Below are 43,844 nucleotides of genomic sequence, written 5' to 3'. Positions count from 1 at the left end.
CGGCACCCCGCACCCCGCACCCCGCACCCCGCACCCCGCACCCCGCACCCCGCACCCCGCACCCCGCACCCCGCACCCCGCACCCGGCACCCCGCACCCCGCACCCGGCACCCCGCACCCCGCACCCCGCACCCCGCAGCCCGCAGCCCGCAGCCCGCACCCCGCACCCCGCACCCCGCACCCCGGCTGGGCGGTGGGGTCTTGGCGGCTGGCTAAACCTCATTTCTATGAAATTTCACCATTTGTCACTCCAGGGGTCGGCACAGCGGCACTGATGAGGCGCAATGCAGCGTCCGGTAATTGCACACGGCCCTGCACCTGGATAACGGGATAAAAGACGTTATAGAGCGTTATGTCTGGTGGGTGAGTGCACTGCGCGGTCCTGGCAGGATGGACCCATGAGGGAAACCCGAGTCTCAGCCGCGGGCCTGCGTGAAGCGATCGAGCGCAGCGGCTACTACCCCGACCTCGTCACCGATGCGGTCGAATCCGCGCTGGGCAAGGAGGCTGTGACCGCGTTCGTGGTCCATCACGAGGCCACCTTCGATCCCGCGATGGAAGTGCGCAGGCACGTCACCGTCCTAGTGCTGTCGACGACGAGGCTGCTGGTCTGCCACACCGACGAACACCCGGCGGTCGAAGGCGTCTCGACCTCGCACGCCTCCACGACCACGGAGGCCGTACGCCTGAGCCGCGTCCAGTCGGTCGCGGTCACCCGCGTCGTCCCCGACCCCGCCTCCTACGTCCCCGGCGTCCCTCCCACGGAGGCCACGCTGACGATCGGCTGGGGAGCGATCTCCCACGTCGACCTCGAACCAGCCACCTGCGGTGACGAGAACTGCGAGGCCGACCACGGCTACACGGGCGCCATCACCGCCGACGACCTCTCGCTCCGGGTGAGTGAGGCAGCCGACGGCCCCGAAGCGGTCACCCACGTCCTCGCCTTCGCCAAATCCCTCTCGGAAGCCACCGCCCGCGCCACAACCTGACAGACCACTCCCAGGCACCCACCCTCTCGGTGCCACCAGGGCAAGACCCATGCACACAACGCGAACCTCGACACACCGCCTCCACGACATCGCACCCACAAGGGCACCTCTGCGACAGACCGGTGCTCCTCTGAGGTGGCAATCGGTGGCGCTCATGCGGTGGTGTCCTTGTGGTCGTGTCCACGCGACCGTGTCCTTGGGGTTGTGCTCAAGCGGCACTTCCAGGGTCTCCTGGCCAGGCGGCGCGGGGGCGAGCCCCTACGGTGTCTCACCGGAGACACCTCACGCGGCACCGACCCATCGGCGGTGCCTGCGGGACCGTGCTCATGTGAGAGTGCCTCAGTGGTGGCGGCCACGTGATCGTGCTCGTGCGGCGGTGTCCCTGCTGTGGTGGTGGCCGCGCGACCGTGCTCGTGCGCCGGCACACGGGCCGATCATTCCCGGCGAACAGTCCCGCGCAATATGTGCGGCGCCCAGCCGATCAAGCGAAGAAGACGGCCAAGAATACGCACGTAACGAGGCCCAGCCACGTGCGGGTTCAGCGACCGTATTCCTGGAGGCCCTCAGCCACGTACGGCGAGTGGCGCTCACTTGGCCGTGCCGTACAACATCGTTGGGGTTCTGGGGTTTGGCGGCGATCAGCGGTGTGCGGCGGGAGCTTCGTACAAGATCGAATATTTCGGGCGACGAACGGAATGGAGCGCTATGGGCGGAAACGCGCCACTGATTCCCAGTTACGGCACCGCGTCGTTGGCGGAGTTGCCGAGTGCGTTGCTGGCGGTGCTGGGGATGGACGAGCCGAACCTCCTCCAGCTCGCCCCCGCCGACCGCGTCTGCCTGTTCATCGTGGACGGTCTCGGTGCGGAGTCGCTGCGTGCTCACGCCGACCGGGCGCCGTTCCTCGCCGCCGCCGCCAAGACCACGCTCACCGCCGGGTTCCCCGCCACCACCGTCACCAGCCTGTGCTCGCTGGGCACCGGTGTGCCGCCGGGTGAGCACGGCATGCTGGGGCTGATGCTGGCGGTGCCGGGGACCGGGCAACTGTTCAACTGCCTGCGGTGGACGCTGCCCGGCGGGGCGTTCATGGAACCGGGCCAATGGCAGCCCGCCGAGACCGTCTACCAGCGCGCCGCCGCCGCGGGGATCGCGGCGGGTTACGTGGCGCCGGCCCAGTTCGAGGGGACCGGGCTGACCGAGGCGGTCTACCGCGGCGTGCGCTACCTGGCCGCCGAGACCGTTGACGAGCGGGTGGCCAGGGTACGTACGGCGATGGCCGAGCCGCGGGCCCACGTCACCGTCTACTACGGCGACCTCGACGCGGTGGGCCACATGACCGGCTGGGGCAGCGAGGAATGGCTGGATCAGCTCGACATCGTGGATCGGATGGCCGAACGCCTGGCCGCCGACCTGCCCCCGGGCTCCGCCCTCTACATCACCGCCGACCACGGCATGGTCAACGTGACCGAGAAGCTCGACGCCGAGACCGAGCCCGCGCTGACCCGGGGGGTGGCGATGCTCGGCGGGGAGGCAAGGGCGAGGCACGTGTACGCCGAGCCGGGGGCCGCCTCCGAAGTGCTCGACGCATGGCGTGAGATCCTGGCGGGCAAGGCCTGGGTGGTGTCGAGGCGGGAGGCGGTCGAGTCCGGCTGGTTCGGGCCGCGCGTGCGGCCGGAATGGGCGGGGCGCATCGGCGACGTCGTGGCCGTCCCGTATACCGGGCTGGCCATCACGGCGCCGCGCGCGCATCCGATCGAGGCGCTGTTCACCGGCTATCACGGCTCGATGACCACCGCCGAACAGTACGTACCGCTCTTGGAGGTAAGCACCCGATGAGTTCGTTGATCACCGCTGGGGTGAGCGGCCGATGAGTCCGTTGATCACCCCCGAGGAACTCGCCGCACTGGACGGTGTGACCGTGCTCGATGTGCGGTGGCGGCTCGGTGGCCCTCCGGGGATCGAGCTGTACCGCGAGGGGCACCTGCCGGGCGCCGTCTTCTGCGACCTCAACGCCGACCTCGCCGCGCCCGCCGGAACCGCCGGACGGCATCCGCTACCGGAGGCGGACGACTTCCAGAGCGCGATGCGGCGGCTGGGCGTGTCCGGGGGACGGCCGGTGGTGGTGTACGACGACACGGGGTCGACCGCCGCGGCGCGAGCGTGGTGGGTGCTGCGTTACTTCGGGCACCAGGACGTCCGGGTGCTGGATGGCGGCCTGCCCGCCTGGGCCGACGCGGCACTGCCGATCGTCAAGGAGACGTCGGAGGTGGTGCCGGGTGACTTCGTCGCCAGGCCGGATGGGATGCCGCTGCTGAGCGCCGCCGAGGCGGGGGCGCTCGCGACGTCGGGGGTGCTGCTGGACGCACGGGCGGGTGAGCGTTATCGGGGCGAGGTGGAGCCCATCGACCCCGTCGCCGGGCACGTGCCCGGCGCGGTGAGCGCGCCGACCACGGAGAACATCGACCCCGGCGGCCGGTTCCGTCCTGCGGCCGAGCTGCGCGACAGGTTCGCCGCGCTCGGGGTGGGCGAGGGTGTGCCCGCCGGGGCGTACTGCGGCTCCGGCGTCACCGCCGCGCATGAGGTACTGGCCCTGGAGGTGGCGGGCCTGCCCGCGGCACTCTACGTGGGCTCATGGTCCGAGTGGATCGCCGACCCCTCACGCCCGATCGCCACAGGCTGAGCCCGCTTCGCGAGCCTCCCGCCCGCGGCGGGCCAAGCCTCCGCTGCCTGAGCGGCGCGCCGACCACCGGCGCGCCGACCAGATGACCCCCGCATAGGCGCCGACCAGACGACCCCCGCATAGCGAGCGCTACGGGGTCGGGGGTCGGTCGCGTCTCCGGGTGTACGCCCGGTCGCCCGCGCCGAAGCAGACGAAGCCGAGTGCTCCCGTCTTGGCCGAGGCCGAAGCCAGGGCCGAGGCGGGGGACTGACCGTCGGACAGCAGACCGTGGAACGCGGTCATCACGGCCAGCGCCTCCTCGTCACGCACCGGCACCATCCCCGCGACGACGCAGGCCGTACCCCTGGACAGGAACGTCCCGGCCAGCCCGAGCGGAGCGCCGTCCGTCGGCGTGTGCGCCATCCCCGAGTCGCACGCCGACAGCACCACCAGCCGGGCCGTCCGCGACAGCCCGAGCAGGTCGTACGCCATGAGCTGCCCGTCGGCCAGCGTGATGCCCGACAGCAGCGGGCTGCGCGCGTGGAACACCCCGTGCGCCGCAAGATGCAGCACGTCGGCGCTGGTCAGCGCCGCGAGCACGGCACCGGAGCGGGCGGGCACCTCGCGGGCGCCGGGATGGCAGGCGAGCACCTGTTCGACCTCCGCGCGCGCGTGGGCGAGCCCGGGTCCGGCCGCGGCGATCACCACGGGCTGTTCGGCGGGTACGGCGGCGCGCTGCCCGGCGTCCAGCCAGGCGGACGCGCTGGCGGCCACGGACACCGGACGATCACGCAGGCACGGCAGGGCCGTCCACGGCACCGTGTGCAGGGGACCGGCGGGCACCACGATCAGCGGCCGGTCGCCGAGCTCGGCCTGGAGCGGCCGGAGCAGCAGTCGTTCGAGCTCCGCGGCGGCCGGCTCGACCTGGGCGTCGGCGGAGGCGCCATCGCCGAACCCGGCCCGGCGCAGCGAGTAGCGCAGGCGGATGAGCGCCTCACGGATGGGCCGCAGATCGCCCAGCCGCCGCAGCGCGAGCCGTTCGCCGGTGATCAGTACGGCCAGCAACGAGGAGCCGTCGATGACGAACTCGACCAGCGCCGCACCGCCCAGCCCAGCCCGCACGGCGCCGGGATCGGCCAGCCCGCAGGCGTGCGCCGGAGCGGCCACCGCCCGCCAGCGTTCCGCCCAGTCGAACACCTCCTCGGCACACCCGTCACGTACGGCCATCTCCAGCCCGAACGCCGCCAGCCGCTCACCGGCCCGCGCCGCGTGCGCCCGCAGCGAGGGGTCGTCGAACGACTCCATGCTGCTGCCCATCTCGGTCAGCCCGTCGTGGACCGCGCGGAACGCCTGGGTGACGTCCTCCTGCAGCGCGGACTCCAGGGCGAGGGCGTGCTGGCGTACCAGCACCGGGATCTGTGAGGTCTGCGCGAGGTGCCTGGCCTGCAGCTCCGAGGCCAGCGACGTGAGATGGGTCCCGGCGGGCACCCAGCGCTCGCCGCGCCGCGCGTGCACGGTGAGGCGGGCCAGCTGCGCCGACGCCGCCGGATGGTCGTCGAGTGCCAGCGCGGCCTCCGCCGCCACCAGGCGCAGCGCGGCGGCGCCCGCCAGGTGGGCGGAACCGTTCTCGAGGTCGTCGGCGCACGCGATCAGCTCGTCGAGCAGCTCCGGTGAGGAGCCCTCCAGCGCGAGGCGGGCACGCAGCACGACCTCCCTGGTCAGCGGCAGCCATGACACGCGGTCCTGCTCGGCCAGCTCGACCGCCGCCTGCTCGGCCACGGCCAGCGCGCGGCGGGCGTCGCCGGTGAGCAGCTCCACCTGCGCCAGTTTCAGCCGCGCCTCGGCCAGCGCCACCAGCGCGGCGGACGACTCCAGATCGGGTACGGCCAGGCTGAGCAGCGCCCTCGCCTCGCCGGGAAGGTGCGCGGCCAGCAGCGCCCCGGCGAAGTCGGCCCGCATCGTGGCCAGCCGCTCGGGGAAGCCGAACAGGGTGTGCTCGGCCGCCCGGTAGTGGGCGAAGGCGCCGGTGATGTCGCCCCGGCGTACGGCGAGGAAGGGCAGGTTGGCGGCGGCCAGGCGGGCCAGGTGGTCGAGCCGGGCGTGGCGGGAGATCTCCAGGCAGGCGGTGATGTCGCGGGTGGCGGCGTCCCAATCGCCCCGGTAGGCGTGGACGAGGCCGCGGTTGAGCAGGCCACCGGCCAGGAAGCGGCGGTCGTCGATGGTGCCCGGCGCGACCACCAGCACCTGGAGCGCGCGGTCGCACGAGGCGATGGCCTCCTGGTAGCGGCCCAGGTGGGCGAGCGCGACGGCCCGCTGGGTGTCGAGCTTGGCCCGGTCGAGCGGGGAGAGGTCGGCCCAGGCCAGGGCGGCGACCCGGAGCGCCTGCAGGGGATGGCCGCGTTCGGTGCGTACCGTCACCAGGGAGAGGCGTGCCTGGGCCATGCGCTGGCGCGGGATGCCGGGGGTGTCGATGGCCTGGCGGAGGTGGGTTTCGGCGGCTTCGAGATCGCCGAGCTCGCGGGCGGCCAGCGCCATCGCTCTGAGCGCGACCGCCGCGGCGTCGACGCAGCCCACGGCCTGGGCGGCGGTCAGGACGGTGCGGCCGGCGTGGAGGGCCTGTTCGGGATCGACCACCGAACGAAGCACCGCCATCTCAGCCGCCATCACCAGCGGGCCGCCGGGTGCGGCGGGTTGGTGGGGGACGATGAGATCGGGAGCGGCCGTGCCCCCAAGCCCGATGGTGTCGGGAGTGGAACGGTCGTCCTGTGTTGCGATCATGGCGCCCTGGGCTTCGTAGGGGAGGAGTGGGAGCCAGGGGGTGGGACGCGGTACCTGGCTCCCTGATGATCATGGGCGGATGCGCACCCACCTGGTTTGGACGGGTGCGAGACCGGGCCGGTAGCAGACCACGCTGAGCCAGCCCGGAGGCAGGCCGGTGACCGCGAACTGGCCCGTACGCGCAAGACGCCTGGTGAGCGTCAGATGCGGAGTCCTCACGTCGACGTGGCTGCCCTCGCCAGGATGCGGGAACACTTGTCCCGCGACGTCGATGAGTCCGTCGCCCACCGTCACCTCCAGATCGAAGGTGAGGCCGGCCGCGACGAAGCGGACCATGCCGGGACCGTCGCCGCCTCGTACGCCACGGGTTGCGGCGCAGTCGGCAGGTGCGGCGGTCACCGCTTGAGAGACCCGGAGTCCGAAGGCATCACGTGCGGCGGCGGAAACATGCCCAGGGATCGGATCACTCCCGGCGGCGAGCCGGAGAGCCGCCAGGAAATACTCATCGTTGATCATTGCACCGTCTCCTGTAGTGAGATCAGGGTGCGCAGTTTTTCCAGGCACCGGATCCTGGTTGGACCCACGGTGCCCACGGGCATGCCGAGCCGCATCGCCACCTGCTGGCTCCCCATATCCGTCGCCACCAGCTGGAGGAGGGTGCGGCAAGGCTCGTGCAAGGCGGAGACCGTCTTCCACAGCAGGCGGCTGCCGTCGGCCTCCAGGACGACAGTCGCCGGATCAGGGTCGTGCACGACGTCGAAGGAGGGAAATCCGGGTGGTTCCTTCCTGATGATCAGAAGCGCCTCACGACGCGTGGTCGTCGCCAGCCACGCGCCAACGCCTGATGGTTCCCTGATGGCGTGCAGGTTTTCGAGCAGGCGCAGCCAGGCACCCTGGACCGCGTCCGCCGCGTCGGTGGCGTTCAGCCCGCACGCGCGGGCGACTGCCCACATGCGCGGCCCGAACCTGGACTCAAGCTGGTCCCAGGCTGTCTGGTCGTCTTCGGCCGCTGCCTTGAGCAGCTCCGCCGGATCGCGTGGCTCGTGCATGCGGCCTCCTTCGCCGTGACGGACGAGGAGGCCACCCTGCCTCCTCGTGATTGGCCGAGGACTGAGCGTAAACTCTACAGACTCGACCTGATGAGAACTCCCAGATCGGGAATTTGCCGGGTCGTCTCAGGGTCAAGGACTCGCCCGGCGGCCTCCTTGGCCGGCAGGTCCTTGGCGGCGTCGGCGATCGTGCCCGCGACCAGGGCCGTCGCGAAGGAGGTGCCGCTCCAGACGGCGTACCCGGCGAACTCGTCGCGCTCCAGGAAGCTGCTGGCCAGCCACTCGCCACGGGCGCACGCGTTGACCCAGGAACCGTAGGCGGAGAACGGCGCCCGGTGCTCCTGCGTCGCGTCCAGCGCGGCCACGGCCACGACGTCGGGCAGCGCGGCCGGCCAGAACGGCCGGTCGCTCGCGGTGTTGCCGGCGCAGGCCACCGTGACGGTGTCGGGCAGGGCCCGCAGCGCGTCGTCCAGCAGGGGAGGCGGCCGGTCGTCGAAGGTGTGACAGCCGAAGGACAGGTTCAGGATCGGGGGTGGGCGTTCGCGCAGCCGGTTCAGGGCGCGGACCACGCTTGCCTCGTCGCCGACGCCGTCCCCGTCGAGCACCCGCCACACGCGCAGCCCCGAGCCAGGCGCCTGCCGCAGCAGCAGGCCGGCGAGGAACGTGCCGTGGCCCGCCTGGCGGCCTTCGAGCAGCTCGGCGTCCTCCCTCGGCTGATCCGCGTACCAGTCGCTGCCGGCCCACCATGGGTGCTCGGCGATCCCGGTGTCGAGCAGCCCCACGACGACGGGCGAGCGCGCTCTGCCCGGTTTGTATGGTACGGGCGGCGAGGGGAACGGCCGGGACGCCGGCCCGCCCCAGAACAGCGGCTGTCCGGCGAGCACATGGTTGGGGGAGGCCCGGAAGCCGTGCTCCCGCAAGTCCATGGTGATCTCGATGGGGTCTACACCGGGCGACAGATGGATCACGCAGACGCCGTCGGCGTCGGCGACGGCCTGGGTCCAGCGAGCCACGGCGGACACCGCGCTGCGGTCGGTCAGTATCTGACCTGGCCGGATGAGCGACTCGCCGACAGATTGGATGTCCATGAGCGGGTATCTTTCCGCGCTCACCCGTGTGTCACACGCCCCTGCCGCACCAAGTTGGTATGGCCCCCCTCTGGTGCCCGGTTGCGACCGACGGTAGTCTCTCCCTAGTCACTTGTGATCATCCCGGGGCGAGGCCGTTGGGGAAGGCGCACCTCGTACCGAATCGGGAGGTCCGGTGTCTGCTTGTGGCGTGCTTTACGTCCACTCAGCTCAGCCCGCGCTGTGCCCTCATATCGAATGGGCGGTCGCGGGTGTTCTTGGCGTACCCGTGGACCTTACGTGGACGCCGCAACCCGCCGCGCCCAACGTCCTGCGGGCGCAGGCGGAGTGGGAAGGTCGCCCGGGCATCGCGGCGGCCATCACCTCTTCCCTCATGGGCTGGCAGCGCATCCGGTTCGAGGTCACCGAGGACGCCTCAGCGGGGGTCGACGGGTCCCGTCATGCCTATACGCCGACGCTCGGCGCCTTCAGCGCGGTCGTCGGGGCCGCGGGCGACATCATGATCCCCGAAGACCGGCTCCGCACCGCGATGCTGATGGCCGCCCAGGGACGGGCGGTGCTGGAGGACGAGCTGGACAAGCTGCTCGGCCGGCCGTGGGACGAGGAACTGGAACCGTTCAGGTACGCCGGTGACGGCGCGCCGGTCCGCTGGCTGCACGCCGCCGTCTGAGACCCGCGCCGCTGAGGCACGCGGAGCTGAGCCACGCGCCGTCGCACGCGTGAAAGCTGTTCGCACGCGTGAAAGCCGCCCGCACGCGTGAAAGCCGCCCGCACGCGTGAAGGCCGCCCGAACAACGTGAAAGCCGCATAACGCGCGAAAGGGGCCCCGCACCCATGGGGTGCGGGGCCCCTTTCACCTGATTACAGGGGGATGTTGCCGTGGGCGCCCCTGGCCGGGGTGGCCTGGGCGAGGACCTTGGCGATCGCGCCCCGGGTCTCCTCCGGCTTGATGACCTCGTCGATCACGCCCAGCTGCTGCGCCCGGTCAAGCCCGCCCGCCAGCTTCTCGTGCTCCTCGGCCAGCCGCTGCTCCAGCTCGGCCCGCTCCTCTTCGGGGGCGGCGGCCAGCTCGCGCCGCTTCAGGATGCGCACCGCCGCGACCGCGCCCATGACCGCGATCTCGGTCGTCGGCCAGGCGAACACCTTGGTGGCGCCCAGGGCGCGGGAGTTCATGGCGATGTAGGCGCCGCCGTACGCCTTGCGCGTGACCAGCGTGATGCGCGGCACCGACGCCTCGGCGAAGGCGTGTAGCAGCTTGGCGCCGCGGCGGACCACGCCGTCGTGTTCCTGCCCGACACCCGGGAGATAACCGGGCACATCCACCAGGACAACCAATGGGACGCCGAAAGCGTCACACATACGAACGAAGCGAGCAGCTTTCTCGGCGGACGTGGCGTCGAGGCAGCCACCCAGCCGCATCGGGTTGTTGGCGATCACACCGACCGTCCGGCCACCGAGGCGGCCAAGCGACGTGACGATGTTCGGCGCCCACTTGGGGTGCAGCTCGATGCCCGGCTCGTCGAGCAGGCCGTTGACCAGCGGCTTGACGTCGTAGGCACGCCGCGCCGATTCGGGCAGCAGCGTGGAGAAGTCGACCTCGTCGATGCCCGTGGTGCGGACCCGGCCCTGGTGGCCGAGCAGCACGGCGAGCTGCCGCGCGCGCAGCAGCGCGTCGGTCTCGGTCTTGGTGACGATGTGGACGACGCCGCTGCGCTTGCTGTGCGGCTCGGGGCCGCCCAGCGCGGCGCTGGTGACCTCTTCGCCGGTGACGCTGCGGACCACGTCGGGCCCGGTGACGAAGATGCGGCCCGAGTCGGCCAGGATCACCAGGTCGGTCAGCGCCGGCCCGTAGGCGGCGCCGCCGGCGGCGGGGCCGACGACCACGGAGATCTGCGGCACCACGCCCGAGGCCTTGGTCATCGCGCTGAAGACCCGGCCGACGGCGTGCAGCGACTCGACGCCTTCGGCGAGTCGCGCACCGCCGGAGTGCCAGATCCCGATGACCGGCACCCGTTCACGGACGGCCACGTCGTAGGCGTGCACGATGTGCTCGCAGCCTTCGCTGCCCATCGCGCCGCCCTGGAAGCGGGCGTCACTGCAGAAGGCGACGACGGGGACACCCTCGACGCGGCCCATGGCGGCGAGAACGCCGCTTCTGTCCTCAGGAGTGATCAGCCGCACCGAGCCCTCGTCGAGCAGCGCGGTCAGCCGGACGACCGGATCGCGGGGGTCGGCGGGCTCCTGATCGGAGCCCTGCGTCATGACCCGATTGTCGAGCACGGTCATTTAAGCCCCCTTAAACACGACCGCCACGTTGTGGCCGCCGAATCCGAACGAGTTGTTGACCGCGGCGAGGTCGCCTTCCGGCAGCGGGCGGTTCTCGCCGTAGACGAGGTCCACCTCGATGCCGTCGTCGAGACTGTCGAGATTGATGGTGGCGGGCACGATGCGCTCCTGGAGCGCCTTGATCGTGAAGACGGACTCGATGCCACCCGCGCCACCCAGCAGGTGGCCGGTCATGGACTTGGTCGAGGTGACCAGCGGGTGGGTGCCGATGGACTTGGCCACCGCCTGCACCTCGATGACGTCGCCCGCCGGGGTGGAGGTGGCGTGCGCGTTGACGTGCTTGACGTCGTGGCCGGTGATGCCCGCGTCGGTGAGCGCCTGGGTCATCGCCATGCTGATGCCCCGGCCCCCCGGCTCGGGCTGGGTGATGTGGTGGGAGTCGGCGGAGTAGCCGACGCCCGCCGCGTAGGCGTAGATCCGCGCGCCGCGTGCCTTGGCGTACTCCTCGGACTCGAGCACGATGATGCCCGCGCCCTCGCCCAGCACGAACCCGTCACGGTCACGGTCCCACGGCCGCGAGGCGCCCTTGGGGTCGTCGTTGCGGGTGGACATGGCGCGCGCGGCGGCGAAGGCGGCCACGTTCAGGCCGTGGATCGCCGCCTCGGTGCCGCCCGCGACCACCACGTCGGCGCGGCCTGACCTGATCATGTCCATCGCGTAGCCGATGGCCTCCGCGCCGGACGCGCAGGCCGACACGGTGGCGTGCACGCCGGCCTGGGCGCCGCGATCGAGGCCGATCCAGGCGGCCGGGCCGTTGGGCATCAGCATCGGCACCGTGAAGGGCGAGAGCCGGTTCCAGCCCCGCTCCTTGTAGGTGTCGTAGGCGGTCAGCGTGGTCGTGATGCCGCCGATGCCGGAGGACACCACGACGCCGAGCCGCTCGGGCGCCACCTCGGGCGCGCCCGCGTCGGCCCAGGCCTCCCGGGCCGCGACCATGGCGAACTGCTCGCTGCGGTCGAGGCGGCGGGACTCGGGCCTGGGCAGCACCTCGGTCGGATCGACCGCGGCCGTCCCCGCGAAGTGCACGGGGACGGTGTCGATCCAGTCCGCGTTGATGGTCTCGACGCCCGACTGACCGGCGAGGAGCGCCGACCAGGTCGAGGTGACGTCTCCACCGACGGGCGTCGTCGCGCCGAGCCCGGTGACCACGACACGTACCCGGTTTGCACTCACGTTTCGCGCTCCTTGTCGATCAGTTGGGAACTGAGGTCAGTGGATGACCGAGGTCAGTTCTGGATGAAGGTGAGAACGTCCTTGACCGTCTTCAGGTTCTTGAGCTGGTCGTCAGGGATCTCGACGCCGAACTCGTCCTGGGCGGCCACGGCGATCTCGACCATGGACAGGGAGTCGATGTCGAGGTCGTCCACGAAGTTCTTCTCGGGGGTGACGTCGGTCGCCGGGATCCCGGTGATCTCGTTGATGATCTTGCCGAGGCCCTCGAGGATCTCCTGCTCGGTGGCAGCCATGTCGCTATTTCTCCTTTGGTTTTTCTGGGTTCTGTACGGCTACGGCCGTACAAGCTCTGATGAGTACGGAACGGAGCCGTACCGGATCTTACGGAATCTCGATGACCTGACCCGCATAGGTCAGGCCGGCGCCGAAGCCCAGGATGAGCGCGAGCTCACCCGAACGGACCTCGCCACGCTCCAGCATGCGCGAGAGCGCGAGCGGGATGGACGCGGCGGAGGTGTTGCCGGCGGTCACGATGTCGCGCCCGACGACAGCCTGGTCGGCGCCGAGCTTACGCGCGATCGCCTCGATGATGCGCAGGTTGGCCTGGTGAGGTACGAAGGCGGCCAGCTCCGACGGGTCGACCCCGGCACGCTCGCACGCCTCCTTGGCCACCGGGTGCAACGCGGTGGTGGCCCAGCGGAACACCGTCTGACCCTCCTGGTGGAGGGAGTCGTGGCGGTCGTTGATGATGATCGCGTCGGATTTGTCACCCGAGCTGCCCCAGACTACCGGCCCGATGCCGGGGGTGTCGGAGGGGCCGACCACCGCGGCGCCCGCGCCGTCGGCGAAGATCACGGCGGTGGACCTGTCGGTCCAGTCGATCCACTGCGACAGCTTCTCGGCGCCGATGACGAGCACGTGCTTGGCCGAGCCGGCGCGGATCGCGGAGCTGGCCACGCCGAGCGCGAAGCAGAAGCCGGCGCAGGCGGCGTTCACGTCGAACGCGCCGGGCGACTGGATGCCGAGGCGGTGGGCCACGACGGCCGCGGCGTTGGGGATCTGCGTCTCCAGCGTGCAGGTGGCGACGATGACCAGGTCGATGTCGGCCGCCGACAGGCCGCTGGCGGCCAGCGCCTTGCCACCGGCCTGCGTCGCCATGTCCTCGACGGACTCGGCCGGACCGGCGACCCGGCGTTCCTTGATGCCGACCCGCGACTGGATCCACTCGTCGTTGGTCTCCATCGTCTTGGCCAGGTCGTCGTTGGTGACGACATTGGACGGCTGGTAGTGGCCGAGGGCCAGCACCTTGGCGCCCGGGGCGATATCGGGAATCCTCACTTGATCAGCTCCCTGGCCGCGTCGAGATCGTCTGGGGTCTTCAGCGCCACGGTCCGTACGTCCCGCAGCCCGCGCTTGGCCAGGCCGGTCAGTGTGCCGCCCGGCAGCAGCTCGATCATCCTGGTGACACCGAGGTCGGCCATCGTGGCCATGCAGCGGTCCCACCGGACGGGGTTGCTGACCTGGTCGATCAGCCGCCGCATCAGCAGGGCGCCGTCGGTGACGACCTGGCCATCGGCGTTGGACAGCAGCTTGACCCGCGGGTCGGCGGGGGTGATGCCCTCGGCGGCCGCACGCAGGTGCTCGACGGCCGGGGCCATGTGCTCGGTGTGGAAGGCGCCCGCGACGGAGAGCGCGATCAGCCTGGCCCGGGCCGGCGCGTCCGCCTTGAAGGCGGCCAGCTGCTCCAGCGTGCCGCCGGCGACGATCTGGCCGGCGCCGTTGACGTTGGCGGGGGTCAGGCCGTGCTTGTCGATGGCGGCCAGCACCTCGGCCTCCACACCGCCGAGCACCGCCGTCATGCCGGTCTCGGTGACGGCGGCGGCCTTGGCCATGGCCTGGGCGCGCTCGCGTACGAGCGTCAGGGCCTGCTCAGGGGTCAGCACCCCGGCCAGCGCCGCCGTGGCGAACTCGCCGACGCTGTGGCCGGCCAGCAGGTCGGGGGTCGCGCCGAGTGCCTCGGCCGCGGCCAGCGCGGCGGCTACGAGCAGGGGCTGGGCGACCGCGGTGTCGCGGATCTCGTCGGCGTCGGCCTTGGTCCCGTACGTGATCAGATCGAGGCCCACGACCTCGGACCATGCGGTCAGTCGATCCGCGAGTCCGGGGAGTTCGAGCCAGGGTGTCAGGAAGCCTGGTGTCTGGGCACCTTGGCCCGGAGCGACGAGTACAAGCACACAATCCACACTGCCCTGTAGAAGTCCAACACGCGGATAAGGATCCGTACGAACTTTATCCAAGGAGTTTTGTAGGGATCCTACAGTGGGGGTTTCGGCGTTGTTACGTTAGGGCCCGCCAGGTAACGGCGCTCTCCGAAAGCCTGCCGAGAATCAGCCCCACCTGCAAGGTGAAGGCCGATCTGCCTTCCGTCGGCTGGTATCCGGTCAGCTCGGTGATCTTCTTGAGCCGGTAGCGGACGGTGTTGGGGTGGACGAACAGCAGCCGGGCCGTGGCCTCCAGCGAGGTGCCCTGCTCCAGGTACGTGGCCAGCGTATCGAGAAGCGGCGTGCCGGCGAGCGGCAGGAACACGTTCTCGATGAGCTGCTCCCTGGCGTCGTCGTCGCCGTCGAGCGCCCGTTCGGCGAGCAGGTCCTCGGCGTGCACCGGGCGGGGCGCGTCGGGCCAGCCGGACGACGCCTTCAGCCCGGCCAGCGCCGCCTTGGCCGATCTGGCGGCGGCGTGCAGGTCGGGCACCTCCGGGCCGATGACGATCGGGCCCTCCCCGAAGCGGGCCACGACCTGCTTGGCCGCGGCGTCCACGCTGTTGGCGCCGCCCACGATCACGATCAGCCGGTCGGCCTGCACTCCGGCGAGCAGGTCCATGCCGATGCGGCGGCCCTTCTCGCGCAGCCCGTCGATCACCGCGCGCGGGTCGTCCTCGGGGGCGCGGCCCGCGATCACGACGACGGGGGAGGAGGTCCAGCCCAGCGCGGCGGCCCAGGAGTGCAGCCCGTCGTCGACCTCGCCGCGCACCAGCGCGTCGACGATCAGCGCCTCCAGCCGGGCGTCCCACGCGCCCCTGGCCTCGGCCTCGCGGGCGTAGACGTGGGCGGCGGCGAAGGCCACGTCGCGGGTGTAGCGGAGCATGGCCTGTTCGAGCTGGTCCTCGCCGCCCGGCGCGGCCAGTTCGTCGGTCTGCGCCTCGACCACCTCCACGACGATCCTGACGATGTCGACGGTCTGCTGGAGCGAGATCGACCGCTTCAGCTCGCGTGGCGCGGTGCCGAAGAACTCGATGCTGGGCGTGGGCCGGTTCTCGCCCGCGTGCTGGAACCACTCCACGAACGCGGCGATGCCGGCCTGCGCCACCAGGCCCACCCAGGAGCGGTCCTCGGCGCTGAGGGCGCGGAACCACGACAGCTGATCGTCCATGCGCGCCATGGCCGCGGTGCCGAGCGAGCCCATGGCCCGCTCCAGCCTGCGCGTGGTGTCCTCCCGGGTCCGGTCTGTCACGTCTCCTAGAGTGCCAGGTCGGATCAGATGACCGCGACCGCGGTGATGAGCCCGATGGCCACGTGGGTGACGGCGAGCAGCCGGGCGCCCGGCTGCAGCTCGGGCTCCTTGACCAGGTCGCGTACCGAGATGCCGACCAGCTTGTCGAAGATGAGCATGGCCACGGTCTGCACCACGATGCCCACCAGCCCGAAGACGGCGGTCCCGGCCAGGCCCTCGGTGAGCCGGCCGCCCGACGACCAGATGGAGGCCGCGACGATCAGGCCCACCGCGGCCAGCGCCGAGGTGGCCAGCAGCGTGGCGTTGGGGTTGCGCTCGGTGCGGATGACCGAGCTCAGCTTGCCGGGCGTGGCGAGGTCGATCACGTAGAAGCCGACGATCAGCAGCACGACGCCCACGGCGGCGTAGGCGGCGATGGCGCCCGCGCCGCGGGCGAGGGTCTCCAGCAGGGTCATGGGTGCTCGATTCGGTGAGGTACGAAGGAAGAGGTGTCGTCGGTGATCAGGCCTGTAGTCTCCCTGATACCCAATCCGGCGGCCTCGTCGGCGATCACCCAGGCGCCGAGCACCGGCCGCTCGCCTTCGAAGTCGGGCAGGGCGTCGAACCCCTGGAAGACGTAGCCCTCCTGACCGTAGGAGCCGGGCGTCTCCTGGGTGCCGTCCGGCGTGACGATGCGCATCGACGCGCCCTCCCTGCCCAGGAGCGGCTTGGCGATGTAGGAGTCCAGGTCGCGGGGGCCGTCGAGGTAGGCGGGCAGCAGATTGGGATGGCCCGGATAGAGATCCCACAGGACGGCCAGCAGCGCCTTGTTCGACAGCAGCGTCTTCCACAGCGGCTCGATCCAGGTCGCGTGCCGTACGGCGTGCCGTCCGAACGGGTCGGCCAGCATCCACTCCCACGGGTAGAGCTTGAACGCCGAGCGGATCATCCGCTCCTCGACGTCGACGAAGCGGCGGTTGAGCTCGTCCCAGCCGATGTCCTCCATGGCGACGGCGACCGTGCTCAGCCCGGCCTGCTCGGCGGTCTCCTGGAGGTAGGCCAGGGTCATCGCCTCCTCGCCGGTCTCGTCCATGTTCGTCCAGGCGAAGTGGATCGGCCCCGTGGGCAGGGTCAGCTCGCGCCAGCGGTCGATGAGCCGTTCGTGGATGGAGTTCCACTGGTCGCCGTCGGGATGGACGTCCTTGAGCCAGAACCACTGCGCCACCGACGACTCGACGAGCGAGGTGGGCGTGTCGGCGTTGTACTCCAGCAGCTTGGCCGGGCCCGTGCCGTCGTAGCGCAGGTCGAAGCGGGCGTACAGGTGCGGATCGCGCCGTTCCCAGGAGCGCGCCACGTCCCCCTCCGCCCAGGAGGGGATGGCGAAGTCGGCGTAGCGCCCGGTCGAGACGACGTGCTCCACGGCGCGCAGGCACATCCCGTGCAGCTCCTCGACCTGCTCCTCCAGCTCCTCCACCTCCTCCAGGGAGAAGACGTAGTGGATGGACTCGTCCCAGTAGGGCCGGGTGAGTCCTTCCGGGTGGGCGGCTCGGTGGTAGGCCAGGCCCTGGCTCTCGATCGTCTTCTCCCAGCCGTCCCTGGGAGTGCCGTGTTCGCGCCGCACCGTCAGCCGCCGCCGCTCCAGTGGCTGCCGAAGCCGCCACGCTGGATGGAGCGGCCGTTGCGGCTGGAGATGTTCACGTCGGAGGGGCGGTAGCTGGTGCCGGCGCGCACGCGCGTGCCGGTCCTGGTGCCGCCGTAGTACCAGTGGTACGCGCCGCGCGAACCCCCGTAGAAGTGGGTCGAGCCGTTGTCGTCATCGTCGCAGAGGGACTCGTCGACGATCTCGTACGAGCCGTCGCTCAGCTGGTTGTTCATGTCGACGCAGTCGGCGGTCACGTCGTCGTCGTTCTGGGCCGAGCAGTAGCCCACCAAGAGGACGGACACGACGCCGAGGACGGACAGGGTGATCACCTTCGACGCCTTCGACCGCTTGGGGGCCTCCGGCGGGGGAGGCGGCACGGGCGGCGAGTATCCCATCAAGCTCCTGCTTTCATTGGCCGAACAGCCTATAGGCGCAGCTCTCGCGGGTTCAATGTCTACAAGGGACAGCTTGTATTTGGCTTGGGTACGTATCTACGCATGACACCGGTCGAGGCGCTGCGCGAGATCGCCTTCCTGCTCGAACGGGCCGGCGAGCCCACCTACCGCGTACGCGCCTTCCGCAACGCCGCCGCCGTCGTCTCCGACCTGCCCCACGACGAGCTGGTACGGCTGGCCCGGGTGGGCGGCCTGACCGAGCTGCCGGGCATCGGCAAGGTCACCGCACTGGCGATCACCGAGGCGCTGGACGGCGAGGTGCCCACGTACCTGCGCCGGATGCGCGCCACCGAGGGCGCCGACCTCGACGACGAGACCGCCTCGCTCAGGGCGGCGCTCAAGGGCGACCTGCACAGCCACTCGGACTGGTCCGACGGCGGCTCGCCGATCGAGGAGATGGCCGAGGCGGCCAAGGCGCTCGGCCACGAGTACTGGGCGCTGACCGACCATTCGCCCCGCCTGACCGTGGCCGGCGGACTGTCGGCCGAGCGGCTCAGGAAGCAGCTCGACCAGGTGGAACGGCTCAACGAGCGGCTCGCGCCGTTCAGGATCCTGACCGGCGTCGAGGTCGACATCAACCTCGACGGCACGCTCGACCAGGAGCCCGAGCTGCTGGAGCGGCTCGACGTCGTGGTGGCCAGCGTGCACTCCAAGCTGCGGATGAGCGGCCATGAGATGACCCGGCGGATGGTGACGGCGATCGCGAACCCGCACGTGGACGTGCTCGGCCACTGCACGGGACGGGTCGTGCAGGCGGGCGGCCGGCGGGGGCGGGTCCGGCCGGAGTCGGACTTCGACGCCGAGCTGGTCTTCGAGGCGTGCCGGCGGTTCGGGGTCGCGGTCGAGATCAACTCGCGGCCCGACCGGCTCGACCCGCCGAAACGGCTGCTGCGGCTGGCCTACGAGATGGGCTGCGACTTCGCGATCGACTCCGACGCGCACGCGCCCGGCCAGCTCGACTGGCAGCGCCACGGCTGCGAGCGCGCCGCCCGGTGCGGCATCGAGGCGGCGCGGATCGTCAACACCTGGCCGCTCGCCGATCTGCTGGCGCGTCAGGCCTGAATTCTGTCGGCGCGTCACGCTTGAATCGGGATCGCCTGCCTGGTAGGGGCTTTGGGGGCGCGATTGTCGGTGGCGCGGCGTAACGTCACGGGTGTGAACCGTACCGACCGGCTGTACGCGCTCGTCGAGGACCTGCGCGCGATCTCGCCACGCTGCCGTTCCGCCCGGGAGCTCGCCAAGCGGTTCGAGGTCAGTGCGCGCACGATCGAGCGCGACATCACCGCGCTGCAGGAGTCAGGGGTGCCGATCTACGCCGAGCCGGGGCGCAAGGGCGGCTACGCGATCGACAAGAAGATGTCGCTGCCCCCGCTCAACTTCACCCCCGCCGAGGCGGTCGCCATCGCGGTGGCGCTGAGCCGGGCGGGCGACCAGCCCTTCGGCAGGCAGGCGCGCAGCGCGCTGCGCAAGGTGGTCGCGGCCATGCCGGGGCCGGAGGGCGAGCTGGCCAGGGAGCTGGCGCGACGGGTGCAGATGGTCGCCGAGCCCCCCGAGCCGGGTGCCGAGATCCAGCCGCTGGGCGGCGAGGGCATCTCCCGGGCGATCGAGGAGGCCCTGCTGCGCCGCCGCGTGCTCAGGCTCGACTATGCCGACGCGAAGGGCGCGCTGACCTCGCGCGACGTCGAGCCGGGGGTGTTCCTGGGCGGTCGCGGTGGTTTCTGGTATCTCGTGGCGTGGTGCCGCCTGCGCGATGACGTGCGGGTCTTCCGGCTCGACCGGATCGCCGCGGCCTCGGTCACCGCCGAGCGCTGCCCCGACCGGCCGCTCGAAGGGTTCGCCCCCGATGTTCCGGAGATGATCGTGCACGGCACGATGCTCGATTAATCAATCGAAAACACCGACATAGGGTTGTCGCCTGGCCGTTAGATCGTTGTCTTGTTCGAGAAACAAGGGAGACGACTATGGACAACACGGTTACCTGGTTCGAGGTCGCGACCGACGACCCCGAAGGTGCCCAGCAGTTTTACGGCGGCTTGTTCGGTTGGACGTTCGCTGCTTCCGAGGGCGGCCCGATCGACTACCGGATGATCGGCTATCCCGGTGGTGAGCAGCCCGGTGGTGGCCTCTACAACACCAAGGGCGAGGTCCCCGGCCACGCGATCTTCCACGTGCAGGTGGCCGACGTGGAGCAGAAGTGCCTTGAGACCGAGTCGCTCGGCGGCAAGGTCGTCACGAAGGTCATCGACGACGGCGCGGGCACCGACTTCGCCTACCTTCAGGACAGCTCGGGCAACCTCTTCGGGATCTTCCACCGCAGGTGACCCGGCCGAGCGTGCACCCAGGAAGGCACCTTCCCCGCTGACCGGGCACGCGCGCGAGCCGCTCAGGCGAGCGGTCACCCGCCCTGGACCCGCTGCCGACCGCCGAATGGCGGCGTGTCCAGGGCCTCACCGTGTCATAGCGAGGCGGCCGTCAGCCAGCGGTCCAGGAGGGCGCGGTCGCCGTGGACGGTCAGCCCGTCGGGGGAGCGCCTGCCGTACAACATGAGCAGCAGGTCGCTCACCGGGGCTTGGACGGCGACGTCGCCCTTCGCGTGGCCCCGCGCCCAGGTGATCCGGCCCGCCGGGCCCTGGGTGAGGGTCCATTCGCCGTCGGCGTCGCCGGCGTGGAGGTGGATCGTGGCCCCCTCCGCGCCGAGCTCCGCCAGCCGCTTGGTGACCCAGGAGGCGTGCGGCAGGGAGTCCAGCAACTCCTCGATCCCGTCGATCGCGACCGGCGCGGCGACGACGGGCGCCAGGCCGGCCGCGAGCTCGGCGTCACAGCGGTGGACGACCAGCTCGAACAGCATCCGCCGGGCCCACCAGCCCGCGCGCCGGTCGCCGCCCCAGGTCCAGACCGGCGTGTCCGGGTCCGTCGCGCGCAGCGTGGCGACCAGCTCCCGCGCGCCCGCCACCAGCCAGGCGGGATCGCCGCGCTCTCCCTCGGCCAGGCCGTTGGGCACCTGACGGGGCCAGATCGGCTCCTGCCGCCGCGTCTCCACGATGTGCACCACCCACCGGTGCAGGGAGCCGACGTGCGTGATCAGGTCCGCCAGGGTCCAGCCGGGGCAGGGCGGCACCGGAGTAGCGGGATCGGCGCCGCTGGTCAGCTCGGCCAGCCGGGCGGTCTCGCTCTCCACCTGCGGGCGATAGTCCGTCACACGACCGAGCCTAGGTCAGACCGCCTTGCAGGAGGCGCCCTTCTCGGGCACCTTTCCGGCCAGCAGGTAGGAGTCGACGAACCGCTTGACGCACTTGTTGCCCGACAGGTACGAGCCGTGCCCCTCGCCCTCGTACGTGACCAGCGTGGCCGTCTTGAGCTGCGCGGTCAGCTTGGGCGCCCACTCGTACGGCGTGGCCGGGTCGCCCTTGCCGCCCACCACCACGATCGGCCCCGAGCCCGTCGCGTCGACGTGCCTGGCCTCGTCGCTGCCCTTGACCGGCCAGACGCTGCACAGCCCGCCCGCGCCCTCGCTGCCGAACAGCGGCGACAGCTTCACGGCCGCGTCCTCGGTGCGCCGCAGCGTGGCCTCGTCGGGCCGTTCGGCGGTGTCGGCGCAGGTGATCGCCGGGAAGCTGGTCATCTGCGTGGAGTACGCGCCGTTCGGCGACCTGCCGCTGTAGGAGTCGGCCAGGTAGAGCAGCGCCTGCCCCTGGCCCTTGAGCGCCGCGCCGAGCGCGTTGCCCAGGAACGGCCAGGCGAACTGCGAGTAGAGGGCGGCGGCGACGCCGGTGGAGGCCAGACCCTGGGTGAGGTCCCGATCGCCGACCTTGATCGGCTTGGCGGCGAGCCGGTTCATCAGCTGATCGACGTTCGCGCTGGCCGTCGCCACGTCGTTGCCGACCTCACAGCTGCCGCCCTTGACGCAGTCCTTCAGGAAGCTCTCGTACGCCTGCTGGAAGCCGCGGGTCTGGGCCAGCGTGCGCTGCTCGAAGGTGACCGTGGGGTCGAGCGGGGCGTCGAGCACCGTACGGCCGACCTTCTTGGGGAACTCGGTGGCGTAGACCCCGCCGAGCTGCGTGCCGTACGACATGCCGAAGTAGTTGAGCTTCGCGTCGCCCACCGCGGCGCGCAGCCGGTCCATGTCGCGGGCGGTGTTGACCGTGCCGACGTACGGCAGGATCTTGCCGGAGTTCTTCTCGCAGAGGTCGGCGAACTTCTTGTTGGCCGCGTCGCCCTCCTCGCGGGTCTGCTCGGTGTCGGGCAGCGTGTCGAGGGCCATGAACTCATCCATTTCCTTGCCATCGCCGCACCGCACCCCCGAGCTCCGCTCGACGCCGCGCGGGTCGAAGCTGACCAGGTCATAGCGGGTACGCAGGCTGGTGAGCGACTTGGCGGCCTGGTCGAGCGTGTCGACGCCGGAGCCGCCCGGACCGCCGAAGTTGAACACCAGTGAGCCCAGCCGCTTGCTCTGGTCGGTGGCGGGGAGCTTGATGAGCGCGATCTCGATCTTGTCGCCATCGGGTTCGGCGTAGTCGAGGGGCACGGCCAGTTTCCCGCAACGCACGGAGGTGTCCTGCCTGGCCGGCTTCTGTCCGTTGGGCCGCTTGATGTCCGTGCACGGCCCCCAGGCGATCTGCTGGGCGGCGCCGACATCCCCGTCGACGGCCGGTTTCGCCGGTGCGCTCATGCAGGCGGCCGCCGTTGTGGCAAGCGTGACAGCGGCTAGGACGCGTCGCATTTCCATCTCCCCCTCGGACTCTCAGGGGGAAGTTTTCCCCACAATACGCGAGTCCGTACCAACGGAGCGAGGTGGCACGTAACCCCTCCCCAGCGTGTCGGCCCGAAAGAGCGACGCCCTCGCGGAAGATCTTCCGCGAGGGCGTCGTCGTCCGTCGTGGCGTGCTCAGACGCCCATCGACTGGGTGTCGTTGCTCTCCGCGCCACCGGCCTCGGTCACGCCGTTCTTGAGGTGGTAGCGGGCGATCGCCTCGCGCAGCACCTCGCCGTCGAGCTCGCCACGCTTGACCAGGCTGGTCAGCACGGCCAGCGTGATCGAGGCGGCGTCGACGTGGAAGTGGCGGCGCAGTGCGGACCGGGTGTCGGACAGGCCGAACCCGTCGGTGCCCAGCGAGGACCAGTCACCCGGCACCCACTGCGCGATCTGGTCCTGCACGGCCTTCATGTAGTCGCTGACGCCCACGAACGGGCCGCTGGCCTGCGAGAGGGCCTGGGTGACGTACGGGACGCGCGGCTCGGCGTCCGGGTTGAGCAGGTTGTGCTCCTCGCACTCCAGGGCGTCGCGGCGCAGCTCGGTCCAGGAGGTCGCCGACCACACGTCGGCCGACACGCCCCATTCCTCGGCCAGCAGCCGCTGGGCCTCGACGGCCCACGGCCCCGCAACGCCCGACGACAGGATGTTGGCCTTCGGCCCCTGCGTCTGAGGCGCCTCGGCGAACCGGTAGAGGCCCTTGAGCAGGCCCTGCACGTCGAGGTCCGCGGGCTGCGGAGGCTGCGTGTAGGGCTCGTTGTAGATCGTCAGATAGTAGAAGACGTTCTCCTGCTCCTCGCCGTACATCCGGCGCAGGCCGTCCTTGACGATGTGCGCGACCTCGAAGGCCCACGACGGGTCGTAGGAGACCGCGGCCGGGTTCGTCGAGGCGATCAGCGGGGTGTGGCCGTCCTCGTGCTGCAGGCCCTCGCCGTTGAGCGTGGTGCGGCCGGCCGTCGCGCCGAGCAGGAAGCCGCGGCCCATCTGGTCGGCCATCTGCCACATCTGGTCGCCGGTGCGCTGCCAGCCGAACATCGAGTAGAAGATGTAGATCGGGATCATGTGCTCGCCGTGCGTGGCGTAGGCCGTGCCCGCCGCGATCGCCGAGGCCATCGAGCCCGACTCGGTGATGCCCTCGTGCAGGATCTGGCCCTGGGTGTGCTCCTTGTACGACAGCAGCAGCTCCCGGTCGACGGCCTCGTACGTCTGGCCGTGCGGAGAGTAGATCTTCGCCGTCGGGAACATCGCGTCGAGGCCGAACGTACGGGCCTCGTCGGGGATGATCGGCACGAACCGGTGGCCGATCTCCTTGTCGCGCATCAGGTCCTTCAGCAGGCGGACGAAGGCCATCGTGGTGGCCACCTGCTGCTTGCCCGATCCCTTGCCGAACTGCTCGTAGACGTTGTCAGCGGGCAGCTTGACCGGCTTGGCGCGCGTGACGCGCTTGGGCAGCATGCCGCCCATGGCCGCGCGCCGCTCCTTCATGTACTCGATCTCGGGGTCGTTGTCGCCCGGGTGGAAGTACGGGGGCAGCTCGCCTTCGAGCGCGGAGTCGGGGATCGGCAGGTAGAGCCGGTCGCGGAACTCCTTCAGCTCGGCCTTGGTGAGCTTCTTCATCTGGTGGGTGGCGTTGCGCGCCTCGAAGTCCTTGCCGAGCGTCCAGCCCTTGATGGTCTGGGCCAGGATCACCGTCGGCTGGCCGACGTGCTCGCGGGCCGCCTTGAACGCCGCGTAGACCTTGCGGTAGTCGTGGCCGCCGCGCGACAGCTTGCGGATGTCGTCGTCGGACAGGTGCTCGACCATCTTGCGCAGGCGCGGGTCGCCGCCGAAGAAGTTGTCGCGGATGTAGCCGCCGGACTCCACGGAGTAGGTCTGGAACTGGCCGTCGGGCGTGGTGTTCATCTGGTTGACCAGCACGCCGTCGACGTCGGCCGCCAGCAGCGGGTCCCAGTCGCGGCCCCAGACGACCTTGATGACGTTCCAGCCGGCGCCGCGGAAGTAGGACTCCAGCTCCTGGATGATCTTGCCGTTGCCGCGTACCGGGCCGTCGAGCCGCTGCAGGTTGCAGTTGATGACGAACGTGAGGTTGTCGAGCTCCTCGCGGGCCGCCAGGCCGATCGCGCCGAGCGACTCGGGCTCGTCCATCTCGCCGTCGCCCAGGAACGCCCACACGTGGCTGCGGCTGGTGTCCTTGAGCTGGCGGTTGAGCAGGTAGCGGTTGAACCGCGCCTGGTAGATCGCCCCGATCGGCCCCAGGCCCATCGAGACGGTCGGGAACTCCCAGAAATCGGGCATGAGCCGCGGGTGCGGGTAGGAGGGCAGGCCGTGGAAGCCGTGCGACAGCTCCTGCCGGAACGCGTCGAGCTGCGCCTCGTTGAGGCGGCCCTCCAGGTAGGCGCGGGCGTAGATGCCCGGCGCGGCGTGGCCCTGGAAGAAGACCTGGTCGCCCGACTCGCCGTGGTCCTTGCCGCGGAAGAAGTGGTTGAAGCCCACCTCGTACAGGGACGCGGCCGAGGCGTAGGTGGCTATGTGGCCGCCGACATTGGTGCGCGCGTTGGCGCGGGACACCATGATCGCGGCGTTCCAGCGGATGTAGGCGCGGATCCGCCGCTCGACGTGCTCGTCGCCGGGGAACCAGGGCTCGCGCTCCGGCGGGATCGTGTTGATGTAGTCGGTGCTGCGCAGGCCCGGCACGCCGACCTGGTGCTCACGAGCCCGCTCCAGCATGCGGAGCATGAGGTAGCGGGCCCTGCTGCGGCCCTCCGTCTTGACCACATTGTCGAGGGACTCGAGCCACTCGTTGGTCTCACTGGGGTCGACATCAGGTAGTTGGCTGGGTAGGCCATCGCTGATGATCGAAAATCGCTGGCGTCCGGAAGCCACTGGGTCTCGCCTTCCGAGGATGACTGATGTCTGGTCTGGGTCGCCTTCCATCCTGGTCGCTTGCCGTAGAAAGTGCATCTCTACTGGCGGGTAACCAGGGTGTCCCTGCTGGCAGGGTCACGATTGGTGGCCTAGACCACCGATGGTAGGACGAATCCCGGGCCAAGGTTACAGGGGGCGGCCAATTTAACAAGTACGGAAAAGCTACGAAATTTCACCATGCGGGTCCTGAGAGTGTCCCCGGAGGGGGATGGCGTCACTCGCGCGGGCGCGATCGGGCGGGGGCGCGAGGACGCACTGTAACGGTTCGGTCATGATTCTCCCTCCGCCTTCAGAGGGAGGCGGATATGCCTCTTTCCGTACGGGCGTCCGCGTACGAGTCTGGAGGTATGAACGCGACGATAGGCGATCGGCTTCTGGTGCACGGCAACACCGTCGGTGAGCGGGACCGCAACGGGGTCATCATCGAGGTCAAGGGATCCGACGGCGGGCCCCCGTACATTGTGCGGTTCGACGATGGGCACACGGGCCTGGTGTTTCCCGGCCCCGATGCGGTCGTCGTACCTAAGTAGGATTCGTGTGTGAGATCTCAGATCATCTCCGTGGCCACGGGCTCGCGGGAGACGGTGCACGACATCACCTCGGAATGCGCGGACTTCGTGCGGGCTCTGGGGGAAGACGGGCTGCTGCACGTCTTCGTCCCGCACGCGACCGCCGGGGTGGCACTGATCGAACTGGGGTCGGGCAGCGATGACGATCTCGTCGCCGCCCTGCGCGACCTGCTACCGGCCGACGACAGGTGGCGTCATGCCCACGGGTCGCCAGGTCATGGCAGGTCACACGTCATGCCCGCGCTCATCCCGCCGTACGCGACCATCCCCGTGCTCGGCGGGCGGCTGGCGCTGGGCACCTGGCAGTCCATCGCACTCGTCGACCTCAACGTCGACAACCCGCAACGCCAGGTACGCCTGTCGTTTTTGTCGGATTGATTCAGGCTGTCTGCGGCCGTACCCGTGGCGACCGTTGACGACTAAGGGTCACAGCGTGTGGACTGTCCCGAAGCGATAAACCGCATATGCGGGGCCACTCAAGCAGGAGGGATAAACGTGAGCGCGACCGCGGGTCAGGCGCAAAGTGAGCGCGGCCTGGCCGAACGGCTCGGCCTCAAGCCGGGTCAGGTGGTGCAGGAGATCGGTTGGGACGAGGACGTCGACGACGAGCTTCGCGACTCCATCGAGGACCTGACCGGTAACGAGTTGCTGGATGAGGAGACCGATGACGTCGTCGACGTGGTGCTGCTGTGGTGGCGCGACGGCGACGGGGACCTCTTCGACGTCCTCACCAACGCCATGCGAGCTCTCGCCGAAGCCGGCCAGATCTGGCTGCTGACTCCCAAGGCCGGGCGCGACGGCCATGTGGAGCCGAGCGACATCGGGGAGGATGCCGCTACCGCGGGTCTCTCGCAGACCAGCAGCATCTCCGCCGCGCCTGATTGGTCCGGGACCAGACTGGTCTCGCCGAAGGGCCGACGCTAGGGAGCCTGAGCGCCTGCCATGCGGCAGGATGGCGTGTGTGAACGAACGTCCTGCCGAGGTCGGCGCCCTTGCTCCAGACTTCGAACTGCAGGACCAGCACGGCACTCCGGTGAAGCTGTCAGACTTCCGGGGGAGGAAGGTCGTGCTGGTCTTCTATCCGCTTGCCTTCAGCGGCGTATGCCATCAGGAGCTGTCGGCACTGCGTTATTTCCATGCCGACGCGCAGCTTCTCACCGTCTCGGTCGACTCCATGTTCACGCATCGTGCCTGGTCGGATCGGGAGGGTTACGAATTTCCGCTGCTCTCCGATTTCTGGCCACATGGACAGGTCGCGCGGGCGTACGGTGTGTTCGATGACGAGAAGGGGATTTCTCGTCGGGGGACCTTCATCATCGACGGCGCGGGCGTGATCCGGTGGTCGGTGGTCAATCCGGCCGGCCAAGCGCGTGACGTGGCCGACTACATCAAGGCACTCGCCGACATTTCTTAACGGAGGAAACGATGCCCTGCTACCGCTGCGGGGCCCGGCAGACGGACCCCGTCCGTGGCGCCAGCCCGTGGAAGCGGGGGGTTCGCCGTGAGACCCAGGTGCTCATCTGCCCGGACTGTCAACGGCTGCACGACCTCGACCTCGAGGCCTGCGCCACCTGCGGGTCCACGACGCTGATCTGCCGTCTGGGCGAGGTGGAGTGCAGAGCCTGCGGATCCGTACGGCAGGCACGCGCGGACGCGTTCGTGGGGTCGGAGGCGATGGCGGGTTCGGGCGCTCCGCCCGGACTGTCGGCCGAGGTCGAGGCGGCGCTGAACCGGGTGCTCGGCCGGGCCTGACCCGGGGTGATCGTCGCAGCTTTCCGGACATTTGCTGAGCTGCGCTATCGTCTGCTGCGTGTCTGCAATGAGTTCGTTCGTGGTGGCGCTCGACGTCGGTGGCACGTCCATGAAGGGCGGCCTGGTCAGCGAGTCCGGCGCGGTACTCCTGAGCGAGCGTTGCCCCACCCCACGCACCGAGGGCCCGGAAGCCGTCGTGGCCGCCATCCGGGAGTTCATCAGCCACCTGGCCGCCTCCGGCGACGGCATCCCGGCAGGCGTCGGCCTGGCCGTGCCGGGGCTGGTGTCCGAGGACACGGCCGTCTACGCGGCGAACCTCGGCTGGCGTGACATACCGGCCTCCGACTTCACCTCCCTCGACGTGCCGGTCATGCTCGGTCACGACGTACGCACCGGCGGTCTGGCGGAAAGCGTCCTCGGCGCCGGCCGTGGCGTGCCCGACTTCCTCTTCCTGCCCATCGGCACGGGCATCGCCGGCGCCATGATCGTCCACGGTCAGCCGTACGGCGGCTCCTCCGGCTGGGGCGGCGAGATCGGCCACATCCCGGTCTTCCCGGACGGCGAGCAGTGCGCGTGCGGCCAGCTCGGCTGCCTGGAGACGTACGCGTCGGCGGCCTCGGTCGGCAGACGCTACAGCCTCCGCTCCGGCATCGAGGACGTCCGCGCCGAACAGGTCGTCTCCTCGGACGACCCCCTGGCCGTGGAGGTGTGGGACGAGGCGGTAGAGGCCCTCTCGCTGGCCCTGGCCACGTACACGCTGCTCCTGGACCCGTCCATGATCGTCCTGGGCGGCGGCCTGGCCGAGGCGGGCCCCGCCCTCTTCGACCCCGTCCGCACCCGCCTCGTCAAACGCCTCACCTTCCGCGACGCCCCACCCCTCCTTCCCGCCGCCCTGGGCGTCGACGCCGGCATGCTGGGCGCGGCCTTGCTGGGGTGGCGAGCGGCGGGGCGGGAGGACCTGGGGCCCGGGTGGGTGATGGATGTGCGATCGGAGCCGTTGGTGTCGTAAGGTGTAGTGCCGATCAGGGGCGGTTAGCTCAGCGGTAGAGCACTCGCCTTACAAGCGAGGGGTCACTGGTTCGATACCAGTACCGCCCACCTGCAAGAAAGCCCCGTTTCCCAACCTGCGGAAACGGGGCTCGTGCCATTAACGTGCCATTAGCCGACACCGGTGATCTTGGTCAGTCCCCTCTCGCCTTGACGGGCAGAGCTTCTGTGATCTTGCTGTTCATGGCATCAGCGATCTTGGAGTCTGCCTCCGCCGTGCTGTGCTGGTAGATCAACGCGGCCCTTACGGAGTCATGTCCCATGCGCTGCATGAGGTCCTTGAGGCTCGCGCCGGAGCTGGCGGCGATCGTGTTGCCGGTGTGTCGGAGATCGTGAAAGCGGAGGCCCGGAAAGCCGATTTTCTTGGTGCTAACGTCCCACTTGGCCGCGCGCCGGAAATTGCTGCGGCGAAGGATGCCGCCTCGTGCGCCAGTGAAGATCAGCGCGTCGAGCTCTGGCTCGGTGAACCGGTCGAGGTGTTCGCCGAGTGCCGGGATGATCGCTTCCGGGATAGCAACCGTACGGACTCCTGCGCGGGACTTCGGAGGGCCGACCAGAAGTTCGCCCGTGTCGAGTTCGACGTGTTGTTGCCGAACGCTGATGGTCCGGGCGGCGAGGTCCAGATCCATCCGCCGGAGGGCCGCCACTTCCCCCCAGCGCAGGCTGGCGAAGGTGGCGAGGAGGACCAGGGCGCGCAGCCGTTCAGGCATCTGGCCGGCCAGCTCGAACACCTTCGTCACGGTGAGCACCGGCCGCTCTTCCGGCTTCTCCTCGCCCGCGCCTCGAATGCGGCACGGGTTGCGCGGGATGATCTGATCGTCTGCCGCCGTCATGAGAACGGCCCGTAGGAAGCGGTACGCCTTGGCCACCTCGGACGGGCCGACGCCACTGCCGAGTAGCAGGACCCGCCACTCACGGATCGCAGCCGTGTCCACCTTGCCGATGGGCACGCCGCCGAGGTGGGGGTGGATGTAGCGCTTGAGCAGTCCCTTGTAGATCTCGACGGTTCGAGGTCGGAGGTTCGTCCGTTCCGTGATCCACTTGGCCGCGTAGTCGCCAAGTTTGACCTTGGCGCGCTGCGGGTCGGTCCAATCGCCCGTGATCAGCTTGGCCTCGATCAGCGAGAGTGACTTCTCTGCGTCGCGCTCGCGGGCATAGGTGGTCTCGCCCATGCGGATCTGGCCGTCGGGGCCCGGATAGCGGATCTGGAATCTGCCGGACGGGAGTTGGCGGATGCTTCCGAAGCGCCGCTTACCTGGCTTGTTCGGCATCAGACCGCCCTCCCGAGATCAGTTGCCGAAAGGTCTTGGCTGTTCGCTCTGGCTTCCAGTTCGCGGAGGTGGGCTCGCCAGCGTTGGCGTTCGTGGACGGATCTGAGGAGCCGGACGGCCAGTGGTGGCACGTTGGCGTCTCCGGCCGGGACGGGTCTCCAGACGTAGCGGTGTGGGTCGGTGGGCTCGTCGGCCTGGCCGAGGGCTTCGAGGACCCAGGTACGGCGGTCCTGCTTATGCTCGGCGAGGGTCTTGTTGCTCCACTTGCGGGAGACGAGGACGCGGCGCCCGGCGTAGCCGAGGTATTCGGGCTTGTGGGCCTTGCTGCGGCAGCGGCCGGGGAGCATGCCGGGTTTGGCGCTCTTGGGCTGGATGCCGTAGCGCAGCCAGTTCGGGCAGGTGGGTGAACAGGGCTCGAAGCGGAGGGCATCGAGCATGCGGGCCGCGTGCTGTTGCTGGGCCTGGCCGCCGTCGAGGGAGTCGCCGATGGACTTGGTCAGGTACTTGGACAGGTAGCGGATGCACTGGTCGGCATCCGGGGTACCGGCGAGCACGCCTTGCACGTCGACCTGTTCGCCGAAGCGGATGACGTGGAGCGGGTCGGCGTCCTCATCGAGAGCGTCGAGAGCTTCGTCCCAGGTGGGCAGGACTTCGCCGGTGGCCGGGTTCAGGTAGCCGGTGCCGTCCTGCCAGACGGGCCGATGATCGCCGTCGAAGACGACTTCGTCGGCTTGGGGCCACCAGACCTGGTGGTAGGTGGCGGCGGCTATCTGCTTGATCTCGGCGCGGGGCAGGGTGCCGCGGATGGCCATGTGCAGGTGCGGTGCGAGCCGCTTTTGAGGCTCCACGGACGCGAAGTACTGCACGTCATAGCCCGCGACGCGGCGCAGGTTCTGCACGAAGCGATCGACGAGCTTGGAGAAGTGCAGCGCGTCTCGGGCGGCGCGCCGGTAGTCGTAGGTGTCCGGATCTATGGGTGCGCCGTCGCGAACTTTGCCGTACGAGGGCAAGGTGAGCGTGACGAACAGGGACGGCCGGTAGGTCTTGCCGTCGGTGCCTTGGAAGGTGCGTCCAAGGGTGGTGTTGGTCATCTTGCGCTTGGGCAGGTCGGGCGCGTCCTGCCGCCTCTTGGTTGAGCGGGAGCGTTTTGTGGTGGTACGGCCGAGGACGTTGCCGCGCATGCCTGCGGCGTTGATCTCCTCATCCAGGCCGGTGATGATCGCGTCGAGTTCGGTGGTGTCGTCGCCGGCCTTTTCGGCGGCGTCACGCTGTGCTTGGTAGTCGGCGCGGAACTCGATGAGCCAGCGCTGTTCCTCGTTCGGCTCGTCGGGTGTGATGGCGGGTTCGGCGTCGAGATGCCATCCCTCACGGCACTGGGCCTTACGCAACTGCCTGTTGCGCTTGGCGCACGGCGGGCACTTGCTATCGAGAGTGGCCCCGCAGGGGACGTCGATGATCTCGGACTTGCCGGTGACAATGTCGAGCCGCTTGAGCGGGATGGGACGGATACAGACGCCGTGGAGCTTGGCGACCTCTTCGAGCACGTCGCGGGCCATCGGCATGGCCTGTCGGACGGCCCGGGGGAGTGCGCGGTCGTGCGCATGGGTCATGCGTTCCTCCCTTCGTCGGGGTCGGTGACGATGAGCGCGGCCTGGCCACACTCGGCGCACTCGACCAGGGCACGGACCGGGTCGAGCCGGAGAACGTTCAGGGTGAGGCAGGTGGCGCAGCGAAGGCCGTCGAGGAAGTGAGCGAGCGTCATGCGGCCTGCCCGTAGTAGGCGACCATGGCGCGGATGTCGGCGTCGGAGACGTACGCGGCGCGGACTCGGATCGGTTCAGGTGAGGTCTCTAGACGCATGTACGCGACGCCAGCGCCCAGCTCTGGAACCGGTGAGATGTGATCAGCGAGCGCGCCACGATCGCGTGCGCCGTCGCCGAGGACCATGTCCACCTGTTCGGACTCGTCCAGCCTGAGGGCGATCTTGTCGGGAAACAGGTTGCGGATGTTCATGACCTCCTTACGCGGGTCCTGAAGGGCGGCCATGACGCCGACACCGACCGAGCGGCCTTGGGTGGCGAGCGTGGCAAGGGCGGCGGAGATGCGCTGCCGAAGCTGCCTATCGGGCTGGTAGGCGGTCAGGAACGCGACTTCGTCGACGAGCACCAGGACGAACGGGTCCTCGATCGTCGGAACGTGGGAGCGCTGGAGGCCGGCGAAGCGGGTCGCGCGCTTTTGCATGACGCTGACCGCCTCGTCGAGCAGGTCGGCGCAATCGGTCGGATCGGCGGCGTACCGGCCCTGGAACAACTCCCGTCCGAACGAAAGCTCCATGAGCTTCGGATCCAGCGCCCATACCTGGGCCAGGCCCGCCCGCATGGCGGGGAGTAGCCCGCGGACGGTGTCCCACAGGAACGAGCCCTTGCCAGCGCCGGTCGCGCCCGCGATCAGGATGTGTGTGCCGTGCACCTTGAGCCGTAGCGGTCGGCCGTCCTCCTGCTTACCGATCTCGACTGGTCCCACGGTCGGCTCGTCCGGGATGGGAAGGGCTGGCATGGGTGAGGCGAGTGGATCGCTGCGCGGGAAGGTGAGCAGCAATCGGCCACCCTTGACGAGCGCGACACGACAGGAGGTAGCGCCGAAGCCCTGGGCGAGGTTGTCGATGCGATCGGACCAGTCCTTGACCGCCTGACCATCGAGCATTCGGACCGTGATGCGGTCGGCCCAGCCATCGCAGGTGAGGCGCATCAGACGGGGCATGTAGACGCGTCCGTTGACGCGCTTGGCCAGACCGGAGACGTCCATGACGCCGTGCCAGTGTCGGCGGTAGACCCACATCAGCCGCCACCAGGCCAGCAGCCGGAAGCCGACGATACGGGAGAAGGAGCCGCGATCGATGTAGGACCAGGAGGCCAGGGCCAAGACGATGGTCCCCAGGAGGGACGCGGCCAGAGGCCACCCGAAGTGGTAGCCGATGGCAACGAGAGCGATGGGTACGGCGACCGCTACGGGGTGCCGCCAGGTGGTACGGACGAGGGCGGCGAGGAAGCGCCAGCCGTAGATGAGCAGGGTGACGAGGGCCGGTGTTTTGATCACGGCCGGTCTGAAGACGACGGCCGTATCGGGCGTGGTGGAGACGAGGTTGCGCGCCTCGTCGCCAGGCAGCCGCTTGAACATAAGCTGGAAACCTCTCGTGATGTGCAGTCAGGGGAGAACCGAGGGGCCGCCGGAAGTTGCCGCTTCCAGCGGCCCCGCTTTGTGTGTCAGGCCGCCGTGTCGGTGGCGTCCTCGGCCGGCTCTTCGGCGTGCAGCAGCTCGCAGTCGGCCAGGTAGCGAGCGGCGGCGTTGAAGATCTCGCGGGCGATGCTGAGATCGGAGTCGGTGACCGGCCCGGACCCGGTGGTGGAGATGTGGACGTTGGCCTCGTGGGAGGCGAACTCCAGGTACGGCCGCGGATTGCTGATCAGCAGTCCGGCGCGGATCTGGAGGCGCGGTGTGTGGAAGGAGATGCCGACGTGCGGGTCTGAGTCGGGTCGCATGGACAAGGTGACGTAGGTGTAGGGCCGGTGCTCGCTCACGCCGCCACTCCCTGACCGTCGGGCAGGCCGTAGAAGCTGCGCTCCACGGAGCGGGCGAAGCGGTGGGCCTCGCGGGCGAGCTGGCGCGCGAACTCCAGGTCTTCCGCCGTCACGGGTCCGCTCGTGGTGACCAGGACGGAGGTGGCGCCGAAGTCGAGCGCCAGGACGGGCTCACGGCGGGTGAACGGGTGGGTGAGCGTGCGGGCGGCGTTTCCGGTGGTCAGCCGGATCACACTGTTACGCGGGGTACGGCGACGGGTCATCAGGCGGCGTCCTTTCCGGCCTTGGCCTGGACGGGCTGGGCGGTCTGTCGGGGAGCGTGCATGTCGCGGACCTTGATGGAGTAGGCGAGGCGACCGTTGCCGTTGACGTACGGCGTGACCGAGACGGCGTCGAACTCGACGGGGGTGAACGGCAGCCCCGGCATCGGGGACGGCGGCACCGGCTGGACCGGCGCGAGGATCTTGACCGCCACCGTCTTCTGGGCGGGCTTGAGGGTCGGGTCACCGTCCATGACCGCGACCTGCCAGACCAGCTCTGCGGTCTGCTTGTCGCGGGCCTGCACGAACCGGCCGTTGGCGGAGGCGTCGAAGTCCTTGACGGGCTCGACCTCGCCGACGATGTAGCAGCCGTGCGGGAAGACCATGGCGAAGGTGACGGGGATGGGGCCTTGCAGAGCCATAACTGCTCCTCACTTGGATGACAGGCACTCGACCTATCAAATAACTCGACGATAACTCTCCGTAGCTTGCTAGGTCAAGTTACTAGGCGAAGGTGACGGCGGTATCACTCATGCGATAGACAGTCGCCCAGGCCAATGGCTCGACATTTAGGGAGGATCTCGTGCGAATCCTGGGGGGCTGCTTAGCTGTAGTCGTGATGGCCGCACTGGTCGGCCTGTTCCTGCTGTACAAGATGCCGATGTGGCGCGATGATGCCCGGTTCGACGACTTCCGTGGCCGAGTGCTGGCCCATCCGCTACCGCCCGAGACGCACAGGCAGAAGGACGGTGTCGCCACCTTTGGCAAGATCTCTGGAGGTAACGGCGATTACTGTGAGTACCGGGTCCGATTGGAGCTTCGAACGGGCTTGCCGCTGAAGGAGCTCTACGCCTACTACGACAAGGCCGCAATCGCCGGAGTAACCGACGACGAGGCAGGCGAGGCACAGGTGTCCCTGCACGTGAGTGAAGACACCGGAGATAGCAGAACCGTCACCGTGGAGTTCGGCGACATCAGCTACAGCGACTGGGACCTTCGCTGCACATAAACGGCAGCGCGATCACCCAATCGGGTAGGCGTCTTCCAGTTCGTGCCGGTCAGCAGGCAGCAGAAGCTCCACGACGGCCAAAGGCCGGCCAGCGGCGTCCCGTACCGCGCCGAAGACGGCCAGAAGTGGCTGGTTCTTCGGCATGGCAAGTTGCTTGATCTCGTCGGCAGAGGGCATACGAGCGGTGATCTGCTCCATGATGTGATCGAAACGCACACCTTTGCGCGCCTGGAGATGCTCGCGGAAGCCCTGCCCCAACGGCTCGCCGCTGGTCAGATCCGTCCCCTCGGACAGTTCCAAGGGCAGCCAGAGCGAGACCAGCTCAGTCGGCTCGCCCTCGCTCATGATCAATCGCCGCCGAACGAACGCCTTACTCTTGGGCCGCACGTCCAGCAGCACGCCGACCCGATTCGGCACAGTGACCGCCCCGACTTCGACGACCTCGCCCGCGGAGTCCGTCTCCGGCTTGGTCAGGTACGCCCGTCCCGGACGCTTCTGCTCAACAGAGGCCATCGCCGGACGGCCGCGCACGAAGCGGCCCTTACCCTGCTGAGACTCGATCCAGCCCTGCTCACGCAGCACGCGCAGGGCGGCGACCACGGTGGGACGGGAGACGCTGAACTCTTGGATGAGCTGGTTCTCGCTGGGGAGCATCGTGCCCGGTGGGTAGTCTCCCGCCTCGATGCGCCTCTGAAGAGTGTGCACAAGCTGCGCATACTTAGGCGGCACGGACTCTAGCGACATCTTGACCGTCCAACAGCCGACAGGTTGTTTTACCAAGTTTGAGCGTAACCGGATCGTCGCCGGCTGTCCACGTAGTTGCTGACAGCGGGAGCCGAACGCGAGAAGTCCGGCAGGCAGTGCAGTGACCGGGCTGGGAAGGTTGCCACGGGGGCTGCCACGGCATCTGCCTGCCGGGGGAGGCGCGACGAGACAGGGCCACGGCCCCCACCCCCTTCCGGAAGGGACCACGCCCGCCTCGCCGCGCCCGTCATCACCTGGCGATGTACTCCGCCAGGACGTTCGCCGCACCCTCCACATCACTGGTCGGGTGCCGCCTCTCGGCGTTCTGCCACGAGTAGTAGGCCCCGCCGTACCCGACGAACACCCACACCGGCATCCCCGGCTCGGGCTTGTGCACCATGAGCGCGCTGTTGTTGTCCCGCAGCTCGGCGTTGACGCCGAGGTTCGTGAGCTGGTCACGCAGCCGGACGAGCATGTCGCCCTCTTCCTGACCCTGCAAGAAGCCGGTCACCGCTGCTTGAATGATCGAGTTCATCTTTCGCTCCCTTCGGCCCGGCCGTCTCCGAGGCAGTCGAGACACTCCCGCTCCTCACTCGCGATTCGATCGCTGTCGTCGTCGCCGATGAGGAGCGCACGGCGCGAGTCGCGCAGCTTGATCCCGCGTCCCCGGCAAGCAGGGCAGGGCGACGTCTTGCTTGTCTCGTCTGGCCGGATCACCGTCGCCATCTCCTCGTTCATTCGGCGTTCCCTGTGGCGGGAGGCCGCGTGACGTACCGTGGTTGATTGATGACAAGTCCACCGGCAACCGCGTCTGAGCAGGACCCCTGAACGGCCCCCTTGTTTCCCCTTTCGAGCCCCCAGCCGGGAGGAAGACCCGAAGATGCCCGATTACATCCCGAACGTTCGCCTTCGCGCCTGGCGCAACCAGGAGCAGCTCAACCGCGCGCAGATGGCCGAAAAGATCAATTCCACGCCCATCGGTGTCGCTCAAACGCTGGCCTGTGATGAGGAGCGGATCCGGCGCTGGGAAGCAGGCGAAGTCAGGTGGCCGCGCACCGAATACCGGCTGGCCCTGACTCAACTGACCGGGAAGGCGCCGGAAGAGCTCGGGTTCCTCCAGGGGAGGCAGAACGAGAGCCGCCTCATCGAAGCCCAGGTCATGCCCATCGACGCCCTACGAGCGGAAGCCGACCTGTACGGGACGATGCAGCTTGCCCAGCAACTCCAAGCCTCTGATGTCGGCATGGGCACCTTGGAGGCTCTCGCCGAAGCCGTCGATCTGCTGTGCCGCGCCTATCCGGTGGTGCCCGCCGGCACCCTGCGCGATCGCACACAGAAGCGCTTGGCCCAGATCAATCACCTGCTTGCTGGGCGTCTCACCCTCAACCAGCACCGTGAACTGCTTGTGATCACTGGTTGGCTCACTGCCCTGCTGGGATGCGTTCATTACGACTTGGGGGAGCGAGAGGAAGCCGAAACCGCCCGTCGCACAGCCTTCGAAATGGGCCGCCAGGTAGGGCACGGAGAACTCATGGGCTGGGCGCACGAGATGTCAGCGTGGTTCGCCCTCGTCGAAGGTCGCTACGAAGACGTCGTTACCGCCGCCCGTATGGGCCAGGCTTTAGCCGGGACCAGCAGTGCCATGGTTCAACTCACCCTCCAAGAAGCCCGCGGTCTGGCCCGGATCGGTGACCGTCGCGAAGCCGACCGCGCCCTGACCCGCGGAGCTGAGGTGCTCGGCAGCCTGCCCATACCCGACCACCCGGACCACCACTTTGTGTTCGACCACGCTAAGTGGATCTTCTACGCTGCCACCTGCTACACGTGGCTCGCTGACGACGACCGAGCCGAAGAACACGCCCGCGAAACCATCCAGATGCACACCCGCCCCGATGGCACCTCCAACGCCCCTATGCGCGTTGCCGACGCGCATATCGACCTCGGCATAATTCACGCTCGACGCGGGGATCTAGATGCAGCAGTTGAGCAAGGCGTGGCAGCGTTCGAAATCGACCGTCGATCCCTCGCAGACCTTGTCAACCGCGCTGGAGATCTTGACCGCGTACTACGGCAGCGCTATCGGCGCGAAGGGCTAGCCGAAGAATTTCACGAGAGGTTTGTAATAGCCAGGAAAGCCCTCAGTAATCGCCGTCCAGAACTACTGGATTAGAGCTTGGTGAAATTGGCCGAGAAGAGTGATTCGGGTGTCCAGCCAGGTCCTCCTGCCGATCCATACTGTACATTGCCTGCTGTTGTTTTTTTAGACGAGAAACTCTCAATATTAGATGCCCGACTCGCCAAGCTTACGCAACATGCTTCCAAGATCGACGGCCTCACGGCTCCGCAGAGGGCGTCGCTTGAGTTGATTCCAGCATCGAGCAGCCTGGCTAAGAGCATTAGGCACCTCATAAAAGCAGGCTATCTGCTCTCTGCTCTGGTCCTCTTTAGGCCCCTCATGGAAAGAGTTGCAACCCTTTCGTATCTGATTGAGAATGCCGATGCCGTCAGCCTCTGGGAAGCGGGCTGGCCGCACGGACAACGCCCTAGCTTGCGGGCACGTTTGGAAACGTTGATACCGGGGGCTGGCGAAGCGTTCCTCTCGGGCACAGCTGCTGCTGTCACCAAATACAACAGCTTCGTTCATGGAGATCCCGCTGCCGTACAGCAAAGCCTAATACAAGTCTCTGACTCCAGGATCGTTTACACCTCGGACAAAGACTACTCCACTCCAGGCAGGGCAAATAGCATAGCTCTAGAAACAGCGATCGCGGTCGTCTTCTTGGTGGTGAAAACTGATCAGCTGTTTCCTTAGTAGTTTGATTTGCTGTAGCATGGTTGGCTCCCTGGCTTCTGACGGCCCAGCCTCTTACTTCTGATCGTTGATATTCGAAGCGATTTCGGTCTGTCCTGCCGCCATGCCTCCATCTTCGCAGCTTCCTGCGGAGGGTGTGTCGAAGTCGGCCTTGCGGTCTGGTCTCCTTTCTATGGCTTCGCCTCTAAATTTGTCCACCAATTCTGTCATGATGTATGCGTCTAGTGCTTCACGTACGGCGAAGTTTATTCCGACAACTGCGGTCCCTAGTGGAATTACTATGAAGAGGATCGAGTTGTATGCGCCTGGTGTAGTACCAAATAGACTGCTACTTGCGGTGCCGTAGCTGAGAAGAAAGAGCGAAACAAGTACGCCAAATGCACCCCCGGCTGCGCGAAGTAGTGATCGATAGAAAAACGATTGATAGGCGACTGGATCGCTGGCTAGTCTTTGCGCTTGCTTGTTGTGTTCATTTTCGAGCGCCTTTGCCTTTTCCGCCTTTCTAGAGCCTCGTCTGATAAATCGCTGCTGTATTCTGGGCGTTATGAGGTTTGTCACAATGCCTAGCGGAATTGCTAATGCTACGCCAAGCCAAAATCCGGCATCCATGCCTAGGTGCCCTCCTGCTGATTCCGCTTGTTAGCTGTTGACTTACACCTGGCAGTCTGCCGAATTGTGCTCATAGTTATCAAGCGGCGGCGCGGCGCGCCGCCGTACCCCGGCCCTCCGCCCGCCCGCCGTCCGGGCGTGCGGCCTGGGGGCCGGTCCCGGACGGCGGCGGGACACCGGGCCGGGCACCGCACGCCGGCCCCGCCGTACCAAGCGAACGCACCGACCGGGGTTGCCCCGCCGCCGCGCAGATGCAGCCCTACGATCGCCACTGCATGGCTAGTCGCCGCACATGGTCGGGGGCGATCGAAGGTCCAGAGCTTCGTTCCTCAGCCCTGGCCCACCGAGCCATCTGGTTGATCATTGTGTCGGCATTCCGGCCGCAGAAGCCCTCCTGCCCATGGTCGACGTCCGCCAAGGGCCAGAGGGCTTCGGCTAGCGACAGCCGTTACGAGGGTCACGTGGGCATCGGCACGTATGTCTTCGGGCCCCTGCTCATCTCCTTGTCCAGGCGAACGCCGCTTTCCAACTCGATCACTGCAAGACACGTGCCCAGCACCGATACCTCGGGGTTGCCCGACCAAGTCTCGGGGTCGCCCGACCAGGTGTCGTATACGGCAGCGAACTTGTCCGCGTAGGGCGCCAGCGGCCCGATCTGTTCGGTCCAGGGAATGAAGGGCAACCAATCAGGTTCGGGAAATTGAAGCTGCCCGTCGCTCTCTCCGTAGGAGGCATACAGGGTGGTGTTGCCCTCGATGTCGTCACTTAGATACCAGTGCCGGAATCCTGCACCGCCGAGTCGATCCGTCATCTCCTTGCCATCGGGATATGGGTTGTTCGACCATGTGACGACACCCGAGCCGACTTGTTGAAGTCCGAGGTCGTTGGGCTCGACCTCTCTCGCAGCGCGCACGATGGCGGCATCCACCCCGAGCCGGCGCACCGCGTCTTCGACCGTCATCACGCCATGGTCAGGAAGCGTCACCGTGCACGCCATGTCTTCCCACGGCATCCGGCGAACCAGCTCGGCGTAACGCTTAGCGACCTCACTGAACACAGGACACAACCAGCTTTCTCGAATGGATCGACGCCGACAATCTAGAGCACGAGGTCCACAGTGGGCCCTGGCCACCGGATGGCCTTCTGCCGCAGAGGCGATTGCCAAGGACGGAGTGCTCCCTCGCCAGAGGCGTTCGTCGTGCCTGGCTACGGAGTGGGCACCTCAGGAGGCATGCAATATGCGTGCAATGATCAAGGTCTTACTCGGCATAGAGCACTCTGAGTTCCCTGGTCAACGGCCGTGAACCGTCGAGAACGGTCACGAGCTGTAAAGCCGCCAGCAGTTCGACCCCATGCGGGTGGGTCGCCTATATGGACGCCGGGTGCGCTTCCGTGCCATCTGCGTGCCTGAGCCTGTGCCACTACGTCACCTCCAGCTTGATCGATTCGCTGGAAATCGGCATGATCACCGTGCCATAAGCGTGCCATTAGCCTGCGTCTGACGCGGTTGGGGATGGTCAGCGATGTGAGGGGCGCCGCAGCTTGGGGGCAGGGCCGAGGGGGTCATGGCTCCTTACAAGCGAGGGGTCACTGGTTCGATACCAGTACCGCCCACCAGCAGAAAAGCCCCGTTTCCGATCATGGAACCGGGGCTTCGTGCCATTGGCCAGCGTCGGAGGGCCCTCCGAAGATCCATCGGCGTCCCGCGTGATCTTGGAATTCATCGCGTTCGCGATCTTCCGGTCAACCTCTGCCGGCTCTATCCCGCCTGGTACTGCTACGTCACCCTGGCCATGCTCGCCCTGGCCTTCCTCGCCGCCACCCGTGCCGCCCCCAGCCCCGAACCTGCCTCGTCGGCCAGAACCGGCGCCGGCCAGCTCATCGCGATCTCCGCCAACGAGATCCGCCGCCTCTTCGCCCTGCTGACCCGACCACCCATCGACGAGAACCACATCCCGCGCTGGTCACACTGGCGATGCCAGCACCAAGTCCGCGCCCGCTGGTTCCACCAACAAATCCGCCTGGCCACGGCATACAAGCAGCTCAGCTAACAAATGGAGGCTGCCGTACTAGGTCGGCCTACTCATCGATCGGCGTGAGGATCAAGCGGGCGTTGTCCCTCGATGGACGGGTCATCGCATATCGGGCCGCCTGGCCGCTATGGTCGTCCGGGCGGCGAAAGGCGGCAAACCGCTGCGCCAACATAGCCAGGATGAGGAGCCCGGTCATGGTGGCCATGTCCTCACCGATACATTTCCGCTTTCCCTCGCCGAACGGCAGATGAGCCGCCCGTTGCTCGTGGTCGAGCCTGCCGGCGAATCGGCCGGAGTCGAAGCCCGCCGGATCCGGCCATCGGGCTGGATCGCGGTGCGTCGCATAGGGGGCGACGATGATCTGGTCGCCCACGGCGAGCCGGTGCCTGCCAAGTCGAGTCTCCGCCTTGACGTTGCGGAAGAACATGGGGAACGCGGGATGCAGGCGCAGCGACTCCTGCAGCAGAGCCTGCGCGGTGACGAGCCGCGGAAGGTCCTCCAGCGTAGGGGTGCGGTCCGCGCAGACATCGGCCACCTCGGCCCGTAGCCGGTCCAACAGATCCCCTCGCTCGGCCATCAGGACGCACGCCCACGACAGCACGGTTGCCGTGGAGTCGAATCCCGCCATCAACAGCGTGAAGACCTGGTCTCGTACCTGCCGGTCGCTCAGGCGGTGACCGGTCTGCGGATCGGTGGCGGTCATCAGCTGCCCGAGCAGGTCCCCGGCCTCGGTGCCCTGATCCCGGCGCGAGGAGATGATTGACCTAACTCTGCCATCCAGCGCCGCGATGGCCTTTCGATAGCCGCTCGCCCCGGGTGCCCAGTGCGGGAGGAAGATTCGCCCCGCCATGCCGTCGAAGACCGGCAGGGCGAGCCGCGTGAGCTCGGCCGTATCGACTGCGTTCCCCAGCGCATGCCGCATCAACACCTCGACACTCAGCAGCTTCAGCTCGCTGAAGAGCTCTATCGGACCGCGCAGATCCCATGCGTCCATTCGGCTCCGCCAGGCATCGGCCGTCAACTCCATTACGGTGCGCAGTTCGGCTCGGCGAAAGGCAGGATTCATGATCTGGCGCAGCAGGCGCCAGGTCGCCTCATCGTTCACCGTGAATAGGCCATCCTCGCCCAGGGCATCGGCGATGATCCGATAGATGGGCCCGCCCTTGTCGAACTGCATCGCGTCGGTGACCAGGATTCGATGCAGGCACTCGGGATCGCTCACCACCCAAAACTTCCGGCGCCCCGGGATCGGCAGCCGGGCAACTCCTTCGTGTGTGAGCGCCAGCCGGGTGCACAGCACGACCGGGTCTCGGCGTAGCAGCGCCGCGACCACCTCGGGCAGGGACGGCTTCGTGGGCATGCGCTGCCTCCTAGTGCTCCATGGGGCCCCAGTGACACTTCGCGGTCTTGCTGTTGAGGCCACATGAGTACGGCCACCGCGTGATCATGCCGTGGCCGTGGGCGACAGCGTAGACGCTGAGGACGGGCTGGTCACCTTCGAGGAACTGATGGGCCGGATCGCGGACCGGTTCTGCCGGGTGGACCGCGCCGTACCGCCCGCGCCTACCTGACCGGGCTGCTGTCCGGGATCGAGCGCAAGAACTGCTGGTGGCTGGCCGAACACGCGGTACTGGCCGGCCCGCAAGCGATGCAATGCCTGAACAGCGGGAACTCCGGGATGTCCTCAGCCAGTGACGATCTGCCCGGCAAGGTCAGCTGAGGGCCGAGCCTGCCCGCGGTGCGAAATGCCGTCCGGGTAAGCAGCCCGGTGCGCCGGGGGCCAGCCGCCGTGATCAAAGCGCAGGTCACCGCCAAGCTGGTACTCGTGATCGCTGCGGATTCAGCACCGGGTTCCCGGCATTTTACCCAGCGTTGACCGAATCGCATCAGGCTCAGCGCATGACCGCGCTCAACCGCCGCACGCTGCTCCGGGGCACGACCGCCATCGGAGTTGGCCTCGCCCTGGCCCCCGCGCTCGCCTCCCCTGCTCTCGCCCGCCCGACCCGCCGCGCCCCCGGGCAGATACTCGCCAACCGCCCCGTTCTCACCCACGGCATCCAGGCCGGCGACGCCGTTGGCGGCTCCGTCTCCCTATGGACCCGCGTCGACCGCCCTGCCCGGCTGCGTGCGGAGATCGCCGCAGACCCCTCCTTCCGCCGGATCCTGCGCAGCGTCGCAGGGCCGACCGTCACCCCCGCCTCGGATCTGACCGGCCAGATCAACGTGCGCGGCCTGCCCACCGCCACCGACCTCTACTACCGGATCACCGCCGTCGACCAGCACGACCACGACCGCAGCAGCGAGCCGCTCGTCGGCCACTTCAGCGCGGGCCTGGGCCGCCACGACGGCCACCGCCCGATCCGCTTCATCTGGTCCGGCGACATCGCCGGCCAGGGCTGGGGCGTCAACCCCGACCTGGGTGGGTTCCGGATCGCCGACGCGATGCGCGCGGCGAACGCCGACTTCTTCCTCTGCTCCGGCGACAACGTGTACTCCGACGGGCCGGTCACCGAGACCGTGACCCTGCCCGACGGCCGGATCTGGCGGAACCTGGTGATCGAGGAGAAGACCGCGGTCGCGCAGACGCTCGACCAATACCGCGGCCAGTTCAAGTACAACCTGCTCGCCGACAACTGGCGCGCCTTCCTCGCCGAGACCGCGATCGTCGCCCAGTGGGACGACCACGAGGTGCTCAACAACTGGTACCCCGGCGAGGTCCTGGTCGGCCGTGCCGGGTTCCCCGACGGCACGCTCGCGGACCCATTGGCGGCCCGTGCCCGCCAGGCGTTCCACGAGTACATCCCGGTCTCCCCGGCCTCGCCG

General features: G+C 68.5%; 47 protein-coding genes, 2 tRNA genes and 1 pseudogene (1 of these 50 running past the window's edge). 22 read left to right on the top strand and 28 right to left on the bottom strand.

What is annotated here, in order from left to right:
* The 4 genes from AB0B91_RS04735 to AB0B91_RS04720 form a co-directional block, all read left to right on the top strand.
* Positions 1–216 (top strand): hypothetical protein (locus tag AB0B91_RS04735; RefSeq protein ID WP_358315557.1); only part of this gene is annotated, 216 nt, incomplete at its 5' end.
* 182 nt (positions 217–398) lie between these two features.
* Positions 399–989 carry a DUF5998 family protein gene (locus tag AB0B91_RS04730; protein ID WP_214635698.1) on the top strand — a complete coding sequence of 197 codons (591 nt, stop codon included), beginning with the start codon at positions 399–401 and terminating at the stop codon, positions 987–989.
* Between the two features lie 705 nt (positions 990–1,694).
* Positions 1,695–2,822, top strand: a complete 1,128-nt coding sequence (locus AB0B91_RS04725; RefSeq protein WP_358315541.1) for an alkaline phosphatase family protein — start codon at positions 1,695–1,697, stop codon at positions 2,820–2,822.
* A gap of 31 nt (positions 2,823–2,853) precedes the next feature.
* Complete coding sequence (locus tag AB0B91_RS04720; RefSeq protein ID WP_358315538.1) at positions 2,854–3,666, top strand: sulfurtransferase; 813 nt, start codon at positions 2,854–2,856, stop codon at positions 3,664–3,666.
* A gap of 129 nt (positions 3,667–3,795) precedes the next feature.
* Here the strand turns inward: AB0B91_RS04720 and AB0B91_RS04715 are convergent, their stop codons facing one another.
* From AB0B91_RS04715 to AB0B91_RS04700, 4 genes are all read right to left on the bottom strand, one after another.
* Entirely contained in the window at positions 3,796–6,423 is a 2,628-nt protein-coding gene (locus AB0B91_RS04715) for a CHAT domain-containing tetratricopeptide repeat protein (RefSeq protein ID WP_358315535.1), read from the bottom strand.
* Positions 6,424–6,492: 69 nt separating this feature from the next.
* On the bottom strand, positions 6,493–6,939 hold the full coding sequence (locus AB0B91_RS04710) for a hypothetical protein (protein WP_358315532.1): 447 nt from the start codon (positions 6,937–6,939) through the stop codon (positions 6,493–6,495).
* Positions 6,936–7,472 (bottom strand): sigma-70 family RNA polymerase sigma factor, encoded by a 537-nt coding sequence (locus AB0B91_RS04705; RefSeq protein WP_358315529.1) that lies wholly within the window; start codon positions 7,470–7,472, stop codon positions 6,936–6,938. The genes AB0B91_RS04710 and AB0B91_RS04705 overlap by 4 nt, the downstream gene beginning before the upstream one ends.
* A 74-nt stretch (positions 7,473–7,546) precedes the next feature.
* A complete protein-coding gene (locus AB0B91_RS04700; RefSeq protein WP_358315526.1) occupies positions 7,547–8,560 on the bottom strand; it encodes a S8/S53 family peptidase in 1,014 nt (337 codons plus the stop codon).
* Positions 8,561–8,735: 175 nt separating this feature from the next.
* Between AB0B91_RS04700 and AB0B91_RS04695 the strand changes: the two genes are divergently transcribed.
* Positions 8,736–9,230, top strand: coding sequence for a DUF3145 domain-containing protein (locus AB0B91_RS04695; protein ID WP_219539870.1), 495 nt, complete (start codon positions 8,736–8,738; stop codon positions 9,228–9,230).
* Positions 9,231–9,421: 191 nt separating this feature from the next.
* Here the strand turns inward: AB0B91_RS04695 and AB0B91_RS04690 are convergent, their stop codons facing one another.
* The 9 genes from AB0B91_RS04690 to AB0B91_RS04650 all read right to left on the bottom strand — a co-directional run bounded on the left by AB0B91_RS04690 (position 9,422) and on the right by AB0B91_RS04650 (position 17,602).
* Positions 9,422–10,846 carry a carboxyl transferase domain-containing protein gene (locus AB0B91_RS04690; RefSeq protein WP_358315522.1) on the bottom strand — a complete coding sequence of 475 codons (1,425 nt, stop codon included), beginning with the start codon at positions 10,844–10,846 and terminating at the stop codon, positions 9,422–9,424.
* Positions 10,847–12,079: a beta-ketoacyl-ACP synthase II gene (gene fabF, locus AB0B91_RS04685; protein WP_358315519.1), complete on the bottom strand. Its 1,233-nt coding sequence runs from the start codon at positions 12,077–12,079 to the stop codon at positions 10,847–10,849. It lies immediately after the preceding gene.
* A 53-nt stretch (positions 12,080–12,132) separates the two neighbouring features.
* Positions 12,133–12,372 (bottom strand): acyl carrier protein, encoded by a 240-nt coding sequence (locus AB0B91_RS04680; RefSeq protein ID WP_214635708.1) that lies wholly within the window; start codon positions 12,370–12,372, stop codon positions 12,133–12,135.
* An 88-nt stretch (positions 12,373–12,460) separates the two neighbouring features.
* Complete coding sequence (locus tag AB0B91_RS04675; RefSeq protein WP_358315516.1) at positions 12,461–13,417, bottom strand: beta-ketoacyl-ACP synthase III; 957 nt, start codon at positions 13,415–13,417, stop codon at positions 12,461–12,463.
* On the bottom strand, positions 13,414–14,310 hold the full coding sequence (locus AB0B91_RS04670; protein WP_358315513.1) for an ACP S-malonyltransferase: 897 nt from the start codon (positions 14,308–14,310) through the stop codon (positions 13,414–13,416). Before AB0B91_RS04670 ends, AB0B91_RS04675 begins: the two co-directional genes overlap by 4 nt.
* Positions 14,311–14,413: 103 nt before the next feature.
* The gene (locus AB0B91_RS04665) at positions 14,414–15,538 is read right to left on the bottom strand and encodes a helix-turn-helix domain-containing protein (protein WP_358315734.1); all 1,125 of its coding nucleotides are present in this window, start codon (positions 15,536–15,538) and stop codon (positions 14,414–14,416) included.
* Between the two features lie 71 nt (positions 15,539–15,609).
* Positions 15,610–16,041, bottom strand: a complete 432-nt coding sequence (locus tag AB0B91_RS04660; RefSeq protein ID WP_214635711.1) for a DUF350 domain-containing protein — start codon at positions 16,039–16,041, stop codon at positions 15,610–15,612.
* Positions 16,038–17,186, bottom strand: coding sequence for a glutathionylspermidine synthase family protein (locus AB0B91_RS04655; RefSeq protein WP_358315510.1), 1,149 nt, complete (start codon positions 17,184–17,186; stop codon positions 16,038–16,040). Before AB0B91_RS04655 ends, AB0B91_RS04660 begins: the two co-directional genes overlap by 4 nt.
* Before the next feature lie 2 nt (positions 17,187–17,188).
* The gene (locus tag AB0B91_RS04650; protein WP_358315507.1) at positions 17,189–17,602 is read right to left on the bottom strand and encodes a hypothetical protein; all 414 of its coding nucleotides are present in this window, start codon (positions 17,600–17,602) and stop codon (positions 17,189–17,191) included.
* Between the two features lie 102 nt (positions 17,603–17,704).
* Between AB0B91_RS04650 and AB0B91_RS04645 the strand changes: the two genes are divergently transcribed.
* The 3 genes from AB0B91_RS04645 to AB0B91_RS04635 all read left to right on the top strand — a co-directional run bounded on the left by AB0B91_RS04645 (position 17,705) and on the right by AB0B91_RS04635 (position 19,983).
* On the top strand, positions 17,705–18,724 hold the full coding sequence (locus AB0B91_RS04645) for a PHP domain-containing protein (protein ID WP_358315504.1): 1,020 nt from the start codon (positions 17,705–17,707) through the stop codon (positions 18,722–18,724).
* 93 nt (positions 18,725–18,817) lie between these two features.
* Positions 18,818–19,546 (top strand): YafY family protein, encoded by a 729-nt coding sequence (locus tag AB0B91_RS04640; protein ID WP_358315501.1) that lies wholly within the window; start codon positions 18,818–18,820, stop codon positions 19,544–19,546.
* 77 nt (positions 19,547–19,623) lie between these two features.
* A complete protein-coding gene (locus AB0B91_RS04635; protein ID WP_358315498.1) occupies positions 19,624–19,983 on the top strand; it encodes a VOC family protein in 360 nt (119 codons plus the stop codon).
* Positions 19,984–20,117: 134 nt separating this feature from the next.
* Here the strand turns inward: AB0B91_RS04635 and AB0B91_RS04630 are convergent, their stop codons facing one another.
* The 3 genes from AB0B91_RS04630 to aceE all read right to left on the bottom strand — a co-directional run bounded on the left by AB0B91_RS04630 (position 20,118) and on the right by aceE (position 25,346).
* Entirely contained in the window at positions 20,118–20,861 is a 744-nt protein-coding gene (locus tag AB0B91_RS04630) for a maleylpyruvate isomerase family mycothiol-dependent enzyme (protein WP_358315494.1), read from the bottom strand.
* A gap of 15 nt (positions 20,862–20,876) precedes the next feature.
* Complete coding sequence (locus tag AB0B91_RS04625; protein WP_358315491.1) at positions 20,877–22,382, bottom strand: alpha/beta hydrolase; 1,506 nt, start codon at positions 22,380–22,382, stop codon at positions 20,877–20,879.
* A 165-nt stretch (positions 22,383–22,547) separates the two neighbouring features.
* Positions 22,548–25,346 carry a pyruvate dehydrogenase (acetyl-transferring), homodimeric type gene (aceE, locus tag AB0B91_RS04620; RefSeq protein WP_358315488.1) on the bottom strand — a complete coding sequence of 933 codons (2,799 nt, stop codon included), beginning with the start codon at positions 25,344–25,346 and terminating at the stop codon, positions 22,548–22,550.
* Positions 25,347–25,684: 338 nt separating this feature from the next.
* On the opposite strand from aceE, the gene AB0B91_RS04615 reads away from it, so the two are divergent.
* The 7 genes from AB0B91_RS04615 to AB0B91_RS04585 all read left to right on the top strand — a co-directional run bounded on the left by AB0B91_RS04615 (position 25,685) and on the right by AB0B91_RS04585 (position 28,756).
* Complete coding sequence (locus AB0B91_RS04615) at positions 25,685–25,867, top strand: DUF1918 domain-containing protein (protein ID WP_358315485.1); 183 nt, start codon at positions 25,685–25,687, stop codon at positions 25,865–25,867.
* Positions 25,868–25,876: 9 nt separating this feature from the next.
* On the top strand, positions 25,877–26,284 hold the full coding sequence (locus AB0B91_RS04610) for a secondary thiamine-phosphate synthase enzyme YjbQ (protein WP_358023094.1): 408 nt from the start codon (positions 25,877–25,879) through the stop codon (positions 26,282–26,284).
* A gap of 117 nt (positions 26,285–26,401) precedes the next feature.
* Positions 26,402–26,830, top strand: coding sequence for a DUF3052 domain-containing protein (locus tag AB0B91_RS04605; protein WP_214635722.1), 429 nt, complete (start codon positions 26,402–26,404; stop codon positions 26,828–26,830).
* 37 nt (positions 26,831–26,867) lie between these two features.
* Positions 26,868–27,320 (top strand): peroxiredoxin, encoded by a 453-nt coding sequence (locus AB0B91_RS04600; protein WP_358315481.1) that lies wholly within the window; start codon positions 26,868–26,870, stop codon positions 27,318–27,320.
* Between the two features lie 11 nt (positions 27,321–27,331).
* Positions 27,332–27,658, top strand: a complete 327-nt coding sequence (locus AB0B91_RS04595; RefSeq protein ID WP_358315478.1) for a hypothetical protein — start codon at positions 27,332–27,334, stop codon at positions 27,656–27,658.
* A gap of 67 nt (positions 27,659–27,725) precedes the next feature.
* Positions 27,726–28,667, top strand: coding sequence for an ROK family protein (locus tag AB0B91_RS04590; RefSeq protein ID WP_358315732.1), 942 nt, complete (start codon positions 27,726–27,728; stop codon positions 28,665–28,667).
* A 17-nt stretch (positions 28,668–28,684) separates the two neighbouring features.
* A tRNA-Val gene (locus AB0B91_RS04585) sits at positions 28,685–28,756 on the top strand.
* A gap of 83 nt (positions 28,757–28,839) precedes the next feature.
* Here AB0B91_RS04585 and AB0B91_RS04580 read toward each other — a convergent pair.
* The 7 genes from AB0B91_RS04580 to AB0B91_RS04550 form a co-directional block, all read right to left on the bottom strand.
* The gene (locus AB0B91_RS04580) at positions 28,840–29,976 is read right to left on the bottom strand and encodes a site-specific integrase (RefSeq protein WP_358315475.1); all 1,137 of its coding nucleotides are present in this window, start codon (positions 29,974–29,976) and stop codon (positions 28,840–28,842) included.
* A complete protein-coding gene (locus tag AB0B91_RS04575; protein ID WP_358315473.1) occupies positions 29,976–31,586 on the bottom strand; it encodes a replication initiator in 1,611 nt (536 codons plus the stop codon). The genes AB0B91_RS04580 and AB0B91_RS04575 overlap by 1 nt, the downstream gene beginning before the upstream one ends.
* Complete coding sequence (locus AB0B91_RS04570) at positions 31,583–31,738, bottom strand: hypothetical protein (RefSeq protein WP_358315437.1); 156 nt, start codon at positions 31,736–31,738, stop codon at positions 31,583–31,585. Before AB0B91_RS04570 ends, AB0B91_RS04575 begins: the two co-directional genes overlap by 4 nt.
* Positions 31,735–33,153 carry an FtsK/SpoIIIE domain-containing protein gene (locus AB0B91_RS04565; RefSeq protein WP_358315434.1) on the bottom strand — a complete coding sequence of 473 codons (1,419 nt, stop codon included), beginning with the start codon at positions 33,151–33,153 and terminating at the stop codon, positions 31,735–31,737. Before AB0B91_RS04565 ends, AB0B91_RS04570 begins: the two co-directional genes overlap by 4 nt.
* Positions 33,154–33,239: 86 nt before the next feature.
* Positions 33,240–33,554 (bottom strand): hypothetical protein, encoded by a 315-nt coding sequence (locus tag AB0B91_RS04560; protein ID WP_358315431.1) that lies wholly within the window; start codon positions 33,552–33,554, stop codon positions 33,240–33,242.
* Positions 33,551–33,817 (bottom strand): hypothetical protein, encoded by a 267-nt coding sequence (locus tag AB0B91_RS04555; protein WP_358315428.1) that lies wholly within the window; start codon positions 33,815–33,817, stop codon positions 33,551–33,553. Before AB0B91_RS04555 ends, AB0B91_RS04560 begins: the two co-directional genes overlap by 4 nt.
* Entirely contained in the window at positions 33,817–34,236 is a 420-nt protein-coding gene (locus AB0B91_RS04550) for a plasmid replication, integration and excision activator (RefSeq protein WP_358315425.1), read from the bottom strand. The genes AB0B91_RS04555 and AB0B91_RS04550 overlap by 1 nt, the downstream gene beginning before the upstream one ends.
* A gap of 194 nt (positions 34,237–34,430) precedes the next feature.
* Between AB0B91_RS04550 and AB0B91_RS04545 the strand changes: the two genes are divergently transcribed.
* Positions 34,431–34,823 (top strand): hypothetical protein, encoded by a 393-nt coding sequence (locus tag AB0B91_RS04545; RefSeq protein WP_358315422.1) that lies wholly within the window; start codon positions 34,431–34,433, stop codon positions 34,821–34,823.
* Positions 34,824–34,835: 12 nt separating this feature from the next.
* Here the strand turns inward: AB0B91_RS04545 and AB0B91_RS04540 are convergent, their stop codons facing one another.
* Positions 34,836–35,567, bottom strand: a complete 732-nt coding sequence (locus AB0B91_RS04540) for a GntR family transcriptional regulator (protein WP_358315419.1) — start codon at positions 35,565–35,567, stop codon at positions 34,836–34,838.
* A 250-nt stretch (positions 35,568–35,817) separates the two neighbouring features.
* Positions 35,818–36,102: a hypothetical protein gene (locus AB0B91_RS04535; protein WP_358315410.1), complete on the bottom strand. Its 285-nt coding sequence runs from the start codon at positions 36,100–36,102 to the stop codon at positions 35,818–35,820.
* Between the two features lie 345 nt (positions 36,103–36,447).
* Here AB0B91_RS04535 and AB0B91_RS04530 point away from each other — a divergent pair, with 345 nt between their 5' ends.
* Positions 36,448–37,737, top strand: a complete 1,290-nt coding sequence (locus AB0B91_RS04530) for a hypothetical protein (RefSeq protein ID WP_358315408.1) — start codon at positions 36,448–36,450, stop codon at positions 37,735–37,737.
* Between the two features lie 3 nt (positions 37,738–37,740).
* Positions 37,741–38,379 (top strand): hypothetical protein, encoded by a 639-nt coding sequence (locus AB0B91_RS04525; RefSeq protein ID WP_358315405.1) that lies wholly within the window; start codon positions 37,741–37,743, stop codon positions 38,377–38,379.
* Positions 38,380–38,433: 54 nt separating this feature from the next.
* On the opposite strand, the gene AB0B91_RS04520 is transcribed toward AB0B91_RS04525, so the two are convergent.
* Both AB0B91_RS04520 and AB0B91_RS04515 read right to left on the bottom strand, forming a co-directional pair.
* Complete coding sequence (locus tag AB0B91_RS04520; RefSeq protein ID WP_358315403.1) at positions 38,434–38,988, bottom strand: hypothetical protein; 555 nt, start codon at positions 38,986–38,988, stop codon at positions 38,434–38,436.
* Between the two features lie 457 nt (positions 38,989–39,445).
* A complete protein-coding gene (locus tag AB0B91_RS04515; RefSeq protein WP_358315400.1) occupies positions 39,446–40,045 on the bottom strand; it encodes a hypothetical protein in 600 nt (199 codons plus the stop codon).
* A gap of 489 nt (positions 40,046–40,534) precedes the next feature.
* Between AB0B91_RS04515 and AB0B91_RS04510 the strand changes: the two genes are divergently transcribed.
* Together AB0B91_RS04510 and AB0B91_RS04505 are read left to right on the top strand one after the other, a co-directional pair.
* Positions 40,535–40,605: transfer RNA gene (locus AB0B91_RS04510), tRNA-OTHER, on the top strand.
* A 176-nt stretch (positions 40,606–40,781) separates the two neighbouring features.
* The gene (locus tag AB0B91_RS04505) at positions 40,782–41,039 is read left to right on the top strand and encodes a hypothetical protein (protein WP_358315397.1); all 258 of its coding nucleotides are present in this window, start codon (positions 40,782–40,784) and stop codon (positions 41,037–41,039) included.
* A 28-nt stretch (positions 41,040–41,067) separates the two neighbouring features.
* On the opposite strand, the gene AB0B91_RS04500 is transcribed toward AB0B91_RS04505, so the two are convergent.
* On the bottom strand, positions 41,068–42,381 hold the full coding sequence (locus tag AB0B91_RS04500; RefSeq protein WP_358315394.1) for a cytochrome P450: 1,314 nt from the start codon (positions 42,379–42,381) through the stop codon (positions 41,068–41,070).
* Between the two features lie 148 nt (positions 42,382–42,529).
* Between AB0B91_RS04500 and AB0B91_RS04495 the strand changes: the two are divergent.
* Together AB0B91_RS04495 and AB0B91_RS04490 are read left to right on the top strand one after the other, a co-directional pair.
* A pseudogene (locus AB0B91_RS04495) lies at positions 42,530–42,648 on the top strand (IS701 family transposase); the annotation flags it as partial.
* Positions 42,649–42,920: 272 nt separating this feature from the next.
* Positions 42,921–43,844: the 5' portion of an alkaline phosphatase D family protein gene (locus AB0B91_RS04490; RefSeq protein ID WP_358315391.1), read on the top strand. Its footprint extends 669 nt past the window's final position; the window shows 924 of its 1,593 coding nt (coding positions 1–924); it begins with the start codon at positions 42,921–42,923; its stop codon lies beyond the right edge, outside the window.

Source organism: Nonomuraea sp. NPDC049141 (assembly GCF_040648415.1).
Taxonomy (GTDB): Bacteria; Actinomycetota; Actinomycetes; order Streptosporangiales; family Streptosporangiaceae; genus Nonomuraea.
Note: the sequence above shows the minus strand (reverse complement) of the source record. Positions and strands in the feature narration are given on the sequence as shown.

Coding starts and splice junctions, on each gene's coding strand:
- AB0B91_RS04730 (WP_214635698.1), top strand. CDS start 399: ATGAGGGAAACCCGAGTCTCAGCCGCGGGCCTGCGTGAAGCGATCGAG.
- AB0B91_RS04725 (WP_358315541.1), top strand. CDS start 1,695: ATGGGCGGAAACGCGCCACTGATTCCCAGTTACGGCACCGCGTCGTTG.
- AB0B91_RS04720 (WP_358315538.1), top strand. CDS start 2,854: ATGAGTCCGTTGATCACCCCCGAGGAACTCGCCGCACTGGACGGTGTG.
- AB0B91_RS04715 (WP_358315535.1), bottom strand. CDS start 6,423: ATGATCGCAACACAGGACGACCGTTCCACTCCCGACACCATCGGGCTT.
- AB0B91_RS04710 (WP_358315532.1), bottom strand. CDS start 6,939: ATGATCAACGATGAGTATTTCCTGGCGGCTCTCCGGCTCGCCGCCGGG.
- AB0B91_RS04705 (WP_358315529.1), bottom strand. CDS start 7,472: ATGCACGAGCCACGCGATCCGGCGGAGCTGCTCAAGGCAGCGGCCGAA.
- AB0B91_RS04700 (WP_358315526.1), bottom strand. CDS start 8,560: ATGGACATCCAATCTGTCGGCGAGTCGCTCATCCGGCCAGGTCAGATA.
- AB0B91_RS04690 (WP_358315522.1), bottom strand. CDS start 10,846: ATGACCGTGCTCGACAATCGGGTCATGACGCAGGGCTCCGATCAGGAG.
- AB0B91_RS04680 (WP_214635708.1), bottom strand. CDS start 12,372: ATGGCTGCCACCGAGCAGGAGATCCTCGAGGGCCTCGGCAAGATCATC.
- AB0B91_RS04665 (WP_358315734.1), bottom strand. CDS start 15,538: ATGGGCTCGCTCGGCACCGCGGCCATGGCGCGCATGGACGATCAGCTG.
- AB0B91_RS04660 (WP_214635711.1), bottom strand. CDS start 16,041: ATGACCCTGCTGGAGACCCTCGCCCGCGGCGCGGGCGCCATCGCCGCC.
- AB0B91_RS04650 (WP_358315507.1), bottom strand. CDS start 17,602: ATGGGATACTCGCCGCCCGTGCCGCCTCCCCCGCCGGAGGCCCCCAAG.
- AB0B91_RS04645 (WP_358315504.1), top strand. CDS start 17,705: ATGACACCGGTCGAGGCGCTGCGCGAGATCGCCTTCCTGCTCGAACGG.
- AB0B91_RS04635 (WP_358315498.1), top strand. CDS start 19,624: ATGGACAACACGGTTACCTGGTTCGAGGTCGCGACCGACGACCCCGAA.
- AB0B91_RS04625 (WP_358315491.1), bottom strand. CDS start 22,382: ATGCGACGCGTCCTAGCCGCTGTCACGCTTGCCACAACGGCGGCCGCC.
- aceE (WP_358315488.1), bottom strand. CDS start 25,346: ATGGAAGGCGACCCAGACCAGACATCAGTCATCCTCGGAAGGCGAGAC.
- AB0B91_RS04615 (WP_358315485.1), top strand. CDS start 25,685: ATGAACGCGACGATAGGCGATCGGCTTCTGGTGCACGGCAACACCGTC.
- AB0B91_RS04595 (WP_358315478.1), top strand. CDS start 27,332: ATGCCCTGCTACCGCTGCGGGGCCCGGCAGACGGACCCCGTCCGTGGC.
- AB0B91_RS04590 (WP_358315732.1), top strand. CDS start 27,726: ATGAGTTCGTTCGTGGTGGCGCTCGACGTCGGTGGCACGTCCATGAAG.
- AB0B91_RS04580 (WP_358315475.1), bottom strand. CDS start 29,976: ATGCCGAACAAGCCAGGTAAGCGGCGCTTCGGAAGCATCCGCCAACTC.
- AB0B91_RS04575 (WP_358315473.1), bottom strand. CDS start 31,586: ATGACCCATGCGCACGACCGCGCACTCCCCCGGGCCGTCCGACAGGCC.
- AB0B91_RS04570 (WP_358315437.1), bottom strand. CDS start 31,738: ATGACGCTCGCTCACTTCCTCGACGGCCTTCGCTGCGCCACCTGCCTC.
- AB0B91_RS04565 (WP_358315434.1), bottom strand. CDS start 33,153: ATGTTCAAGCGGCTGCCTGGCGACGAGGCGCGCAACCTCGTCTCCACC.
- AB0B91_RS04555 (WP_358315428.1), bottom strand. CDS start 33,817: ATGACCCGTCGCCGTACCCCGCGTAACAGTGTGATCCGGCTGACCACC.
- AB0B91_RS04550 (WP_358315425.1), bottom strand. CDS start 34,236: ATGGCTCTGCAAGGCCCCATCCCCGTCACCTTCGCCATGGTCTTCCCG.
- AB0B91_RS04540 (WP_358315419.1), bottom strand. CDS start 35,567: ATGTCGCTAGAGTCCGTGCCGCCTAAGTATGCGCAGCTTGTGCACACT.
- AB0B91_RS04535 (WP_358315410.1), bottom strand. CDS start 36,102: ATGAACTCGATCATTCAAGCAGCGGTGACCGGCTTCTTGCAGGGTCAG.
- AB0B91_RS04530 (WP_358315408.1), top strand. CDS start 36,448: ATGCCCGATTACATCCCGAACGTTCGCCTTCGCGCCTGGCGCAACCAG.
- AB0B91_RS04520 (WP_358315403.1), bottom strand. CDS start 38,988: ATGGATGCCGGATTTTGGCTTGGCGTAGCATTAGCAATTCCGCTAGGC.
- AB0B91_RS04505 (WP_358315397.1), top strand. CDS start 40,782: ATGCTCGCCCTGGCCTTCCTCGCCGCCACCCGTGCCGCCCCCAGCCCC.
- AB0B91_RS04500 (WP_358315394.1), bottom strand. CDS start 42,381: ATGCCCACGAAGCCGTCCCTGCCCGAGGTGGTCGCGGCGCTGCTACGC.